A 56,709-nucleotide genomic window follows, 5' to 3' on the forward strand; every position below is an offset into this window, starting at 1 on the left:
GGTGCGGTCGCGAGGAGGACGCTGTAGCGGCTCTTCCGGATTTTGTCTGCCGAGCCGCGGGACTGTACGGCGTGACCGGCCAGTTGCAGCATGCTCAAGCCGATCGTCAGATCGATCTCACTGCATTCGTCGGCGAGCCAGGCATCCCCGAGCATGCGCGCCGTAGGCTCCAGCAAATACCTTACCAACGCATCGCCAACCCACCCATCGTTGACAAGGTCGCCGATCAGCGCGTTCAGCCGGCTGTCATCGCCAGCGAGCGCGAAGCCCGCTGCGGCCGGGATGTGGTCGACCAGGAGCGCCGGCCCGGAGGACCCCGCGGGCGAACGCGCTCTTCGGCCGTCCCGACAACAGAGCTGCATGTCCAGGCCCGAGAACAGGCGCGCAGGAACCATATGCTCGCTTAAAATTTCGATGCTGCCATGTCGGGGGTCGTGCCGGATCGATTCCCATACCCGATCCAGGGCGTCGGGCGGTCCTTCGATCGTCTGCAGGTATCGATTGCCGTCGCACAGCAACATGCCGGTGATACCGATGCTGCGATTTCGCCCCCTGGCGGCGCCGACGAGCGACTGCAGTTCAGGTACCGACAACGCTCTGGAGGCCTGACTTCGATATGTAATACTTGCAACCCAGTTGGCCGCCCCGGCGTCACTGCGTTCCACGTGTGCCTGCATCCTATCCTCCGTCCCGTCGGGCAAAGCCGGGCAGGGCGAACCAGCGGCGGCTATCTGGATAGCCCGCTTTGATCCACACAGCGGAAGGCCGTCCGCGGCTTTTGTTGCTCCTCGCAGATGCGCGGAGCTTTCCTTACGCCGGAACCGTCAATCGATTCCTTACAGTCAGTTGCGGCCATCAAGTTGGACAACGACAGGATCGCGTCGCTCGCTGGCCGTCCCACCTCGTTCCCGACCCCGGCTTCGGCCGGTCGGAGACCCAGAGGTTCGACGATGTACAACTTGCCGTCAAGAGCCATTCTCAGGAACCATTTGTGCCGGAAAGCTGTTTCGACTCATTGTTTCGCATCGCCTCTCCGATACGTCTTCGCATCACCCTCGGTACCCCAAAAGGTGCAGGGATGGAAAAATATCTGGACCAGCGGCGCGTAAACATTATTGGACATTCTTCCCCGCCGGGGCAAGAATGCGTAACGGCGGAAAGACCGCGGCGGAGAGACCAAGATGAGGCAATCTATGTCGAATGTGCGCATCGGCGGACCGATTTTGTTGGTGGCAGTGTCAGCGCTCGCGCTGTCGGCCTGCTCCAAATCCAACGAATCGGCGGATACGACGGATGAGGCCGCGCCGACGGCCACGGCAAGCGTAGATAATGCAAGCGCGCCGGCTGCAGGCGCGGCACCCGCAGCGGGTGGCGCGGCAGCAGCCGCACCGGCGGCCGACAACACCGACACGATCAGTGGAGTCAAGTTTGCGAGCTACACGGGCGATGCAGCGAAGGGCAAGACCGCGTTCTTGACATGCCAGACCTGCCATTCGCCCGATGCAGGCGTGAACAAGATCGGGCCATCGCTGCACAGCATCGTAGGCCGAGCGGCGGGAACCATCGCCGGGTTCAACTACACGCCTGCCAACAAGAACAGCGGCATCACATGGACGCCGGAAAAGCTTTTCCAATATCTCGAGGCTCCGCAGCGGGTCGTTCCGGGCACCAAGATGGCGTTCGCCGGCTTTCCCGATCCTCAAAAGCGCGCCGATGTGATCGCTTATCTGGAAACGCTGAAATGATCGAAGGGGTCCGGCAGTTGGCCGGACCCTATTTTGCCCGTGTTCGTCGCGCGAGATCCGCAAGATGGACGGGAAATGACACGATCAGCGGTAGGGCGATCCAGCGCCAGTCCAGCCCCGTCAGCGCTGCGCGAAGCGCGATCAGCATCAGGACACCGGGGGCCAGCCGCATGACGGCATCGGCCAGCGTCCACTTCGCGCGGCCAACCAGCCAGCCAAGCTCCACGAGAATGACCGCAAGCACGATATCGACGGCATGACCGCTGGCGAACATCCACGCCATCGCAGCGCTCAGGAGAATGGTCCGTTAAGATTGACGATCGTCATGTTGAGATATCCGGCGAACGTCACCCACAGCAGATAAGGAATCAGCAGGACCGCGCCGATCATCGAATGCCGCCAGATGACGACGATCAATGCCGCAACGGACAGCCACAGCGCGACGACTTCGAAGAGCGCCCAGTCAGGCCTGTGAATCCGGAAGAACAACAGGCTCCACAGCACATTGAGGAACCCATTCAGCGCGAACAGGCCGACCAGCCATTCGCGTTCCCGCCAGGACGGCGTTGCCAGCCAGCCGGTCACTCCGGCGACCGCGGTCAAGCCGAATATCGCCGTCCATGCAATGCCATAGGCGGCATCGGCCGGCGCCCACCGTGGCTGGATCAGTCCCCGATACCATGGGCCGATCTCGGTGATGGTTGCCCCCAGCAGGGCTACGACCGTGGCTGCCAACAGCGCGACGGCGAGCGGAAACAGCCAGGCGCGGCTCATTGCGCGCCGCCCGCGGTCTGCATCAAATGGCGCATATCCTTCGCAAAGATGCGCAGATAAGCCAGCGGTTTCGCATAAATGAGCCGCTTGTTCATATAGGCTGGCCAGATCAGATTCTGCACGTCCCTATCCTCGCACATAGCGACGAACCGCTCGCGCCGCCGATCATTGCGATACCAGAAATGCTGCATGACCCCCAATATCCAGAACACACGGCCGTGCGCGCGCATGAACCGGCGACGGGCCTGACCGAGAACCCGAGGATTGCCGCAGATCAGAAACTCGCCCACGGCGCGCGCAGCCTCACGGCCCGCCACCATGGCATAATAAATGCCTTCGCCCGAAGCAGGGGCCACCACACCCGCTGCGTCGCCGGTGACGAGAACGTCGCGGCCATTGTCCCACCTGCGCAACGGACGCAGCGGGATGGGCGCGCCCTCGCTCCGAATCGTCTCGCACTTCGTCAGCCCTTCGCGGGCGCGCAGCCGGCGCACCGCGTCGCGCAGGCCGAACCCTTTCAACGCACTGCCCACGCCGACACTTGCGGTTTCGCCGTGCGGAAAGATCCAGGCATAGAAGTCCGGCGACAACGCCGCCTGATAGAAGACGTCGCATCGCCCGCGGTCGAATGCGGCGTCTGCGATGACGGGCGACCGGATGATCTCATGATAGGCGAAGACGCAGGGCATGCGCTCGGCACCCGCTATCGTCGCCCGCGCGACCCGCGAACGCGCGCCATCAGCGCCGATCACGCATCGAGTCGCAACCCGGTGCTCGCTGCCGTCGTCAGGATCCGTATAGACGACCACCGCACCGCCACGCTCGTCACGGTCGATCCGCTCGAACGATCCGGTCCGGCGCTCGGCATCCGCGCTCCGCGCCCGTTCGCGCAGCCATTCGTCGAAGCTGCCTCTGTCGACCATGCCGACGAAGCCCGCCTGCTTGCCCTGCCCCACCGGCATATCCACCGCATTGTCCGATGGCGCGATCATGCGCGCGGAGACCGCCCGACCTACGATCAGATGGTCCGGGATCGCAAAGTCTTCGATGAGTCGCGGCGGTATTGCCCCACCACAGGGTTTGATCCGCCCCGCGCGGTCGAGCAACAGCACGCGGTGGCCGCCTTGCGCCAGATCGGTCGCCGCGGTGGAACCGGCCGGCCCGCCGCCGACCACGACGCAGTCGTAGGCCGTGCTCATGCCAGCGCGTGCTGCGTCAGCGGATGCCGCGATACGCCGCGCAGCGCCAGCGATGCTGCCACGAGAAAGAGCAGCGCCTCGATACCGAAGACGATCGTGAACGTGTCGACCGTCGAACCCGTGAGCCAGCGGCCGACATCGACCCCCACTGCCCCGATCAGCCCGCCGAGGCCGAACGCGATCGCCTGCGCTGCCCCCCAAACGCCCATGCGAACGCCTTCGCGATTTTTCCCGCCCGCCCCCGCGAGCGTCATCATCGCGCCGATCGCCGCAACGGCAAAAACGCCGTTCGCGAAGCCGAGCGCGGCCACGTTGGCAGCCAGCGGCCAGCCTGCGCCGAATCGCGCCGCCAATGCCAACCCGGCCAGCGCCACCGCGGACCCTGCGCAACCACCGACGATCCACCGCCGCATGCCCACCGTGCTTCGTCCACCGAAGGCACTGCCGCCCACACCGACCAGGACCATGCCCGCCAGCACGCCGGCATGCTGAATCCCTGAAAGCTGCGTCGACTCGCCTGGCGTAAGACCGAACATCAGACCTGCGAAAGGCTCGAGGATCAGATCCTGCATCGAATAGGCGAGCATCGCGAGAAAGACGAAGATGGTGAAGCGGAAGGCATCCTGGTCGGCCAGCATCTCGCGCAGCGCGATGCCGAAGCTCGGGGCCGCACTTCGGTTGATCGCGGGTGCGATCGGCGAACGCCCCTCGATGCCCACCACACCCAGCAGCGAAACCGCAAAGGCGGCAAGCACGACACCGCTGGCCACGACCATCAACCGCTGCAACGAGAACGGATCGATCAGCGCGCCTACCACGCCTGCGGTGACGACGATTCCCGCGATCATCATGACCCAGGTGATCGAGGCTGCCGCGGCGCGGCGCTCCGGCGCAACCCGCGACGCCAGCAACGCCAGCAATGATGTGCCGGCGGCACCGACCCCGGCACCGATCAGCGCAAAGGCAAGGATGGCAAGCGGAAGCCCTCCCGACGACCGCGCACCGAGCAAGCCGAGCGCTGCGATGGCCATCAAGACGCCGACTGAGAGCGTTGCCATGCCGAACAGGATCCACGGCGTCCGGCGCCCGCCGCGATCCGACCCATGCCCCCAGGCCGGGCGCGACAACTGCACCGCATAGTGCCACGCGACGAGCGCCGCCGGCAGCGCGGCGGGCAACGCATATTCGACCACCATCACGCGATTGAGCAGCGAAGTCGCCAGCATCACGATTGCGCCGATCGCGCTCTGCACGAGTCCCAGCCTGACGATGCCGAACCAGCCCAACGGGCGCAGGCTCACAGCCCCGCCACTCCGCCGAGCCCAGCCGCCGATGCGAGCATGCCGAACACATACAGCGACGTACCGGTGGCGTTGTACCATGGCGTATTCGCCCGCGGATCACGGAGCAGCCGGCGCATCAGCACCATCTGTCCGAGCAGCAAGGTCGCGACGATGGCCGCTGCAACCTGATGTCCCCATCCCGCCAGCAGCATCACCACGACGATCTGTGGAACAGCCATCACAGCACAGGCGACACGTGCCGCTGGTCCAACCCCCAGAAGCACCGGCAAAGAGCGCAATCCCGTGGCGCGGTCGCCTTCCACAGCCTTGAAGTCGTTTAGCGTCATGATGCCATGCGCGCCGCAACTGTACAGCGCGAGAATGATGAGAACATGTGCGCCGGGGAGCGCGCCTGCCATCACGCTTGCGCCGGTGAACCAGGTAAGGCCCTCATAAGTAAGCGCCACCACAGCGGGCCCCCAGATGCCGCTTACCTTGAAGCGAAACGGCGGCGCGCTGTAGCCCCATGCGCAAAGCAGCCCGATGCAGGTCGCGCCGAACACCCATGGCCCTGTCGTCCAGGCGACGAGCAGCGACAGCAGCGTACCGGCCAGGGCGATCCAAAGGCCCCAACGGCCGGCTATCCGACCCGATGGGATCGGTCGCCCAGGCTCGTTGATGGCATCGACATGGCGGTCGAACCAGTCGTTGACGGCCTGGCTCGTGCCGCAGACCAGCGGACCGGTCAGCAGCACGCCTGCGATCAGGAAGGGCCAGCGATCGGCGATCGGCACACCGGACGAGACCACGCCGCACATGAACGCCCATATCGGCGGAAACCAGGTGACGGGCTTGAGCAATTCCAGGATGTCGCGCGGCGCGGGAACCGCCGTTACGATACTGGGTGCGCTCGACCGTTGCATATAGGCAGCCTAGAACTGCCGCCAGAATGCGTCAAACTGAATTGACGGTTATATGCGTCGCATCGGCTAGACAGTCGGGCTCAGCTATCGCTTGCGACCAGATTGCCCAAGCCATGACGATGGAGCTTGGAATAAAGACTCTGCCGGCTCACGCCGAGGATCTCGGCGGCAGACGCCCGATTGTCGGACGTGTATGCCAAAGCCGCTTCGATGCAGAGCCGCTCGATCATGTCGGTGCTCTCCCGAACGATCTCCTTGAGCGACATCCGACCCACCAACTCGGTGAGCTGATCGACCGAGCGAGGGATTTCCCGCGAGGGCGCCGGCGCATTCGGCATACGGCGGCCCACGGTTCGGATCGTCAGGCCATAACATTCGCTACCGTCGAGCGGAGCGATCACACCCGAAACCTCGACTTCTTCCTGCGCCCCCGCGCTTCCGCGAAGGACCGTAGCGACGTTGCGGACCGAGCCATGTTCGCGAAGCTGGCCGGCAATCAACCCCAGATCGATACCGGGGCGACCGAGCCATGTTGACAGGCTTTCGCCGACCACCCGAGTGGCGGACGGCATCTCGGCGAGTTCGACGAACGCCGCGTTTGCGGTGAGCACATTGAGGTCGCGATCCACGAGAACGAACGCGTCGGGCATCCGCTCGACGACCTCGGTAAGGATGGCGTCGAAGCGGTGCTCAGCCCCGTCGACGGTCGTCGGCTCCACACGGACGATCAGCAAAGGCGTGCCCGACTGCCTGAAAAGACGCGCCGAGATTTTCGCCTCTTCACGCCGGTCGGCAAGTCTCAGCACGATGGGCTCGATATTGTCGGCGGCTTCCGCGGCACCGAGATAAGCGATCAGGTCATCGCGCTGGTCCGGCGATACGATCGTATTGATGGCGTTCCCGATCAGGGATCCCTCGCGAGAACCGCACAGATTGTGCGCTGCGGGATTGGCTTCCCGAATTCTGCGGCTTCTCACATCGACGACCAGCACCGGTTCGGGAGCCATATCGAACAGCATGCGATACCGGGTCTCGACCTGGCGGAGGCGGATGTAATCGCGTTCGAGCGATTGCTGGGTTTGCAGCAACCGCTGCTGCATTGCCGCAGCGGCGCGCATCTCGCGGCCGATCGCTATGAGGCGGTCGCTGTCGCCCAGAGCCATGACCAGATACCGCACCGGGACGTCGCCACCCGCGGCCGGGTGGTTGACCTGACGCCATCTCGGGGGGGCCGCTTCCTTGGCGCCGCTCAACATCTCGGCAGCCTTCGTACGGCTTTCGACCGTCATCGTATCGACCCAGGCTTCGCCGACCCAGTCAGCAAAACCATGGTTGGCAAGTTCGCCCTGTGACACGGCCACATCCAGTATCGTACCTTCGTTCGACAGGATGAAGGTGACGTCCCCGGCAGCAGCGATCAACGACCCCACGACGCCTGCCGACAGCACGCCGGGCAGCACGCCCGGCGTCGTAAAAGCCGTTTGGCGGGTCAGGGCGATTTGCTTGTTCATCGACGCCGTCTGCACTCCATGGAACAAAGAACTAGCGGATGGCGACACCCCGATCGCGGTCCACGACGAGTTGGTTCGCAATCTTCAGCGCAAGATCCGCCTTGGGGGCGGTGGCGTCTGCGCCGACCTCAACCGCAAGATCAGGTTTCGTACTGAATATACGCCCCCCAACCATGATGCAAACCCGCGGGTTTCGGGAGACGTTCCGCAGCGCAGCAATGATCGAGGCGAGTCGGGCAATATTGCAGTCGCATGTGGCGGTCAATCCGACGACGTCGAACCAGCAGTCCGCCGCACGCTTGAGCAATTCGGAGGTGCTGACCTCACATAGCCGGTCGGTGTCCCAGCCATGCCGCCGAAACAGTTCCTCGATCACCACCGTTCCGAAGCTGTGCTGGTCTCCCGGCACCGCTGCAAACAGCGCCCGGTGCGCCTCCCCGCCCGCAATCCGCTCGGGCGGCAATCGCCCCGAAATCTCGTGGACGATCTCCTGGAGCCGCCACAATCCCATCGTCACGTCGACGAAGTCGTAGCGATCGTCCTCCCAATACTGCCCGAGCATACGCGCCGTCGGCGCCAGAAGCTCGACGAGCAAGGTATCGAAGGTTACCCCCCGGGCGAGGATCGCCTCCACGTGGACGAGAAGTACATCAGCCTCCACCAGCAAGACCAAAGGCGCGAATTCCTCGATCTCGACCGCACTGATCGCTGGTTCGCTGACTATCGGTACGACCGCCGCCAAAGGCGCCGCATGCGCGACCATCAAGCGCGGAATGATCTCGCCCTCAATTACGGCTGACAGCGATCTCGCGCGGTCTGCGTCAATCGACAGGCCGAAACCGGGCAATCTTTTCGGCACCGGCGGATTAACCGCAACATGCCCATCCACCCTGATCGTCAAAGCCATTTTCGGCTCTCCCAGCCAATCGGCATCCGCCCCCTGGGAGCGACTATTATTTTATTCGACTCGGAACTTATGCCTCTTCCGTCTCACTAGCAACCAACTCCGCCACCCCGCACCGTCGAGTGTCATAATATATTGACGTCAAAATATATTGACACTTCGCGCCGCATCGGCCTAGTCTCCGGCAGATCAAAAAGGGGGGAGCGATGCGAGCGAATGACCCCATCTTCGCAAGGGCTGAGCGCGGTATTACCCCGCAACTCTACACGCCCGAGGAACGCCGCCGGCGAGACACCTCACGCTGGACGCTGGTGCAGGGTGTGCTCGCGCCTATCCAGTTCCTGATATTCCTCGTCAGCCTGGTGCTGGTTCTTCGCTATCTTGCGACCGGCGATGGCGCAGCGGCGGCGACCGTGTCGATCGTGATCAAAACGATCGCGCTCTACGCAATCATGATCACCGGTTCGATCTGGGAAAAGCAGGTGTTCGGCAAATGGCTGTTCGTCCCTGCCTTCTTCTGGGAAGATGTTTTCAGCATGCTCGTGCTGGCGCTGCACACCGCCTATCTGCTGGCGCTGTCGGTCGGCTGGGGCACCGAGCATGATCGCATGCTGCTCGCCCTCGCAGCCTATGCGACCTACGCGATCAACGCGACGCAATTCCTTCTGAAACTACGGGCAGCGCGCCTGCAGACGCCGCCCTCCAGCATCGCCATGGCGGCATGAACGCCGCGCTGCCCCTTCCGTCACTGGGCTGCGAAACGGCGCCCGTGCTGCGCGAGCGCGGCCAGCGTGAAGTGTTTTGCGGGCTAACCGGCATCATCTGGCTGCACCGCAAAGTGCAGGATGCGTTCTTTCTGGTTGTCGGATCTCGCACCTGCGCGCACCTGCTCCAGTCGGCTGCCGGTGTCATGGTGTTCGCAGAGCCCCGTTTCGGAACCGCGATCATCGAGGAACGCGATCTTGCCGGAATGGCCGACTGCAACGAGGAACTCGATCGGGTGGTCGATCGGCTGCTGGCGCGGCGGCCGGACATCAAGCTGCTCTTCCTCGTCGGATCCTGCCCTTCCGAGGTGATCAAGCTCGACCTGTCGCGCGCGGCGGCGCGCCTTTCGGTCAAGCATGCCGGAGCGACCAAGGTCCTGAATTACTCGGGTTCGGGTATAGAGACCACGTTCACGGAGGGCGAGGACGCCTGCCTTGCCGCCCTGGTGCCGGATCTGTGCGCAGATGCCTCCGAGGCGCCCAGCCTGATGGTCGTCGGCGCGTTGCCCGATGTGGTCGAAGATCAGTTCCTCCGCCTCTTCGCCGCACTCGGCATCCGAACCGTCCACTCGCTTCCGGCGCGCCGATCCGACGCAATGCCTCCGGTGGGGCCGAACACCCGTTTCCTGCTCGCCCAGCCCTTCCTCGGCGAGACCGCACGAGCACTCGAGGACCGCGGCGCCATCCGCCTGGACGCGCTGTTTCCGTTCGGCGCCGAAGGAACGACCAGCTGGCTGCATGCCGCAGCGGCTGCGTTTGCGGTGGATGAGCTGCATTTCCGCCGGGTCATCGCGCCAGGACGCGAACGGGCGAAGCGCGCCATCGCCCACTGCCGCGAGCGGCTGGCGGGGAAGCGCATCACCTTCCTTCCCGACTCGCAGCTCGAAGTGCCGCTCGCGCGCTTTCTCGCGACTGAACTGGGCATGCTGCCGGTCGAAGTCGGCACGCCCTATCTCCATCGCCGTCATCTCGCGCAGGAACTGGCGTTGCTGCCCGCTGGGACGCTGATCAGCGAAGGCCAGGATGTCGACAAACAGCTCGACCGCGTCCGCGCCGCACGACCGGACCTTACAGTGTGCGGCCTCGGTCTTGCCAACCCGCTCGAGGCGGAAGGCCTGACGACGAAGTGGGCAATCGAACTGGTGTTCTCGCCGATCCATGGCTTCGACCAGGCGGGCGATCTCGCCGAACTCTTCGCGCGTCCGCTTCGGCGGCGCGACGTGCTGAAGGTTTGATGCGATGCAATTGACCGTCTGGACCTACGAAGGACCACCGCATGTCGGCGCAATGCGGATCGCGACGGCGATGGAGGGCGTGCACTACGTCCTGCACGCGCCGCAGGGCGATACTTACGCCGACCTGCTCTTCACGATGATCGAGCGCCGGGGCAAGCGCCCGCCGGTAACCTACACCACCTTCCAGGCGCGCGACCTGGGCAAGGACACCGCGGCGCTGTTCCAGAACGCCGCGCGCGACGCGTTCGCGCGCTTCCAGCCTCAGGCCATGCTGGTCGGCGCTTCCTGCACCGCCGAACTGATCCAGGACGATCCGGCAGGCCTCGCCGAAGCGATGCGCCTGCCCTGCCCGGTCATCGCGCTCGAATTGCCGAGCTATCAGCGCAAGGAGAACTGGGGCGCAGCGGAAACCTTCTACCAACTGGTGCGGACGCTCGCCGACCCGGACGCGCGGCCGGCGCCACGCGACGGCCGCCGGCCGCGCGCCAATATCCTCGGGCCCACTGCGCTCGGCTTCCGCCATCGCGACGACGTGATCGAAATCACGCGGCTGCTCGATACGCTCGGCGTCGATGTCCATCTCGTCGCGCCACTCGGCGCGTCGCCGGCCGAGGTGAAGCGGATCGGTGCGGCCGATTTCTCGATCTGCCTTTATCCGGAAATCGCCGACACCACCTGCCGGTGGCTGGATCGTCAATTCGGCCAGAAGACCGTCCGCACCGTGCCGATCGGCCATGGCGCGACCCGCGATTTCGTTGCCGAGGTCGCAGCGCTTGCCGGCGTCGACCCGGCGCGCGCGCTCGATACGTCCAATCTGCCGTGGTGGAGCCATTCGGTCGATTCCACCTACCTGACCGGCAAGCGGGTCTTCATCTTCGGGGATGCGACGCACGCGATCGCGGCAGCCCGCGTGGCGCGCGACGAACTGGGGTTCGAAGTCGTCGGGTTCGGCTGCTACAATCGCGAATTCGCACGTGACGTTCGCGATGCCGCGAAGCTTTACGGCCTTGAGCCGCTGATCACCGACGATTACCTGCTCGTCGAAGACGCGATCCAGGCACTCCAGCCGGAACTGGTGCTCGGCACCCAGATGGAACGCCACATCGCGAAACGACTGCGCATTCCCTGCGCCGTGATCTCCGCGCCGGTCCACGTGCAGGATTTTCCGGCGCGCTATTCGCCGCAGATGGGTTTCGAAGGTGCGAACGTGCTGTTCGATACCTGGGTCCATCCGCTGGTGATGGGCCTCGAAGAGCATCTGCTTACGATGTTCCGCGATGACTTCGAGTTTTCCGATGCAAGCGGCGCCAGCCATCTGGGCCACGGCGCGGCCGGGCAATTGCCGCCGGCAGCCTTGGATGAACGGGCGGCGGTGGCAGTGCAGGAGCCTGCCGCCGATCCATCCACCCCCGCCTCTCCGATCGCGGGGCAGGATCGCTGGACCGCGGACGCGCAGCGCGAGTTGCTGAAGATCCCGTTCTTCGTGCGCGGCAAGGCACGGCGGAACACTGAGAAGTTTGCCGCCGAGCAAGGGCTGGCGACGATCACCCTGGAGACCCTCTATGACGCAAAGGCGCATTATGCCCGGTAGCGCATGCCTCCACGTCGTGATCGTGACCCTCGACAACCACCTCTCGGGGGCGGTGGAACGCGCTGCGGCGCATTTCGTCGCGGACGGCGCAAACATCACCATCGGTTTCCACGCTGCGGCTGATTGGGACCGGGACCCGGCGGCACTGACGCGCTGCATCGCAGACATCGGTCGCGGCGACATCGTCATCGCGACGATGCTGTTCCTGGACGATCATATTCGCGCCGTCCTTCCCGCGCTGCAGGCAAGGCGTGAGGATTGCGCGGCGATGCTGGGGCTGATGTCGGGCAGCGAAGTGGTTCGGCTCACGCGTCTCGGGGCCTATCGTATGGACAAGCCGGCCAAGGGCCCGCTTGCCCTGCTGAAGCGGCTGCGTGGCTCGCCCAAGCCGGGCGGATCATCGGGCGCGGGCCAGATGAAGATGCTGCGCCGCCTGCCCAAGATGCTGCGTTTCATCCCCGGCACCGCGCAGGATGTTCGCGCCTATTTTCTGACGCTGCAATACTGGCTGGCTGGCAGCGACGACAATGTCGTCGGCATGGTTCGCGCGCTTGCGCACCGCTATGCGGGCCATGCCACGCGCGCGGACTCGCCACGCGACTATCCCGATGTGGGGATCTACCATCCGAAGCTCGCAGCCCGGATGACCGATCGCATCGACGCGTTGGCCGCGGCCGGCGCGAAGCAGGGCACGGTCGGCGTCCTGATGCTGCGATCCTATCTGCTCGGGCGCGATACGGGCCATTATGATGGTGTCATCGCGGCCTTGGAAGCCCGCGGCCTGCGCGTCATCCCCGCCTTTGCGAGCGGCCTGGATTCACGTCCGGCAATCGAGGCCTATTTCATGAAGGATGGCCGGGCGACGGTCGATGCAGTCGTCTCGCTCACCGGCTTCAGTCTGGTCGGGGGGCCGGCCTATAACGATGCCCGGGCGGCGGAGACGGTTCTTTCCCAGCTCGATGTTCCGTACATCGCGGCGCATCCGCTTGAATTCCAATCGCTCCAGAACTGGGGCGCCGGCCGTCAGGGGCTGCTCCCGATCGAGGCGACGATGATGGTCGCGATTCCCGAACTCGACGGTGCAGTGCTGCCCAGCGTGTTCGGCGGCCGTGCCGACGGCTCCGGCGACGCCTGCACGGGCTGCGGTCGCGGCTGCACCTTCCCGACCTCGGGCCTGTCGCGCGAGATGCGTTCCTGCCCTGAGCGGGCAGAAGCGCTTGCTGCCAAAGTCTCCCAGCTCGTTGCACTGCGGCGCTCTGCCCGCGCGGAGCGCAAGCTGGCCATCGTCCTGTTCAATTTCCCGCCGAACGCCGGCGCGACGGGTACGGCCGCGCATCTCGCGGTTTGGGAGTCGCTCCATGCGACGCTCGGCAAGCTCTCCGCAGAAGGCTATGCCGTCGCCATCCCGGCCGACGTCGACGGCCTGCGCGAGCGCATCCTCAATGGCAATGCCGCGCGCTACGGTGCCGATGCGAACGTTCACGCGCACATTCCGGCCGACGAGCATGTTCGCCGCGAACCGCATTTGGCGGCGATCGAAGCGCAATGGGGTCCGGCACCAGGCAAGCAGCAGAGCGATGGCGGATCGATCCATGTCCTCGGTGCGCAGTTCGGGAACGTCTTCGTCGGCATTCAGCCCGCGTTCGGCTATGAGGGCGATCCGATGCGGCTGCTGTTCGAGGGCCGCTTCACTCCCACCCACGCGTTCAGCGCCTTCTATCGCTGGCTCCGCGAGGATTTCAGCGCCGATGCGGTGCTGCATTTCGGCACCCACGGCGCGCTGGAGTTCATGCCCGGCAAGCAGACCGGCCTGTCCGGCGATTGCTGGCCTGAGCGGCTGATCGGGCATCTGCCCAACATCTATCTCTATGCCGCCAACAACCCCTCCGAAGGTCTGATCGCCAAGCGCCGGGGCGGAGCGACGCTCGTCAGCTATCTTACCCCCCCTCTCGCCGAGGCCGGGCTCTACAAGGGCTTGAACGATCTGAAGGCGCTGCTCGAGCGCTGGCGCTCGTCACCATCGGACGAAGAGCGCCGCGTGCTGGAACCGATGATCGTGGCATCTGCCGCGGCAAGCGATCTCGAAGCGGGTGACATCGAGGCCCTGTGGGCGCGGCTTTACGAGCTTGAGTGCGAACTCATTCCGGAGGGTCTCCACATCCTCGGCGCGCCGATGTCTGCCAAGACCCGCGCGCAGCTTGCCGCTGCCGGCGCCGACGCGGACCTGGATATGGACAACCGCGAGCTCGACGCACTCGTCCATGCGCTGGACGCGGGCTTCGTCCGCCCCGCGCCGGGAGGCGACCTTCTGAGAAATCCGGAGGTGTTGCCGACCGGTCGCAACATCCACGGTTTCGACCCCTTCCGCATCCCCGGCACCTATGCGATGGCCGAAGGCGCGCGTCAGGCCGATGAACTCATCGCGCGTCACACCGCAACCGCCGCCTTCCCCGAAACGCTGGCGATGGTGCTGTGGGGCACGGACAACCTCAAGTCCGAAGGTACCCAGATCGCCCAGGCGCTCGCGTTGATCGGCGCGCGCCCCCGGTTCGACGGCTATGGCCGCCTCGCCGGCGCGGAACTGGTGCCGCTCGCCGAGCTGGGTCGCCCGCGGATCGACGTTATCGTCACCCTGTCCGGCATCTTCCGCGACCTGCTGCCCTTGCAGACCCGGATGATCGCCGAGGCCGCCTGGATGGCCGCCAGCGCCGACGAGCCGCTCGATCGCAATTTCGTTCGCAAGCACAGTCTCTCCCACGCTGCCAAGCATGACTGCGACCTGGAGACCGCAGCGCTGCGGGTCTTCTCGAATGCGGAAGGCGCCTACGGCGCAAACGTCAACATGCTGATCGACGATGGCGCATGGACCGATCCGGACGAAATCGCCGAAGTGTTCGAGCGCCAGAAGGGCTATGCCTATGGCCGCGCCGGCGTGCCGACGCGCCATGCCGAATTGTTCAAGACGGCGCTGGCAGGTGTCGATCTCGCCTATCAGAACCTTGCATCTTGCGGTCAGCCCGATCTGGTAGTCCAGAAGGGCGACCGCCGGGGGTGGCCACCCCCGGCGGTCGGACGGACGGGACCGAGTGTCCCTTGGTTCGAGCCGTAGTCGAGATCGGTCCGTCCGTCCCTTCAAGTCTGGCCTGAACAGATGAAGGGGAGCAAGTCCCGTATGCAAGGAAAGGTCGAGGACAAGTCGCTGCCGGAGGTCCATGTCGGCGTCGATGTGAGCAAGGCCAATTTGGACATCCACATTCACCCGGTGGGCGAGCAGCTGCGGGTGAGCAACGACAGTGCCGGGCATGACCGCCTGGTCGAGGTGCTCGGCCGGTTCGCGGTGAAGCTGGTGCTGATGGAGCCGACGTCGCGCTATCATCGGGACGTCCAACGCCATCTGCATGATGCCGGACTGCCGGTGGCGCTCGTCAATCCGCTGAGGGCCAGGCTGTTCGCCGAGGCTGCCGGCAAACTCGCCAAGACCGATGCGATCGATGCCGCCATGCTGGCATTGATGGCCGATCGCTTCGGCCTCTCGGCATCCGAGCCGGTGAGCCGGCGGCAGGAGGAGCTTCAGGAACTCGTCAGCGCCCGCACCGCGGCGCTCGCCGAACAGACCGCGCTGCGCAACAGGCTCAGCGTCACGCAGGGCAGCTTCCTCAAGAGCGAACATAAAAGAAGGCTGAGCTCGATCGCCACGCATATCGATCGCATCGAGGTGAAGATCGAGGAACTGATCAAGGCTGATGCCGAGATGACGCGCAAAGCCAAAATCCTGCGATCCATCCCCGCCATCGGCCCCATCAGCACCCAGGCCTTCCTCTCATACCTCCACGAACTCGGCCGCATTACCAACAAGCAGGCCGCAGCCCTCGTCGGCCTCGCGCCCTTCGCCCGCGACAGCGGCGGCATGCGCGGCAAGCGATCCATACGCGGCGGACGCGCCGAGCTCAGATCCACCCTCTACATGGCCGCGCTCGTCGCCAGCCGCCGCAACCCCGACTTGAAGCGCTTCTACGATGGCCTTCTCGCGCGCGGAAAAGCTCCAAAGCTCGCCCTCATCGCCGTCGCACGAAAACTCGTCGCGCTTGCCAACACCCTCATCACCAAAAATCGCGTGTGGGCGCCCAAACCCGCTTGACCTGGAAGACAGATGCTCGACTCCGTCGAGCTGGGCGTGACCGACATCGACCATTATGTCGATGCTCTCGGCGGCATCAGCCGTTCGATCACCCGCGCCAAGGGGAGCAGCGCACCGATCTACATCGTCGACTCCACGCAAGGCACCACCAAGGTCCGCACATTGTCGGAGCAGGTCGATCTCGAAACGCGCACGCGGATGCTCAATCCGATCTGGTTCGAAGGCATGCTGAAGCACGGCTTCGAGGGTGTCCGGAACATCGAGAGCCATGTCACCAATACCATGGGGTGGTCGGCGACCACCGGCCAGGTCCAACCCTGGATCTACCAGCGGATCACCGAGACCTTCATGCTCGACGCCGAGATGCGCGAGCGGCTCGGCGCGCTCAATCCGAAAGCTTCGGCGCGGGTCGCCAACCGCCTGATCGAAGCAAGCGACCGGCAGTTCTGGGCACCCGACGCCGCGACGCTCGCGGCGCTCCATGCTGCCAGTGACGAACTCGAAGACCGCCTCGAAGGCATCACCGCGGTGGCGGCATAAGGAACATATCATGGCCCTGCTCGATCCCCCCGTCCGCCGCCGCGACACGCTGATGACTTCCCGGAACCTCGATGGAGAAGGCAGTGTCCAGGTCGGGCTCGATCCGAGCGATCGGATCGGCACCGCGAAGGTCTTTGCGGTCTATGGCAAGGGCGGGATCGGCAAGTCGACCACGTCGTCCAACCTTTCGGCCGCGTTCTCGCTGCTCGGCAAGCGGGTGCTGCAGATCGGCTGTGACCCCAAGCACGACAGCACTTTCACCCTCACCAAGAAGCTGATGCCGACCGTGATCGACGTCCTCGAGACCGTCGATTTCCACAGCGAGGAACTGCGCCCCGAAGATTATATGTTCGAGGGCTATAATGGCGTGATGTGCGTCGAGGCGGGCGGCCCGCCGGCCGGCACCGGTTGCGGTGGCTATGTCGTCGGGCAGACGGTCAAGCTGCTGAAGCAGCACCACCTCCTGGAAGACACCGACGTCGTGCTGTTCGATGTGCTCGGCGATGTCGTATGCGGCGGCTTTGCCGCGCCGTTGCAGCATGCCGAACGCGCCGTGGTCGTCGCCGCCAATGATTTCGACAGCATCTTCGCGATGAACCGGATCGTGGCGGCGATCGAAGCCAAATCCAAGAACTACAATGTCCGGATGGCCGGCGTGATCGCCAACCGTTCCGCCGCCACCGACGAGATCGATCGGTTCAACGCGGCGACCGGCCTGAAGCGGCTCGCCCACTTCCCAGATCTCGACGCGATCCGTCGTTCGCGCCTCAAGAAATGCACGCTGTTCGAAATGGAATCGACCCCCGAAGTCGATGCCGCCTGCCTCGAATACAAGCGCCTCGCCGCCCTGCTCTGGGCCGGATGCGACCCGCTCGAGGCCAAGCCGATGAAGGACCGCGACATCTTCGAATTCCTGGGATTCGAATGACATGACCACGGCGACCTACGATCGGTTCCGCGAGAGGCTGGAAACCTATTTCGACCGTACCGCGGCGAAAGCGTGGGAACAGTTGACATCCGACGCGCCGGTCAGCGGCATCCGCGCCACCGTCCGGGCCGGGCGGACGGAGATGCGCGACACGCTCCTCTCCTGGCTGCCGAGCGACATGCGTGGCCTGCGCCTGCTCGACGCCGGTTGCGGCACAGGGGCGCTTGCGGTCGAGGCCGCGCAGCGCGGAGCCGAAGTGGTTGCGATCGACGTCGCGGGAAGCCTCGTTGCGTTGGCCCGCAAGCGCGCACCCGCAGGATTGGCCATCGACTGGCGGATCGGGGACATGCTCGATCCCGCGCTTGGCCAGTTCGATCATGTGGTCGCGATGGACTCGCTGATCCACTACCAGCGTCTCGACATCGTCCGCGCGGTGACGCGGCTCGCAGCGATTGCGCGCGGATCGGTCGTCTTCACCTTCGCGCCGCAGACGCCGCTGCTCATGGCCATGCTGGGCGTCGGCCGCCTCTTCCCACGTGGCGACAAGTCGCCGGCGATCCTCCCGGTGCGCGATCGCGTGCTGCGCTCCCTGATTGACGAAGCGATGCCCCATGCCCGGATCGGACGGGATCGGCGGATCTCGGCGAGCTTCTACACCAGCCATGCGCTCGAGGTGATGACCGGATGAGCGGACTGACCGCCCTGAAGGATTCGTTGGCGCGCGCCACGCCACGGCAACGCGTGGCCGTGGCGGCCCGCGTCGAGAGCCTGAAGACCGGTTCCTTCTGGAACGGCGTCGGCAGCGCATTCCTGCCGTTCGCCGATGCCGCGACGGTCGATCTCCCGCTCAGCCGCATCCTGCGGCTGTCGCTCTTTCAGATCTCGGTCGGCATGGCGGCGGTGCTGCTGACCGGCACGCTCAACCGGGTAATGATCGTCGAGCTTGGCATGTCGGCAAGCGTCGTCGCCGCGATGGTATCCCTCCCCCTGCTGTTCGCGCCGCTGCGCGCGCTCATCGGTTTCAAGTCGGATCATCACACATCCTTGCTTGGCTGGAAGCGCGTCCCCTTTATCTGGTTCGGCACGCTGCTGCAGTTCGGCGGATTGGCGATCCTGCCGTTCGCGCTGTTGGTCATGACAGGCGGCGGGACCGGTCCCACCGCCCTCGGCCAGATCGCCGCGGCGGCAGCATTCCTGCTGGTCGGCGCCGGCATGCATACCACGCAGACGGCGGGTCTCGCACTCGCAGCCGATCTCGCCCCCGACGAAGCACGGCCGCGGGTCGTCGCTCTGCTTTACGTGATGCTGCTCGTTGGCATGATGGTCAGCGCGATCGTGATCGGTCGCCTTCTTGCAGACTTCACCCCCACCAAGCTTGTTCAGATCGTCCAGGGCGCCGCCGCTTTGACGATGATCCTCAACCTCTTCGCCTTGTGGAAGCAGGAGGCGCGCAATCCGCGTACGGCGCAAGCCCGAGACGCGCAGCCCGCGTTCCGCGACGTCTGGGCGGTGTTCGTCGCGCGGCCGAAGACGATGCGACTGCTCGTCGCGGTCGGGCTCGGCGCAGCGGCCTTCAGCATGCAGGACGTGCTGCTCGAACCCTATGGCGGCCAGATCCTGGGTCTATCGGTCGGCGGCACGACCTCGCTGACCGCGCTTTGGGCGATCGGCATGCTGGCCGGCTTTGCCTTCGCAGCCCGGCGTCTCGGCGATGGCGGCGAGCCGCATCGGCTGGCCGGCTTCGGCGGCGTGATCGGCATCGGCGCGTTCCTGCTGGTTCTGTTCGCGGGCCCGCTTCATGCGATCACCTTGCTGGGCATGGGCGCGGTCGCCATCGGAATTGGCGGCGGGCTCTTCTCGGTCGGTACGTTGACCGCTGCGATGGCGATCTCCGACGACCATGCGCTCGGTGGCCGTACCGGTCTCGCCTTGGGCGCGTGGGGCGCCGTGCAGGCGAGTTGTGCCGGGGTGGCGATCGTGACGGGCGGATTGGTGCGCGATCTGGTGTCGGCGCTGGCCGTGAGCGGGCATCTTGGCACCACCCTTGCCGGGCCCACGACGGGATACGCGCTCGTCTATTGCGTCGAGATCGTACTGCTCGTCGCCACCCTCGTCGCGCTCGGGCCGCTGGTTCGCCGCGACGCTGCCGCGTCTCCGGCGGCCGCTCCGCGCTTTGGCCTCAATGCTTTCCCGATATGAAAGGGTTACTCCCATGCATCCCAACCTGACCCCCGGGATCGATGTCGCCCTTCTGGTGTTCTGGGCGTTCGTCCTGTTCTTCATCTGCCTGGTCTTCTACCTTCGCCGTGAAGACCGCCGGGAAGGCTATCCGCTCGAAGACGAATTGACCGGCGATCTCGACAGCGTCGGCGGGGTGCTCCACACCGCGTCCACCAAGTCGTTCCTCCTGCCGTTCGATCATGGCATCGTGACTGCCCCCACCCAGGGCCGCGAGCCGGTCGACATCGCGGCGAAACGCACCGATCGCTTCGCGGGCGCACCCTATGCGCCGATCGGTGATCCGCTGGTCGACGGCATCGGGCCGGCGGCTTGGGCGAACCGCGCCAAGCGGCCGGATATCGACATGGAGGGTCATCCCCGCATCGTGCCCATCGGCAATGCGCCGGGCTATCATGTTGCGCGCGAGGACTCGGATATGACGGGCTGGCCGGTGGTCGGTGCCGATGGCGCGGTCGCCGGCCACGTCGCCCGCCTGTGGATCGATACCGCCGATCGCCTCGTGCGCTACATCGAACTTGCGGGCGAAGGCAGGCCGTTGCTGGCGCCGATGATGATGGCAACCGTCCATCGCCGTGGCCGCCGCGTCGTGATCGACGCGATCAACGCGGCGCAGTTCGCGGGCGTGCCGCGGTTGGCTTCGCCCGACCAGATCACGCTGTATGAGGAAGAGCGCGTCCAGGCCTATTTCGGTGGCGGCTACCTCTATGCAAATGCCGGTCGGCAGGAGCCATTGCTGTGACCGAATATGAGAACGAGCCGATCCGCGGCCTGCCGGGCCCGTTGCCCGAGGGCGAGCAGATCCTCTGGCAGGGCGCGCCGGACTGGCGGTCGCTGGCGCGCACGGCCTACCGGACGCGGCTGGTGGCGGCCTATTTCCTGCTTCTGGCGCTCTGGGCCATCGCCGGCGCGACGATCTTTGGCGGAGGCTATCTCGGCGTCGGCATGACGATCGGGCTCGGCAGCATCGGCGTGATCCTGCTCCACGTGCTGGCCTGGTCTTCGGCGCGGACGACGGTCTACACGTTGACAAATCGCCGGATCGTGCTGCGCATCGGTATCGCGGTTCCAAAATGCGTCAATCTGCCGCTTGGGATGATCGGCTCGGTCGATCTTGCCACGCGCGCCGATGGAACCGGCGACGTATCGCTCGTTATAATGGGGCCGGCCAAGCTTGGTATCCTCGCACTGTGGCCCCATGCGCGCCCCTGGAAGATCGCCAAGCCGCAGCCGATGCTGCGCGCGGTTCCCGATGCGAAGGCTGTCGCCCAGCAGATCGCGCGCGCCTGCCGTGCCGCCGACACCGCCCGCCGCGGCGCGACGATGACGTTGCGCACCGACCCCGCACCGAGATTTGCAGAGGCGGCCGCAGCATGAGCACGCACAGCCACGCCGATATGCTTCCGCGCGGTACGTTGATCCTCGCCGGGACGCTGGTGCTGTTCGCCTTCACCGCCACCGCGACCGTCCGCATCGCCCACATTCCGGCGGCGGCGTCTCCAGCCGCGATGCGCGCGGCCCAGCAGATCCAATTGGTGTCCTCGCGCAACCTGCGCTTTTCTGATCGCGCCGACGGTGCGGTGGTCATCGTGGATGCCGACAGGGGCGGTACGGCGTCGATTGTCGAGCCCGGGCAGCAGACCGGCTTCATCCGTGGCGTGATGCGCGGTCTCGCGCGCGAACGAAGGATGCGCGGGATCGGTGACCAGCCGCCCTTCAACCTCTCCCTGTGGCGCGATGGCCAGCTGTCGCTGACGGACAGCGTGACAGGCCGCTCCATCGAGTTGACTGCCTTCGGATCGTCCAACCGCGCCACGTTCATGGCGCTACTGCCGGAAGGCCCGGCGGCATGATCGCGCTGCGCCGCACCTGCTTCGACACGCCCTGCACGGTCGAGCTGGAGCATAGCGACGAATTCCTGTGCGCGCATGTCGCACTGGCCGGCGACGTGGCCATCGGCCCGGGCGACCGCGTCCGCGTCCATGGCGCGCCGATCAGCGTGGGTTTCGGCGAGCGGCGTGTCGTCGAACGGATCGCAACGGTCGAACGGGCGAGCACCGTCGAGCGGTGGTGGACCAAGTTCGCGGGTCATTTCGAAATGGCCGAACTCTACGAAGTCAGCTTCAGCGATCGGAAGATGCCATGAACGCGATTGCCCCGATCAAGCCCGCCGTGAACGCCGATACGATGGCGATCGCGCGCGAGGACACCGTGCTGAGCCCGCGCTTCTACACCACCGATTTTGCGGCAATGGACCGGATCGACGTGTCGGCGGTCCGCGATGAGTGGGATGCGCTGATTGCCGAGATGGCGAGCGACCCGAATCGCCTGCACTTCAAGCGCACGGAAGCCTTCGATGGCGTGATCGAGAGCCTGCCGGACGGCCTGCGGGAAGAGTTCACGGATTTCCTGGTCAGCTCGCTGACCGCGGAATTTTCGGGCTGCATCCTCTACGCGGAAATCGCAAAGCGCGTATCGAACCCGGACATCAAGCAATTGTTCAAACTGATGAGCCGCGACGAAAGCCGCCATGCAGGTTTCATCAACGATACGCTCAAGGACGCCGGCATCGGCATCGACCTCGGCTTCCTCACGCGCACGAAGAAATATACCTACTTCAGGCCGAAATTCATCTTCTACGCGACCTATCTCAGCGAGAAGATCGGCTATGCACGCTATATCACGATCTTCCGCCACCTGGCGAAGCATCCAGAGCTGCGCTTTCATCCGATTTTCAACTGGTTCGAACTCTGGTGCAATGACGAGTTCCGGCATGGTGATGCCTTCGCGATCCTGATGCGGACCGACCCCAAATTGCTGACCGGCATCAACGCGCTGTGGATCCGGTTCTTTCTCGTCGCCGTCTACGCCACGATGTATGTGCGCGATCACAATCGTCCCGCCTTTCACAAGGCGCTGGGGATCGACCCGACCGATTATGATCAGCGCGTGTTCTCGATCTGTTCCGAGATTACGCGCCAGGTCTTTCCCGTCGTCCTCGACACCGACAGCCCCCGGTTCGCGCACGGGCTCGAGCGGATGCGCCGGATTGCCGGTGCGATCGATGCGGCCAAGGCCCAGGGCGGCGTGATCGGCACGGTCAAGCGGGTCGGGCTGATCGGCGCCGCCGCCCTTGCATTCGCGCGGCTCTACCTCACGCCGGTCAACCGCAACACCGCGCCGGCGACCGTTCGACTGGTCCCGGCCTGGTGAGCATCCCCCCACTTTTCTTCGCGCTGCTGATGTGGTTCATCGGCACTGCCACGATCGTCTGGCTGGATAGCCGGCCGCGCGAGACGTTCCGCACCAGCCTGACGCTTGCGGGAATCGCGGCGATCGGCGCCGTCGTGCTGGTCTGGGTGAAGGCCGACGATGCCAGCGCGAACGCGGCCTATCTCGGCTTTGCCGCGGCGATTGTGATTTGGGGCTGGCACGAGATGAGCTTCCTGATGGGCGCCGTCGCGGGCCCCAACCGCTTGGAATGCCCGCCCGAGGCAACCGGCTGGCGGCGCTTCACCTTGGCGACCGCGACCGTGATCCATCACGAACTGGCGATCGCCGCGACTGCGATCCTGTTGTTCGCGGTGACGTGGGGCGAACCCAATCAATCCGCACCGCTTACCTTCCTGCTGCTGTTCGTTTTGCGCGTATCCGCGAAGTTCAACCTGTTTCTCGGCGTCCCCAACCTCAGCGACGAGGTGTTCCCGGAGCACCTCGCCTATCTGAAAAGCTATTTCCGTAAGGCGCGCTGCAACCTGCTGTTCCCCGCTTCGATCCTGTTGGGCAGCGGGATCGCCGGTTGGGCCTGGACTGCCGCGGTATGGGCGCCCGCCGGCAGCGGCGCCCATGCCAGCGGGATGCTGCTGGCCGGGCTGGCCGTTCTCGGCGTGGTGGAACATCTCTTCTTGGTTTTGCCGCTGCGTGACGCCAAGATGTGGCGCTGGGCTTCGTCATCCTCCACCAAGGCGTCAAAAAAATCCGTGATCATCGACCTTTAATCGGGGAAGATAGCATGAACTACGAAGCATTTTTCGCGGCCGAGCTGTCCAAGCTCAAGGATGATGGCCGTTATCGCATCTTCGCCGAACTCGAACGCAAGGCCGGCGCCTTCCCCGCGGCCGAGCAGTTCGTTGCGGAGGGGACCCGCCCCGTCACGGTCTGGTGTTCGAACGACTATCTGGGAATGGGCCAGCATCCCAAGGTGCTCGACGCGATGCACGACACGCTCGATCGCTGCGGGGCCGGTGCCGGCGGAACGCGTAACATTTCCGGTACGACCCACAGCCACGTCGTGCTCGAGGCGGAACTGGCCGATCTCCACGGCAAGGAAGCTGCCCTGCTGTTCACGTCGGGCTATGTCTCGAACTGGGCAGCGCTGGGTACGCTCGGCGCACGGATCCCCGGCTGCGTGATTCTGTCGGACGCGCTCAATCATGCGTCGATGATCGAGGGCATTCGCCACAGCCGGGCCGAGGTGCACAAGTTCACGCACAATTCACCCGAGGATCTCGATCGTCGGCTGTCGCAGCTCGATCCCGAACGGCCAAAGCTCGTCGCGTTCGAAAGCGTTTACTCGATGGACGGCGACATTGCCCCGATCGCGGAGATCCTCGACGTCTGTGAGGCGCATGGTGCCATGTCGTATCTCGACGAGGTGCACGGCGTAGGGCTTTACGGTCCGCGGGGCGGCGGCGTAGCGGAACGCGAGGGGCTGATGGACCGCGTGACCGTGATCGAGGGAACGCTCGGCAAGGCGTTCGGCGTCATGGGTGGCTATATCGCATCCTCGGCCGCCCTGTGCGATTTCATCCGCAGCTTCGCCAGCGGATTCATCTTCACCACGGCGCTGCCGCCCGCGCTTGCCGCCGGCGCCGCTGCCAGCATCCGTCACCTCAAGAGCAGCCATGTCGAACGCGCCCGTCATCGCGATCGGGTCGCTCAAGTTCGCCGCCGTCTCGATGCCTTGGGCATCCCGACGATCGACAATCCGAGCCACATCATCCCGATCATGGTCGGCGACGCGCACAAGTGCAAACGCATCAGCGACTGGCTGCTCGAGCATCACGGCATCTACGTTCAGCCGATCAATTATCCGACCGTGCCCGTAGGCACCGAGCGATTGCGCCTCACGCCGTCGCCGGTTCACACCGATGGCGATATCGACAGGCTGGTGACCGCGCTCAGCGAGATCTGGTCCCAGTGCGAACTCGCGCGGCGGGCGCTCGCCGCCTGAGTGTCAGCGGCGGGCCTGCACCGTCGTGCCGCAATCACGACGGTGTGCCGCGCGGATCCGTTTGGCCGGACGCATCGTAAGCAGCGGCTTGCCTCCACCTTGCGGCCCTGAGCGCAACGCCGCGTCTCCGCGCCCCGATCGATCCGCCGGCGTGCCACCATCTTGCCTACGGGCGCTACGGCGGCGACGCTATTCGATCATGTGCCGGCGCGCCCAGCGCAGGCCCAGGGCCACGCCAACCATGACGAGCGGCACCGCGACCGCCATGCCGATCTCATGCGGAATGATCTCGACCACGCCCAGCAGATAGCCGATCAGCGCGACCAGATAATAGCTGATGGCGACGACCGAAAGCCCCTCGACGGTCTGCTGCAGCCGCAGTTGGAGCTGCGTGCGACGATCCATGGACGAGAGCAGGTCGCGATTTTGCCGTGCGAGGGCGATGTCTATGCGCGTGCGCAGCAATGCGCTCGTCCAGGCCGCGCGCTGGGAAAGGTCATCGAGCCGCGCCGAGAAAGAGTTGCAGGTCCGCAAGGCCGGCATCAGCCGGCGCTCGGTGAAATCGTCGAGCGTCTGATAGCCGCGAACCACGCCGATCCTCAGGCTGGCCAGTCGATCGATGCTGAGTTGCGCATAGGCGCGCGTCGCCATCATCCGGTAGCGCGTCTCGGCGACCAGTCGTGCGAGCTCGGCTGAAAGGAAGGTCAGTTCGTCGAGCAGGCGATCATCTTCCGACGTGCGTTCGGACACCGCCTGGGTGAGTTCGGCGAGGCGCGTCTCCAGGCTGTTGACGGCAGGGGTCAGGCGCTGCGCAAGCGGCAGGCCGAGCAGCGCCATGTTGCGATAATTGCCGAGTTCCTGCAGCCTGAGCAGGAGTTGCGCCGGCTCGTCGCGCTGGAGTCCGCGATCACGGATAAGCAGTCGGCCGTAACCGTCGTCGTTCAACCGAAAATCGGACACGATCTGCGCCAGGCCGTCTGCCACGTCGCAGAAGATGGTCGCCTCGTCCGAGAACCAGTGCGCCACGTCCGCAGCGGAGCGATCCGATCCGCCGTCATGGACGAGTGCGATCTGCGTCGAGCGGATGATTTCGCCCGGCATGCCGTCATAGACCTGGCCGCGCAGGGGATCGAAATCGCTCGGGTGGAAGGGTTCGGCCGTGCTGCCGGGCCGCACCAGCGTGTAGGTCGCGAACTCGGTGTGCCGTTCCCAGATCAGGGTGATGCCGCCGATCGCGACAATCGTGAATTTGGCGGACAGCGGGACCAGAACGGTCGCTTCTGCCATCAGCGCCTCGATGTGCGCGGTCGCGGCCTCCGTATTGGCCTCCGCCAGCACCGTCACGATCTGCATCGCACGGCAGGGAACCGACAGCCGCGGCAGGCGGCGGACGTGCATTTCCTGCGACAGGGCGGCGCGCAGCGGATGATCGCGGATCGTCATGCGCGATAAACCGATCCGGGCAGGACGTCCGCGCCGCCGGGTTTGGCAGCGCGGACCCTTGTCATTGCGAGTCTGTCATCGCCCGGGGGGTTCTAAACGCAGCCGGGACTGTCGTGGCAGCGCCCGGGCCGCCCTCGGCCGGAGCGATCGGCCGGGGACCGCCCCTCAGCACCGGCGCTTGCGCAATCATGCTGACCCCGCCCAAGGGCTTGGATTGGCCCTGGTGGCAGGTCGCACAGCTGACCTTGTAGGGGTCGCCATGCGGCCCCTTGCGATTGACCGGAAAGATCGGTTGCAGCGGTCCGATATAGTCGACGTTGATGTCACGCACCATGCGTATGCCGTAATAGGCCGTGGCGCGTTGCGCGCGACTGAGGCTCCAGGACCGGAAGGACTGGCTGTTGTGACAATAAGTACAGTTCACGCCGAGCGAGGAGCTGATGTGCATCATCAGGCCGTAGCTTTTCTCGGCATCCTTGATCGACACGACATGGCCGGGATTTGGCAGGGCCGTATCCGCAGCGACACGAATACGCCCGTTGCCGTTGAGATACGCCTCTAGCGGATCCGACGGCAATGACGCGAAGCCGACAATCGGGTCCGGCGCGTTCTGACCATGCCGGTTGCCCAGGATCGAGCCGGGGTTCGGCGTGCCGTCGGCGGTTGCCCATATGTTCGCCGGCACAGGGGCGCCGCGATGGCAGGTGTAGCAGGTGACACCGGTCTGTTTGACGTGGCTTGCCCAGCGCGCGTTCACATTCTGCGTCATCTGGACCATGCGCCGGGCGACGACCTTGGTGTATTTCTCATCCGACGCAAGGTTCTCGGGATTGTGGCAGTAATTGCATCCCTGCTCGGGTGGGGCGACCCACTGTGTGATCTCCGCCATCAGATGGTCGAACCTGTCCTTGCTCAGGCCACCCAAGACTTTGAGGTTCTGGTAGCTTTCCGCGGCAGTCGGTCCGCCATCGGGTGGCAGCGGGTAGGGTTCGGGGGGGATCGCCCCCGCCTTGATGACGTTGTCGACGTCGACGATCTGCTCGAGACCGGTTCCGCGATAACCGGTCTGCGTGGTCTGCTTCTTACCGAGTTCGCAGCCGCCCAGCAGCACGATCCCGAAGACACCGACCGCGGTGACGGCGCCAGTCGTGAAGAAACGGCTCATTGGGGCGCTCCTGGCAGGGTTGCAGGATCGGGAATGCCGGTATCGGGATAGCTGGGCGCGTACTGGTGCAACACAGCCCAGAGATACCAGTTATCGACGACGGTGCCGGTCAGCAGGATGCCTATGGCCCCGGTCAGCGGGGTCAGCACCGCAAACCACCACGCCCAGCGATGGATCGATTCCATCGTCGCGTTGAACCCCATCGTCCAGCGCCAGAACAGCGCTGCGCGCTCCGATGCGGTGCCGCGATCGGTGATCTGCTCGATCTCGCGCTCGCCGCCGTAGCGGCCGACGGCCAGGATCGTTGCGCCGTGCATCGCGAACAGCAGCGTGGACCCGTAAAGGAACACGATCGAGAGGCAGTGGAAGGGGTTGTAGAAGAGGTTGCCGTAGCGGATCGAAAACGCTGCGGTCCAGTCGAGATGAGGAAAGATGCCGAACGGAACCGCTTCGGCCCAGCTGCCCATCAGCATCGGCCGGATGAACCCCAGCGTGATGATGAGGAAGATGCCGGCGGCGAACGCCCAGGCGACATGCGTCCCCATGCCCAGGGAGCGGGCGCGGCGGAACGTGCGAAGCCACCACAGGATCAGCGCCGTCGTCATCGAGAAGCCGGCGATCTGCCACCAGCCACCTTCGGCCAGCGGCACGAACAGCTGGAAGCCCCATTGCGGCCCCGGCGGCTCCAATGCGAGCCAGGGCAGCTGGCGGACGAACTGGATCGGATCCCAGTTCACGCTGGCCATCATGTTGAGACCGATGATCTCGAACGCGAGGAACGCAAAGAGCAGCGAGGCCATGCCGAGCGTGCCGAGATAAATCGGTCCGATCTGCGCCGCGCCCAGCTTGCCGAGCCAATAATTGTAGATGCCGGTGCCGCTGCGCTCGAAGGTCGCGTCGCGCAGGGGCGGCCCTGCCTCGAGCGGACCGCGAAGCTGCACCTGGGTGAACATGTTCTGGTAGCGTGGCATGGCGCACTTCCCCCTTTAGGACCAGATCGGCAGGTTGAGCCACCACGTCCACCACTCGGGCCAGCCCCGCGTCCAGAGCGGCCCCGAGATGATGATGCAGATCGCGCTCCAGAAACCCGCCGAGAGGGCGAGGAACAGGCCCAGCCGGTGGATGCCCAGCGTGCCCACCGAGTAGCCGATCGTGTCGCGGAAGAAGGCGTCTTCATATTCCGGCGACTTCACCGCCTCGCCCGGTGCGGGATTGACCGACGACAGCACGAGTGCGCCGTGGAACGCGAGAGCGCCTCCGGTGACGAAGAAGAAACTCACCGCGATCATGTGCGCGGGATTGTAGTGGAAATGGAGGTATTGATAGCCGGTGTTCGACACCCAATCGAGATGGCTGAAGATGCCATAGGGAAAACCGAATCCCCAGGCGCCCAGCATCAGCGGGCGGATCACGACGAGCGAAACATAGGCGAAGATCGCAAAACCATAGGCAAAGGGCACATGATAGCCAATGCCGAGCTTTCGGCAGATCTCGACCTCGCGCAGCGCCCAGGACACGAAGGCCCCGATCGCGCAGATGGTGATGATCTGCCAAAAGCCCCCTTCGCGAAGCGGCGCGAGACCAAGCCCGTAGCTGGTATCCGGCGGGGCGATGCTGATCAGCCAGGGATTCCACGTCGGCCCGAGCGAGGCCGCGTAGAAGATCAATGCGGTCCCCAGCGATGCGGTGATCGCGGTCATGACGCCGAAGAAGCCGACGTAGAAGGGGCCGACCCAGAAGTCGAACAGGTCGCCGCCGATCAGCGTCCCCCCCCGCACCCGGTATTTCCGCTCGAAGCTCAGCAGCGCCATGGCATGTCTCCGTTCCCTGGCAGGCGCCCGGGATCGTTGCTTTCAGATCGTGTCGATGAACGAGGCCGGCTTGATATCCGGCCTCGTCCACCCGCAAGCGCGCACCGGCAGGCCGGTGCTGCCCCGGTCAGGGGGCTGCCGGGCTCACCGGCGCCGTTGCCGCTGCAGGCTGATGCGGACCATCGAGCCAATTGAAGCGATCCGTGCTCAGCAGGATGAAGTGAATCAGCAAAGCCAGCACAAAGAGGAATATAAACAACGCCACCAGCGCGCGGCGGGGGTCGAAGATGAGCCATACTCTCCACATGTCGTGGTTCCTTGTCTTTTACAGCCGAGTTTTCATTGCCTGTTCCAAATGATCGGAATCAGAGCCAAGGCCGCCAGTTCCAGACCAGCACGTGAGCGACGACCGCCACAGCTGTGAAGATAAGGAAGCTCATAACGAAGATCTTGTGGAACTCCTTGGCTTCATCTTGAGTTAGGTAGGTTCGCAGCCCTACCCTTTCGTTCGGATCGTCCATGACTACGTCTCCATTGTTCCCGACGAGGGCAGGAGCGTGAAACGCGCTCCCCGGCGGCATCCTCCCGAGCACGGCGCCCGGGTGGATCGGTTGGCCCGATGCGATCCTTTCGGATCGAGACGGGAAAAGCTGTCCGCGATCATCCGTCGCGGCTTTCGGTCATCGCGAGCGCGAGGCTCTTCGAAGTCACCGAGGGTTCGCCGGCGCGGCGGGCAGCACGTTCGGCTGCATCGCGAATGCGTTTGGCCATCGAGATGCGCACCAGCACGGGCGCGCGCTCTACGGCTGCGTCCAACTCGGCTTTCGCCGCATCCTCCCACATCAACTCGCGCTCGATCAAAGCCGGCGTTGCCTCGGCCCTGTCGAGTTGGCCCGCCAGCGGAAGGATATGGAAGAGCGCGTCGAACAGCGCGTTGCATACTTCCTGAACGAGATAGGTCGCGCCGGAATAGCCCATGAACGGCGTGCCGGTATGCCGGCGGATGATCGCACCGGGGAAACTCGCGGGGATATAGACGCCCCGTCCGCCGGCCTCTGCCATGTACATGCGCTCGTTGAAGCTGCCGAACAGGATGAGCGGCGGGTTCGTCGCGATCATATCCTTGATCGACTGGTTGTCCGACTTCGCGCCTGCGAGGCGCGAAACGCTGAAGTGGCACGGCAATCCCATATCGTCTTCCAGGAACTTGCGGATGCCGCGAGCGTAGGTGTCGGTCGCGACGATGCCGAAGCTTGCGGTCCCGAAGAAATCCTGGGTGACCGAACGCCACAGATCCCACAGCGGCTTGATCGTCGTGTGCTTCTCCCGCTCGATGAACGGCTCCGGATCCAGGCCGGTCAACTCGCCCAATGTGCGCAGGAAGAGCGTCGTCGATTCCAGCCCGATCGGTGCCTGGAGATAGGGGCGCTCGAGCACCTCGCAAATCCCGCGGCCGAATTCGCGATACATGCAGACGTTGACCTGGGCGTCGGCTAGCTTGCGCACGTCGGCGAGGTGGCTGCCGAGCGGGAAGACCATGTTGATCTCAGCGCCGATTCCCTCGACCAGGCGACGGATCTCGGCAAGGTCGGACGGCATGTTGAACGTGCCGTACATCGGCCCGACGATGTTGATCCGCGGCTTCTCACCCGCCTTGAGCGGGCGCGGCGCCGGCACTTTTTTCGGGCCGAATTGCGTCCACAGCCAGGTCAGCGCCCTGTCGCCCGACTGCCACTGATCCTCGTCGATCGTGCGCGGCAGGAACCGCTGGACGTTGGTGCCTTCCGGCGTCACCCCGCCACCGATCATCTCGGCGATCGATCCGGTAACCACCACCGCGGGCAGATCCGGGTCGAGCGTCTTCCACGCGCGCCTCATCGCGCCCTCGGTACCGTCGCGGCCGAGTTCCTGCTCGCCCAGCCCGGTTACGACGATCGGCAGTTCGTGGGGGGGCAGGCCGTCCGTATAGTGCAGCACGGACGTAACGGGCAGATTCTCGCATCCGACCGGGCCATCGATGATGACCTGCAACCCTTTGATCGCGGTGAACGCGTAGACCGCGCCCCAGTAGCCGCCTGCGCGGTCATGATCGATAATCAGCGTCATGATCCGACATGCTCCTCGGCCTTCGCGGCGGCGATGCGCCGCGCTGCGAGCTTGGCCTTGAACTCGGGCCGATCGACCGGCGTATTCTCCCACACACCGGCGCTCGCGCCCGCCCCGACACCTTCGAAGAACCTGGTCATCCGGTCGAAGCGGTGCTGGTTGGCGAGCGCCGCGTTGACGACCATCGCCAGGCTACCGGCCCCCGCCGGCCCCATCAGCGGCCGCGCCGAGATGAGATTGGTGAAGTAGAGCGCCGGCATCGCCTTCTGCTTGGCATGCTGCACCACCGGAGTGGTGCCGATCGCGAGATCGGGGCCGAACTCTTCGACCGCGGCGATATCCTGTTCCAGGCTGGCGCGGTACTGGACGCGGCAGCCATGGCCCTCGAGCCATTCGCGGTCGGGATCCGACCAGACGGTGCGCGGGCAAGCGGTGCCGACATAGGGCACGTCCGCGCCGCTTTCGATCAGCAGACGCGCGACCAGCAGTTCCGAACCTTCATAGCCCGATACGGTGATCCGCCCGTCGATCGGCCGGGCGGCGAGCGCGCCGGCTATGGCGGGCAGGAACTTGTTCTTCGACGCATCGATCTTGTCCTGGGCGACGCCGCAGGCCTGGCCGATCGCGTCCAGCCACGCCGCAGTACCGTCCCGTCCGACTGGCGCCGAACCGACCACCGAGCGTCCGGCGGCCTCGAACTCGCGGATGCTCGCCGTGTAGAAAGGATGGATCGCGCCGACGACCGCACAGTCCAGCGCCGAATAGAGTTCGCGCCATTCACGCGTCGGCACCACCGGCCCGGCGGCAAGCCCGAGCGGCGCGAGCATCAGCCCGATCCCCGGGGGGTCGGCCGGAAACATCTCACCGAGCAACGTCACCGTCGGACGGTCGGCGCGCTCCTTCGGGGCAGGCACGGGGCCGGCCGCCGCTTCCCTCGAGGCGTAGGCCAGCATGGCGCCGGCCAACACATCCTTGGCTTCGGCATGGGTCGGCACGCCGAAGCCCGGCACGTCGATGCCGATCACGCGTACGCCGTTGATCTGGTCGGGCAGCAGCTGCAGCGGCACGCCCGACGCGGTCGGCACGCACAGATTGGTGACGATGATCGTGTCGTACAAAGCCGGGTCGGCCAATCCCTCGACCGCTTCCTTGATGTCCTCGAACAGCTTGCCGGTGACGAGCGTCTCGGAACTGAACGGCACGTAGCCCACGCTCCGTTTCGCGCCGTAGAAATGCGATGTGAAGGTCAGCCCGTAGACGCAGCAGGCCGAGCCTGACAGCACGCTTGCAGTGCGGCGCATGCGCAGGCCGACCCGCAGCGATCCGAACGCCGGGCACATGGATTGCGGCTGATCGTGCGGACCTTGCGGATAATCCGTGGCATAGCGATCGAGGATCGCGGTCTTGCCGGCTTTCGCCGCTGCGTCGCGCATCGTTTCCTTCGATCCGCAGCCACCCTCTACCGGTATCGGCGCCAGATCGATGCGGTCGCGATCGCGGGAGGGAGCTTGTGTTTCCACGATCAAACCGCGTCGTACACGATTTCGAGGCTCGGCTTGGCGACATAGGCGACGCCGCGCATGTCCGCCTGCGTCGCGGGCCTGAGCGTGAAGTCCGCCCCGGTCACGTCGGCGCTGAACAAGCCGAGCAGCCCATCCTGGTCGAGCGGCGCGGGTCGCAGCGGTGGCGCCTCGGCGACGTTGATCGCGAGCTGTTCGAACAGCGAAGCCCATTCCCCGCCGGGCTTGCCGATGATCTGGTAATTGGCGCTTTTCTTGCGAATATCGTCATTGGCCGGAATGGCCGTCAGCACCGGGATGCCAACGGCTTCGGCAAAGGCGTTGGCCTCGCCCGTGCCGTCATCCTTGTTGAGAATCATGCCGGCAACGCCGACATTGCCGCCCATCTTGCGGAAATACTCGACCGCCTTGCAGACGTTGTTGGCGACGTACAGCGACTGGAGATCGTTCGAAGCGACGACGATGACCTTCTGGCACATGTCGCGCGCGATCGGCAGGCCGAACCCGCCGCACACCACGTCCCCCAGAAAATCGAGCAGGACGTAGTCGAAGCCCCATTCGTGGAAGCCGAGTTTTTCGAGCGTTTCGAAACCATGGATAATGCCGCGTCCGCCGCAGCCGCGGCCGACTTCCGGGCCGCCCAGCTCCATCGCGAACACGCCGTCGCGCTGGAAGCAGACGTCCTCGATGCCGATTTCTTCCCCGGCGAGCTTCTTCCTGGACGACGTCTCGATGATCGTCGGCGTCGACTTGCCGCCGAACAGCAGACTGGTGGTATCTGACTTCGGATCGCAGCCGATCAGCAGCACGCGCTTGCCCTGCTGCGCCATCATGTAGCTGAGATTGGCGAGCGCGAACGACTTGCCGCTGCCACCCTTTCCATAGATCGCGATGATCTGGGTTTCTTTGGTGACCGGACCCGACGGCACCGGATCGGGTTCGAACGACGCTTCTTCGCGCAGCGGCCCCGGATCGAACATACTCATAAGTTTCTCCAGTCCAGGACCATCTTCAGGCAATCGGGATCGGTGAAGGCCTGCGGGTAGGCGCTCGCCGCCTCTGCCGCTGGCCGTGCATGGCTGATGAGCCCGTCCAGCTTCAGCGCACCGCTTGCGATCAATGCCGTAGTCGCGGCGATGTCGGTCGGCGTGAATTCGGCGGCGATGCGCAGCCGTGCTTCGCGCATGAACGCCGGCGCGAACGCGAACGACAGGCGATCGTAGAAGCCGGCCAGTACGATCTCGCCGCCCTTGGCAAGCCGCGGGATGGTAATGTCGAGCACATCCGTCGCGCCGCTCGCATCGTAGATCGTGCGATAGTCGCGTCGGGGATCCGCCGCAGGGTCGATCACGGCATAACCGGCTGCGGCCCGACGTAACGCGTTGGTTTCCCATATCACGGGCGCCGGCATGCCGCGGGCGATTGCCAGCCTGGCGATGAGCCGGCCGAGAATGCCGTGTCCGATGATCAGTTCGGGGGCAGCCCCGCCGGCGACCGCATGATGTGCGGTTGCGGCAAGCGCCAGCAGGATACCCTCGCGGCCGAGGCTCTCGGCTATCGGCATGGCGCGGGCCGACGGCACGATGACAGTGCGCGCCGTGCCTCCGAACAGGCCCTTCGCCTGCACGTAGCAGCTCGCACCCGGCACGAAGACCCATTCGCCGATCCGCCGTCGCGCGTCTTCGCCGGCATCCACAATCCGACCGACCGATTCGTAGCCGGGAACGAGCGGATATCCCATGCCGGGAAAATTCGGCATCCGGCCGGTCCACAACAGCTTTTCGGTGCCGGACGAGATGCCGCTCCAGTCGATCTCGACGCGGACGTCGCCGCTGTCGATCGGATTCAAGGCGAGCGGGCGGAGCGCGAGTTGCTCCGGCGCCTCCAGTATGACCGCGAGTGCGTCCATACACCCTTCCCCTCCGGCATGCGGCCCGGTTTGGACCCCTCTGCATGTGTACTATTATCTAGACGCTTCTAAATGTCAAACATATTGGACATATAGGTCAGCGTCTTGCGATGATCGCTCTCGTGGTGAGCGGCAGCGCCGTCGGGAGGAGACGTGACGACGCGAACCCGGCCTGGCTGAGCATTGCCCTGATTTCGGTGGGGCTCCGTGGCCTGCCCGAGCCCATCGCAAGAAGATAGAAGCCGAAATAGGCATCGCCGGCCGGTTCGGCGCCCGGAGTCTCTGCCATGGGCTCCGTGATGAACAGCGTGCCGCCGGGAGGCAGCGCGGCATGGACGGCACGCAAAAGCGTCAGCGCAGGTCCGTCATCATGATCATGGAGAACACGGACGAGGGATATGATGTCAAAGCCATCCGGCAACGCATCCGAGAGAAAATTGCCGCCGAATATCGTGATTCGCGTAGCCATGCCCGCCGATTCGAGGCGCGATCGGGCACGCTCTCCGACGGCCGGGAGATCGAACAGCGCGAGGTCGAGCCCCGGCGCGCGGGTGCCGACCGCAGCGAGGAACGCCCCTTCCCCACCCCCGACATCGAGCAGGCGGCGGTGTTGGCGAAACGGATAGGCATCGATGGCCTGCGCCGCGACCATCGGTTGCGATGCTGCCATCAGCGCCGAATAGGCCGCCACGTCCGCACTGTTGCCGCTCCCCGCCATCTCCGCATAGCGCCACAGATTGGACAATCCGCCGCCGCCCCCGCCCCGCCTGAGCAACCCCACCGGGTCCGCCAGATCGGCGTAAAGAAGGTGGTGATGGGCAACCATCTCGGCGATGCCCCTGTTGCCGCGAAGCGCCGCGCCTTGGCTGCCGAGCGCCCATCCGGCCCCGAACCGCTCGACGAGGCCGAGCGCCGCCGCCCCGCGCAAAAGGCGCTCGGCTCCGGCCGGGGGAAGATTCGTGCGAGTCGCGATGATTGTGCTGTCCAGGGGACCGTCCGCCAGCAGATCGAGCAGCCCCAATTCGACGCAGGCCGCAAGGATCTGCGAATAGGTGAATCCGGCAACCAGGTCGAACAGGGCACGCGCCCGCCGACGTGCAATCGGTCGCGTGAGCGGAAACCGTGTCGCGAACTGCTGGAAGCGCGGCGATGCCAGCACCCGGTTGCGCCACGCCAGCCAGCGCTCCCTGAGCCGCGAACTTTTCTGAGTGTACGAAACCATATGTCCAGTTGTGTGGACACATGATAGCGTCACGTCAATTGGAGGTCGCAGCGAATGCAGCGTGAGAGCGTAGTGGTCATCGGCGCGGGGATCGGCGGGCTCGTCAGTGCCGCCTTGCTCGCTGCCCGTGGCTGCGACGTCACGGTCCTGGAGGCAGCTGCAGGTCCCGGCGGCAAATTGAGGACGGTCGGCCCGGCCGCGGATGCCATCGACGGCGGCCCCACCGTCTTCACCATGCGGACCGTGTTTGCAGAGATTTTCGAAGCATGCGGCTCTGCGCTGGACGATCATCTCACGATGCAGCCGGCGACCACCCTCGCCCGGCACGCTTGGGATGAAGACCGAATGGACCTGTTTGCCGATCCCGCCGCAAGCGAAGTCGCGATCGGCGATTTCGCCGGCGCGGCGGATGCACGCGGGTACCGTGCGTTCCGCGCCGAGGCCAAGCGCATTTTCGATGCGCTCGACCGCCCCTTCCTGCGCGACACCAAGGTCGATCCGCTTACGCTCGGCTGGCGCATGGGAATGCGCGGCTTTGCCGACTATTGCACCTTGAGGCCGTACACTTCGCTTTGGCGGGCGCTGGGCGGCTACTTTCGCGATCCGCGGCTGCGCCAGTTGTTCGGCCGCTACGCGACCTATTGCGGCTCCTCGCCCTTCCAATGTCCCGCCACGCTCATGTTGATCGCACATGTCGAGGCGAGCGGCGTGTGGCTGATCGATGGCGGCATGCATCGTCTGGCCTATGCGTTGGAAGCACTCGGCCGGGCCAACGGGGTGCGTTTCCGCTACGCCACGCCGGTTTCCGAGATCCTCATCGCGCAGGGGCGCGCGGCGGGGGTGCAACTGGCGGATGGCGAACGGGTCGGCGCAACGTCGGTCATCTGCAACGCCGATCCCGCGGCGCTGGGCTCGGGCCGCTTCGGCCAGGCCGCTCGCGGTGCGGCGGCCCCTGTCCCGCGCCGCCGCCGCTCGTTGAGCGCGATGGTCTGGACGGGACGAGCCCATGCAAAGGGCTTCCCGCTCATCCGCCACAACATATTCTTCTCGGACGACTATGCCGCCGAGTTTGCGGCGCTGGCCAAGGGCCGGCTGGCGGATGCGCCGAGCGTCTATCTGTGCGCGCAGGATCGCGACGGCGGCGCTTCCGCGCAATCGCCGGCCCATCCGGCCGGCGAGCGATTCCAGATCATCGTCAATGCGCCGCCGATCGGCGACGGCGAAGAGTTCACCCAAGCGGAGATCGAGAGATGCACACGGCATATGCTGGACCGCGTTTCGCGGGCGGGACTTTCGCTCGCGTTGGCGCCGTCGACCATGTTGACGACGCCACGGGGGTTCGAGAGCCTGTGTCCGTCGACGGGTGGAGCCCTCTATGGACCGGCCTCGCACGGGTGGGCGGCCTCCTTCCGTCGGCAGGGCAGCCGGACGCGGATCCCTGGGCTTTACTGCGCGGGCGGGAGTACCCACCCCGGCGCGGGCGTCCCGATGGCGGCGCTTTCCGGCCGACTAGCCGTCGAATGCCTGCTCATGGACCGCGCTTCGACGTCGCGGTCGCTCCGAACGGCTATGCCTGGTGGTATATCGACGCAACCAGCGCGGACGGCGCCTACGGGCTGACGATCATCGCCTTCATCGGCAGCGTCTTTTCACCCTATTACAAGCTGAGCGGCCGTCAGCGGCCCGAGAACCACTGCGCCATAAACGTCTCCCTCAACGGACCGCGCGGCTCGGCATGGGCGATGACCGAACGCCCGTCAGCCCGCGTCCATCGTTCAGCCGACCATTTTTCGGTCGGGCCGAGCGGGGTGCGCTGGGATGGCGATACGCTGGTGATCGATATCGCCGAGATCTCGGCACCCTTGCCCTACAAGGTGCGCGGAACGGTGCGGGTGAGCCCGGAGATGATCGGAACCACCGCATTCGCGCTCGATCCCGCCGGGCTGCATCGCTGGCACCCGGTGGCTCCCCGGGCGCATGTCGAGGTGGACATGAGCCATCCGGGCCTGCGCTGGTCCGGTGCGGGCTATTTCGATTCCAACTTCGGAGACGAGCCGATCGAGGACGGCTTCAACGATTGGCACTGGTCTCGCGCGCACCTGAAGAACGACGTTGCCGTGCTTTACGAAGGGCGCCGGCGCGACGGAACGCCGTTCGATCTGGCGCTGCGGTTCGATCGTCAAGGCCGCTGGCACGACGTGGTCCAGCCTGCGCCTGCGCGCTTGCCGCGGACCGGCTGGCTGGTCAATCGTCAGACACGGGCGGACTCGGGAGCGGCGCCGCGCATCCTCAAGACGTGGATCGACGCGCCTTTCTATGCGCGCTCCTCGATCGCGACCCGGTTGTTCGGGGAGGATGTTCAAGCGGTTCACGAAAGCCTTTCGCTCGGCCGCTTTCGCTCACCGATCGTCCAGTCGATGCTCCCCTACCGGATGCCCCGCGCCTTCTGGTGAGGCATCGCCGCGGGCAGCGGCCGCCTTGTCCCGTGCGATCTCGCGGGAAACGGAGATGAGCTGCCATATGCCGATCGCGAACACCGGCACCGCGACGATGGCCATGTCGAGCAGGCTGAAATATTTCCCATCCATCAGGCAAACTCCCCAACGAACGCGTCGATCAGGGACGCAATGTCCTCCGGCTTCTCCTCATGCGCAAGATGGCCGAGACCGGGCAGCGGCACCAGGCGGCCATTGGGGACCATCGCAATAGCCTCCTTGGCGGTCGCAATAGGGATGGCGGTATCGACATCGCCATGAAGGAGCAGCAGCGGCGTATCGAGACGGGGCAGATCGCGCCTGAATGCCAGCAGATCCCAGTTCGCCATCATCGTGATCGCGCCGGAGCAATGGGCCGGCGTTGCCAGCAACTGCTGGTAGCAGGCCGCGCCCGCCGCATCGATCCGCGATCCCGTGCTTCGGGCGAGAAAGCGCGCGGTTTCGCCGGGCACGCGCGCCATCCGCGCGAAAATGTGCGGCGCGAACGGATTGACGAACAGCAGCTTGGCCATGGACGGAAACAGCGTCGCGGCAAGGCCGGGGAAGGGGAGCAGCGCCGCATCCAGCCCGACGATCGCACGCGGCTGCGCCCGGCGTCCATCCAGCGTCATGCGGATCGCAATCGCGGCCCCGGCCGAATGACCGACGAGAACGGCGGGATCGAGTCCGAGCACCGTCATCAGATCGCTTACCGCACGCGCCATCGCCGGCATTGCCAGGCCCCCGCGCGGCCTCCCCACCGTGAATCCATGCCCGGGCAGATCGGGCGCCAACACGCGGAAGCGCGTCGCAAGCAAGGGCGCCAGCGCACGCCAACTGTGCGTCGCGGCACCGGTGCCATGGAGCAGCAATAGCACGGGGGCACCCTCCGCCCCCATGATCTGGACATGCCAGCGCAGTTGGCCGCTGTCGATGAAGCGGCTGAAACCGCGGTTCGGCCAGTTGCGACCCTCGACCTCCCAGTTGGGCCGGTCGCTCACCCCCGTTGCGCCCGGCTTACCGCGGCATGCATGGTGGCTGCGTCGGCGCGGGGCAGCGGCAGATAGCGCGCACCCATCGCGCGGGCGAGCGCCGCGCCCTCGGGTCGAGGTCTGGCGGATATATCGACGAAGGCCGCACCGATCCTTGCCGCACCGATCGCACGCGCCGCCGCGGTTGCGTCTGCCTCCGCCTGGCTGCGGACCGCACGGCCATCGGCAGCGATATTGCCGCGCCCGTCCGTGAGCACCACGATGAACGGGGTGCGACCGCGCGCCCGTGCCGCTTCGGCAAGCGCACGCGCGGCATCGAGGCCGGCAGCCAGCGGCGTCCCGCCGCCGCCGGGAAGCGCGGCAAGCGAGCGGCGAGCCCGCGCGAGCGAACGGGTTGGCGGCAGCAGCAGTTCGGCACCCGTCCCCCGGAATGCGACGAGCGCAACCTGCGCCCGCTTCACATAGGCTTCGGCCAGCAACAGTTCGACCGCACCCTTCGCTTCCGCAAGCCGCGCGAGCGCCGACGATCCGGAGGCATCGACGGCGAAGATGGTGACCACCTCTTCGCGCGTCTCATATCGGCGGATCCGCAAATCGTCGCGCCGGATCCTGACCCGGCCCCCGCCCCCGCCGCGAAGCGTCTGCCAGGGCGCTGCGGCGCGCAGCGTGTCGATCAGCGCAAGCCGATGTCCCCCGCCCGGCACGCCCGCGCGCGCCCCCATCGGGCGGCCGCGCGCGCCAGACTTTCGCCGTTCGCCTGCCCCCCGCGCATTGACCGTTCGACCACGCCTGGCGCCACCCGCCGCGATCCGCGCCAGCATGTCCTTCGGCAGCGATGCGAGCGCGGCTTCGAGAACGACATCATCGATCGGACCGGGTTCGCTGGGCATATCCTCGTCGCGCGCCCCGTCACCCTGTTCCGGCGGCGGCGGCGGTTCGGCTTCCGCTTCCTGCGCAGGGGCCGGGATCCGCGTTGCGCGCGGCGCGAGCACGAGGCGGGCGGCAAGCGCCAGATCCGCCTCACCGATCGATGTGCGCCCGGCCAGGCGGGCGGATGCCTGCGCCGCGCGCAGGGCGAACAGCGGCGCACGCATCGAGGAGATGCCAAGCGCGACAGCGGTGGCCGCCAGCGCCGACAGCGCCTCATCGCCAGGCGCGTCCAGAGACTGCCCGGCGACACGTTCGATGCCTGGCGGAGCGCTCTCTGCCGGACGACCGGCGATCGTCGTGACGTCGATCCAGAAAGCCATCCGCTCGGCCAGCACCACCGGCGGCCGCTCGTCGGGCTCGATGCCATCGTCGAGCGCCACCGTCACGAAGCGCGCATCCGCGCGCAAGGCAATGCCGTCGCGCTCGACGACGACGATGCCGGTGTCGATCACCGCCGCGATCCTCGAGGCGACGGCGTCGGACAAGCGTTCGGCCATGGGCACGATCACCGCACCGCCATCGGCCTCGGCCAGGAGCCCGATCCGGGAGGTTGCGACGCCCCGCGCCAACGTCGCGGTCAGGTCGATGCCGCCGAGCAGCCGCTCATCGTCGATATGGGCGGGGATCCTGCGGATCGGTGCCCCCGCGGGCAAGCCCGTTCGCAACGCCGCGATCACCGCGTCGCGCAGATCGTCGTGCCCGCGCAGCACCATGCCACCGAGCCCGGGGTCCATCGCGCACAGCCGCGCTGCCACGATTGCATCGTCAAGAGCGTCTGGGGCGTCGACCGCGGCGTGCGGCGCCGCGACACCCTGCGTCGTCACGCGTGCAGATCTTCCAGCGCGCGTTCGATGCGCGCGGTCGATCCGGTCTCGTCGAGGACATTGCGGCGCAAACGGTGGCGCAGCGCCAGCGGCGCAACCCTCGCGACATGGTCGGCGGTGGCCGCCGGCGCGCCGTCGAAAGCGGCCAGGGCGCGCGCCGACCGCATCAGGGTCAACTCGCCGCGCAGGCCGTCGGCGCCGACGCTGATGCAGAGCCGGGAGGCCAGCGTCAGAACATCGTCGGGCACCGTCACCGTCGCAAGTGCCGCGCGACCGGCCGCGATCCGCTTCAGCGTCTTTCGTTCGGCGCGACGCCAGGTTTCGACGAAGGCCGCCGGTTCCCGCTCGAACGCATCGCAGCGCCGCAATATCTCGACCCGTTGCACAAGATCCTGCGGCGTCCTTACCTCGACCGAAAGGCCGAACCGGTCGAGCAACTGCGGTCGCAACTCCCCCTCTTCCGGATTGCCGCTGCCGATCAGCACGAACCGCGCCGGATGCCGCACGCTCAACCCCTCGCGCTCGACGACATTCTCGCCCGATGTCGCCACATCCAGCAAGAGATCGACGATATGATCCTCGAGCAGATTGACCTCGTCGATATAGAGGAAGCCGCCATGGGCGCGGGCCAGCAGTCCCGGCTCGAACGCTTTCACCCCGGCGCCCAGCGCGCGCTCGAGATCGAGTGCGCCGACGACCCGATCTTCCGTGGCGCCGAGCGGCAGGTCCACGAACGGCACCGGCACGGTGCCCTTGCGCGGAGTCCCGTCCTGATAGCCGGCTTTCGCGGCGGGAACCGGGGGCAGCAATGCCGCAAGCGCACGCACCGCGGTCGACTTTCCCGTCCCGCGATCGCCGAAGACCATGACGCCGCCGATCCTTGGGTCGATGGCAGCGACCAGCAGCGCGAGCTTCATCTCCTCCTGACCGACGATCGCCGAAAAAGGATAGGACACCCGCATACCCGGTGTGTACCATGCGATGGACACTTCACAAGCACCGCAAGGATGACATGCCAACGCCGATCCTCATTTCAGCCGGCGTCGCGATTCTGCTCGGCCTGGTTGGCGGGCTGATGACCCCGATCGACGACTGGTACAAAAATCTGCGCAAACCTTCCTGGCAACCGCCGAACTGGGCTTTTGGACCCGCTTGGACGATCATCCTGGGCCTTGCCGCGTGGTCGGCTGTTCTCGCCTGGGGGGCTGCACCGGATGAGGCGGCCCGCCGCACGGTCATCATTCTGTTTTCATTCAACGCGCTATGCCATTTTCTTTGGAGCCCGCTCTTCTTTCGCCTGCGCCGACCGGATTGGGCGCTGGTGGAAGTCGTGTTCCTATGGGCATCGTTGGTCGCGCTGATCGTCGGCTTATGGCCGATCTCGCATCTGGCCAGCCTGCTGATCGTGCCATATCTGCTTTGGGTCAGCTTTGCGTCGGTGTTGAACTACACGATCGTGCGGCTCAACCAGCCTTTCGGCTGACGCCTGCGGACGCGCGCATCGACGACGAGCACGGTCGGGCGGTTGGCCTGACGCATCATGTCGCGAAGGTCGGGCCTGCGGCGCTCCGCCAGCTTGGGGCCTCACCTGGGCGCGGCGGGGTTCAATCGAGTATCTGGAGATCGATGTTGCGAAACTCGATCGGGTGCCCCTCCCCCTGCAGGGCGATATAGCCGCGCGTCAACGCCAGGCGCCCGCCGGCAGCCGCGACCAGAGGCTTCGCATCCTCATCCTGCGGATCGAGTTCGACATTGGAATAGCGCAGCACCGGCTTTCCGTCGATGAAGTGGGTGATGATGCCGGACGGCAGCACTTCGAGCTCCGCTTTGGTCCATCGGCCGGCTGCCAGCAGAGGCGCGTTCGAGAGAATACAATGGCGGGGATCGCGCTTGCCCTGGAACATCACCGTCGTTCCCGGCGTGCAGAGGTTGCCTGAGGGTTCTTCGGTGGGCCGCGGCGTGGCGAGCAACTGCATCTCAAGGCTGACCGGAAAATCCTGGTCGCGCCGGATGGTCTCCGGCGGCTGGGCGTGGAACATCAACCCGGAGTTGGTCGCCTGCCATGGCTTGATGCCGGGCAGGGATTCGCCGAAGAGCCGGTACTCAAACCGAATGCGGAAGGCGCCGAGCGGCCGCTTCCAGAACAGATGGCCGAATTCCCCGCTAAACTTGGAATAATGGGCGTGCGATACCCGAATCGCGCCATCCTGAACAATGAACATCTCGAGCGGGTCTTCGCCAAGCGCACGGCCGGTGATCTTCGGGGTCCAGCCATCGAGCGTCTTGCCGTCGAAGATGCGCTGCCACGAGGGCTCGGGGGCCGGTGCCGCCCCAAGAAGCAGGGCGGCGAATGCGAGAGAATATGTCTTCATTTGGTGATTGTGCGGGGTCGCAAGCGGTTCGTCCAGAGCCGATGACCGGCCACCATGGGCTTCTGCGCGACGCGGACCTCGTCCGGTCCGGACCATCATCGGATCTGTCGTCGCAAGGCCGCTAAAGGGCGACCGAGCGCCCATATGGCGGATCCGGATGTTCCGCGTCCTCCCTTGCGGTCCCGGCGAGCCAGCCGTCTTCGCCATAGGTGAACCGCGCGTGGTTGCCGCGGCGGAAGCCGCTGCCATCCCAGGCGATAACCTGCAGTTCGACCTCGTCGTGACGATGGGCGTGGATCCAGTTGAAGCTCTGCAATTCGCTGTTGCGTAGCCGCGTGGAGGTCGCGGTACCGGCCTGCATGACCAGCGCCGAGCCGGCGTTTTCCACCATTTTCCGAGCGGACTGCGCGTAGGTGCGGTGAAAATGTCCGGCCAGCGCGAGGTGCACCCCGGCCTCGCAAACCGCCTTTACCGCATCCCGGTGGCGGCCAACGGCCTGGCTCAGTTCTCCGCCCTCGCCGATCGGCATGGCATAAAGCGGGTGGTGGCTGACGAGGATGCGCGTTTTCGACGATGCGACCGCGCGAAAGCGCTGGTGGATCAGGGCGATCTGGTCGTGACTGATCCGACCATCCTTGATCGTCAGCGAGCGCGCGGTGTTGATCCCCAGCACGGCGATTTCATCATTCTCGAACCAGGGAGCGAGGTCGTTGTCGATGAAGCGCTCATACCGGGCCAACGGGGCACCAAACCGACGAAAGACATCGTATAGCGGGACGTCGTGATTGCCCGGCACGACCAGCGTCCGGAAACCGGCGGCGCGCAGCCGGTTCAGATACGCCGACGCCTCGCGGAACTGATCGACCCGCGCGCGCTGGGTGAAGTCACCGCTGACGATGATCAGGTCGGGTTGGCGCTCCTGCAGCCAAGCTTCGGTGGCGGCGACGATCCTGGGATCATGGGCGCCAAAATGCAGATCGGAAAGGTGCGCGATACGGGCCATCGTGTCTCAACGATAAAGTCGTACGCTGGTTCATCGGGTTTTCGCGCGCGTCAGATGCGCGCCTTCGTTCGCGCCGGTCTGCGCATGGGCTCGCCCGGTGCCGGAATGAACCGGCAACCGGGCAAGGTCCGCCTTTGCCGGTCAGGCCGGCCTTAGCCGAGACCACGCTCCAGAAGCCGCGTCAGCCGCCCGGAGAAGGCACGCGGGTCGAGGGGCAACTCCCCGTCCGCGATCCTTGCTTCGTCGAACAGGAGAAAGGCTGCGTCCTCGCGCAGCGCCTGGTGATCCTCGCCGAGTGCACTGAGCCTGGTGATGAGCGGGTGATGGGGATTGATCTCGAGGACGGGTTTCGCAGCGGCGCCGAGCTGACCGGCACGGGCGAGCAGCCGCTCGAGTTGTCGGTCGACGCCATGATCCGGCGCGACCAGGCAGACGGCGCTTTCCGTCAGCCGCTCCGATGCGCGCACGTCGGTCACCGAGTCGCCAAGCGTGGCTTTCGCGAAGGCGATGAAATCATTGACCGCACTCGCATCCGCGGGAGGCGAACGTTCGCCTTCGGGCAGCGGGATAAGGTCGAGATCCGCCATCCCCTGCGTCACGGACTTGAACGGCTTGCCCTCAAAATCGATGCCGGAGTTCACCCAGAAGCTGTCCACCTGATCCGTGAGCAGGAGCACCTCGATGCCCCGCGCCCGATATCCTTCGAGCTGCGGCGAGGAGGCCAGAAGCTGGGCGTCGGTTCCGTTGGCATAGAAGATGGCGGTCTGGTTGTCCTTGAGAGCCGCGGCATAATCCTTCAGCGATCGCCACGCCTCCCCCGACGACGTCGTCTTGAATCGCGCGAGGCCAAGCAGCGCCTCCCGCCGGCCGAAATCCTCGTACAGCCCTTCCTTCAGAACCGACCCGAAATCGTTCCAGAGCGCGCGATACCGATCGTCATCATGCGACGCGATCTTCTCAAGCTCGCTCAGGACGCGATTGGTGACGCCTTTCTGGATGGCAGACAGCACGGGACTTTCCTGAATCATCTCGCGGGAGACGTTCAGCGGCAGGTCGCTGGAATCCACCAGTCCGCGCACGAACCGAAGATAACGCGGCAGGATCTCGGCCTCGTCGGTGATGAAGACGCGGCGGACATACAGCTTCATCCGCCCCGCGCGTTCGGGGTCGAACAGGTCGAAGGGGCGCGATCCGGGGACGAAGGCGAGCACATTATATTCGTGCAAGCCCTCGGCCCGATAATGGATGGTCAACGCCGGATCATCGAACTGGCCGGCAAGGCTGCGGTAGAAATCCTTATACTCGTCCTCGCCGATCTCGGCCTTCGACTTCGTCCAGAGGGCCGCACCATCGGCGATCTGCCGCGGCTCGGCATCCGGCCCGTCCTTGAGGAAGATCGGAACGGGGACATGACCGGACTGGTCCCTGATCGTCCGCTCGATCAGCGAGGCCTGCGTGAAACCGCCGGCGTCCTCCTTGAGATGAAGCGTCACGCGGGTACCGCGCGCCGGTGCCTCGGAAGGGTCGATCGGCTCGATCGTGTAGGTGCCGAGGCCGTCGGACGACCACAGCGCCGCGGTATCGGCGCCCGCGCAGCGGGAGGCGACGTCGACGCGATCCGCCACCATGAAGGCCGAATAGAAGCCGACGCCGAACTGGCCGATGAACTGATTGCCTTCGACCTCCTTGTCGCTGCCCAGCCGGTCCATGAACGCCTTCGTTCCCGACCGGGCGATGGTGCCGAGCGCTTCGGCAAGATCGCTCTCGCTCATGCCGATGCCATTGTCCTCGACGAGGAGCCGGCGGCTTTCCGAATCGACGGTGACCGTGATACGCGCCTGGGCATCATCGCCGAACAACTGTGGTTGCTGAAGCGCCTCATACCGAAGCTTCTCGCAGGCGTCGGCGGCATTGGAGACGAGTTCGCGAAGGAAGACGTCCTTCTCGGAATAGACGGAATGCACCATGAGGTGCAGCAGCTTCGCCACATCTGCTTCGAACGAGCGGGTTTGTGGTGCGGCGTCGGTCGTCATGGCAGTCGATACTCTCCGTGATGGCTATCGGCAGCCCAGATGGCGGCAACTCCGGACGCTTTCAAGCGCCCGGATCGGCACGCTGCTGCTTACATCTTCAAAGGGCGCTCATATCCGGTGAGTTCGAGATAGCCCCTGCCCCCGCGGGTCTGGACCGCCCCCTCCCAGTAAACCGGCAGCCCGGTGCGCCGGCCGTCCAGTTCCTGCGCGGGAAACAGCGGGCGTAGCCGAAAGCGCGAAACGCCCTCCCTCAGCCGCACCGCCAGTTCCTGCTCGACCGGATAGGTCGCGCCCGTCGCCGGGCTGCGCCACCGCCTGAGCGTCCGGAAAGCGACGTCCCGTGGTTCGAACATCGTGACGCGGCCGTCTGGGTAGCGCATCGAGCCGCCGGCCCACAGCGTGGAGCCATCCTTGCGACGGATGCGGAACGCCATCAGCGCGCGCCCGTCGTCGAAGTTCAGGCCGGTCCAGTCCCACCCCTGCGCGTCGCGCGCGAGATAGTTGGATGACCATTCGCGGTCCAGCCACGCTTCCCCCGTTACGGGGGTGCGCTTGCCCGCGCGCGTCACGTCTCCCCGCACCCGCAAATGCGGAATCGAATAATAATGGCTCGCATCCTCGGGCTGTGGCCCCTTGCGACTGTAGCCGCCGATGCCCTGAAGCAGCGGCGGCTGCGTGGGCGAGAGGGTGAGTGCGAGGGTGAAGCCCTCCGACTTGACCGTGGCGGCCCAGCGGCCGTCGGCGATGCGACGAAGCCTCCAGTCGCGGAGAGTCACGTCGGCGTCACCGACGCGCGCGCTCGCCAATCCGAACCCCTGGCGCGCGGCCCGCTCGTCATGCAGCAGGGTGCCGACCCGCGGATCCGAAAGCGCGGCATGGGCGAACAGCAGCTGTTTGGCGGCAAAACGGCTGGGATTGGCCGGATCCACCGGCGGCCGCGTTCGGAAGAAGGTGACCTGAAAGCCGAGCTGCTCCCCGCCCGCCGTCCGGAGCCAGCCCGTGACGTACCACCATTCGGTGCGGAAGGCAGGATGCGCGCCATGATCGGCGGGGAAGCTCAGCCTCACCCCGGGGCGGACGATCGGATAGCGCATGGTTGCGGGTGCTGCGGCAACACCCGTCGCCAGCAGCGCCGCTATGGTCGCCGTCAGCCGGATCACCAATCCTCCCTCACCGACTGGACGGCGCCGCGCACGGTCGCCCGCCGGCTCGCGAATGCCGCGGTCGCCGCCGCCGCGGCGGTCAGCGCGAAGGCGACCGCCGCCAGGGTCGAGAACGGCACCCGCGTGCTCATCGTCCAGTTGAAGGATTGCGGATTGATCACATGGATCAGCACCTGGGCAAGCAGCAGCCCGAGCACGATCCCCGCCAGCCCGCCGGCGGCACCCACGATCGCGCCTTCGGTCGCCAACATCCGGGTGAGCTGGGCGCGGGTCACGCCGAGGTGGCGCAGCATGCCGAATTCGCGCTCGCGTGCGATGGTCTGGGCCGACATCGTCGCCGCGACGCCCGCAAGCCCGACCAGAATGGCCACCGCCTCAAGGAGATAGGTGATCGCGAAACTCCGATCGAACAGCGTCAGGGCGAAGCGCCGGAGGACGGCGGGTCGCGTGATCTCGACCTGCTCGCGCAACGATGATGGCAGCCGCATCAGGATCTGCCGCGAGACCTCCGCGACATCGCGGTCCGCCGCAACATCGATCTGCGCCTCGTCGCGGCCGTCGTCCCCCGTGAGGCGGGAATAATCCGCCTCGTCGATGACGGCAGCACCGGCCTGACGCGCATAGTCGCGCCAGATGCCGACGACGAGAAAGCGAGCGCCACCCGCAAGCGGCAGCGCGATCCTGTCGCCGACTTCCCAGCCATGGAGCCGATGCGCCGGCTCCGATACCCACACCGGCATCACGCCCGCAGGAACCGGAAGCGCCGGCCCGATGATCTGCGGAAGCGGCGCGTGACCGCCATGCATCTGTCGCGCGATCAGCATCAGCGGCGGGCGATCGGCGGCAATGGTCAGGGGCACCTGGCGGCTGAAGCTGGCCGCTGCCACGCCCGGCAGTTCGGCGATCCGCGCGCGCACGCCCGGATCGAAAGCCGAGCCGCCGGCCGTCCGCATATAAAGGTCTCCACGCAGGACATCGCCCAGCCAGTGGTCGACAGCACCGCGGAAGCTGGTAACCATCGTCGCCATCGCGATCATGAGCGCCGTCGACGCGACAATGCCGCACAACGCGGTCGCAGCCTCGTTCGGCGCACCATGAAGGTGCCGCACGGCCAGCATATACGGCACGTCATGGCCGGAACGCCGCGCAAGCGGGGCGATGAGGATGCGCATGAACCAGGGAACCCCGGCAACGCCGCCCGCGAGCAGCAGGCCCATCCCGACATAGCCGAAGACGGGCAGGCCGGCGATCGCCGGCAGCAGGGAGACCGCCGCGCCGCCCGCCAGCAGAACGGCCGCCGGCCACCAGGGCACCGGCACTCTGGGATCCAGCATGTCGCCCGTGTTCCGCAGCGCTGCCGCCGGTGCCGCGCGCGCCGCGAGACGGGCCGGAAGGGCGCTGCCGGCGCAGGCGGCCATGGTCCCGAGAAGAAAGAAGCTGATCGCGGCCACGGGCTGGAGGGCGATCGAGACGGTCGACGTGCGGAAATAGCCCGCGCCCAGGTCACCGCCGAACCAGTGCAGCGCGGCGGATGCCAGCGCATAGCCGGCGAGCAACCCGGCGGTCGCGCCGACGACGCCGATCGCGAGGCCTTCGAGGGTCAGCGCCGCAACGACGCTCCGACGCGAAAGCCCGAGCGTGCGCGCAAGCGCGAACGCCCGCTGCCGTCGCACCACCGAGAGCGACTGGGCGGAATAGACCAGAAAGCCACCGGTGAGCAGCGCCACCAGCGCGAGCATGTCGAGGTTGACGCGATAGGCACGGGATAGCGCGTCGCCCTGGGCGCCATCGGCCGCTGCCGTGGCCAAGACCGCATCGCCCGGCAGCAGGTCACGTATGGCCTTTTCCGCGATCGACCGGTCAGCGACGACCAGGTCGAGCCGATCGAGCCGGCCCAGGCGGCCGAAGCGCCACTGCACCGCGGCGATGTCCATGACCGCCACCGAAGCGCCATCGCCAACGCCGGGCAGCGAACCAGCAACCTTCACCAGGCGCGTCGTTCCGTTGGCCGTAAGCGGAACCCGGGCGCCGACCTTGGCCCCGCTGGCTGCCATTGCCGCACGTGAAAGGAAGATGGCGTCTTCATCGAAGACGGTGTCGTCCGCCGAGCCCGGGCCCTGCGGTCCCGCGCCGACCAGGGCCGGCGTGACGGCGCTGGCGCGGATGACGTCCAGCCCCAGCAGGCTGACGGGCGCGCGGCCCAGCCTGGCATCGAGGCGGGCAACCGGGCTCACGTCCCTCACTCCGTCGGCCCGGGCGATCACAGGATAGAGACGCTCGTCGAAGCCAAGCGGGCTGGTCGCGCGAACCGAGAGCTCGGCCGCACCGTTCACCCCGCGGATCGCCGCGCTGAACGAAGCCAGCGCGGATCCGTTGACGAGATGAACGGCAAAACCCAGCGCCACGCCGACCGCGATCACGGTCGCCGTCAGCAGATAGCGCGCCGGATGGAAGCGCCACTCGCCGAGAATCAGCCAGCGCAGCGCCAGCCGGGCACGCCAGATTCCGGGCTCAGTTTCCACGTCGTGCGACGAGGCCGTGTGCGGTGAGTTTCAGCACCCTGTCGGCGACCGCCGCGGTGGCATCGGAATGAGTCACGATCACCCCCGCCGCGCCGCCGCCCCTTACCGCCGTGCCGAAAAGATCGAGAACGCGCACAGCGGTCTCCGGGTCGAGATTGCCGGTCGGCTCGTCGGCGAGAATGAGCGCGGGCCGATGGACAAGCGCACGCGCGATCGCCACCCGCTGCAACTCGCCGCCCGACAGATCACGCGCATAGCCGTCGCCGCGCCCGGCGAGACCGACCGCATCGAGCATCTCGTCCGCCCGGCGCTGCGCCTGCCGCTCGTCCGGCGAGATGAGGGCGAGCGGCAATGCGACGTTCTGGCGCAACGTCAGGTAGGGGAGAATATGGAAGGCCTGAAAGACGAAGCCGATCCGCTCGCGACGAAGACGCGTTCGTGCGGTTTCGTCGAGCGCTGCCAGTTCCGTGCCTTCCAGGCACACCATGCCCTTATCGGCATCGTCGAGCCCCGCCAGGATGTTCAGCAGCGTCGACTTGCCGACACCGGATTCGCCGGTGATCGCAACGAGCTCGCCTGCAGCGACGGTGAGCTCGAGCTGCCCGAACAGCTGGCGCGATACCGCTACGCTCTTGGCCAGGCCACGGACCGACAACAGGATCGAAGACGTCGACATGCATCCGCTGTGCGGGAGCGCCGCGGGCTGCGCAACCAGCAATGGAAAGCCGGCGCCCGGAAATCTCATCCGCGGCGGCCGATCCCGCCGCCATCCCCTATCCTCGCGATCCAATCGCGCGCCGCCGGCAGCGCGGAACGCGAACTGCGGGACGCGTATCGGAAGCGACAGGATCGAACGGCGGCGTGCCGACGCTCTTCCTGCGGACGCCCCGGCCACGGCCGCTGCCTGTGGGGTCTTTCGTCCGATCCTGTCGCTTCCTGCTCGCGGGTGTGCCGCGAGCATCTCCGGTGGCGGTGTGGGGGTGGGTGGGCCGCCACCGGATATCGTTCGATCAGGCGAGCGGCACCCTGGCGTCTTCTGCCACGATCAGCCGCTGCAACCGCGGATCGGCAAGGTAGAGCCCGGTCCAGGCGGCGACGCCGAGCAACAGGCAGATAAGCTGCGGGGGGGAGCCGATTTCGCCGAGCCGGAAATGAATGGCGATCGCCCCGCCGAGAAACCCCGTGACCAGCACCGCGCCGAGCGGCGCCGTCGCCGGGATCGCCAGCAGGATCGCGCAGCCCAGCGTGACGAAGGCCAGCCGCGGGCCGGCATCGGCGGCAAAGCCGGCATGCATCATTCCCTCGACCATGAAGGGCGGCGATATGAATTGAAGAAGGCCGTCGAGCGCCAGCAGTCCGGAGACGAGCAGCACCAATGCCCTGCCCATGGCAGGCGCAAAACCATGGATCATCCATGTATCCTTTCGGTGATCGGGGCGGTGTGCGCCTTTGGATCAGGTCCGCGTGACGGCCTTTACCAGCCGCGCGATGTCCGGAAACTCAAGGCTCCGCGCGCCGGTATCGTGATCGCCACCGAGATGAGAGAGAATGACGTGGCACTTGCGGCCGTCTTTCGACGTGCCCGCCTTGAAGCCTTTAGACGCGAGGTGCTGCTGCCGGCCCGCGCGCGCCGCGTCATAGGTTTCCTTGTGCGACCAGTAGGCTTCGAGACTACGGGTCATATCCTTCAGCGCCTCCCACCATCCGCCCACATCGGTCGGCGTGCTGCTATCTGCGAGCTCGGCGGCGGCATCGGCCGCGAAGGCATCATATCCACCCATGCCGATACTGGTGACGCCGGATGCCATCGGGCCGATGAAATCGCCCGCGAACCATGTCCCGACATTCGAGATGATCTTCTTCTTCGCATCGTAGATCTTGTAGGATTCCGCCTTCTCGGACCCGCGGCTCAAGCTCATGAAGATGCGGAACGCCGTATCGCTGACGCCGGTGTCGCCATCGTCCATCGCCTGTGGCGAGGGCGGTGCGTCCTCCACGTAAATGCGTTCCTTGCTGCTCTCGAGCCCCGAGATCAGGTCGGCAAAGCTGTCGGCGGAAAGGATGATCGGGTGAACACCGACCCCCTTCGATCCGAGGATATAGCCTCGGGATGCGCGCATGGCGGGCAACAGGCTGTTGCCCTGAACCGCGAACGCCATCGAACCGAGGCTCTGCACCTCCTTGGTCACCATCCGCATGATCTTCATGACACGTCCTTGTCCGCACGGCCGGGCGGCGCACCACCGGGGTGCACCGCCCTCGCCCCTGATCCGATTACGCCGCGGCGTTCTTCGGGATGTTCCACTTGAACGAGTCGCTGCCGTCCGAAGAACCGGTGTCGCCCTGGCCCTGATATTTGAAGTCGATCTCGGCGAAGTTGAGCGTGATCACTTCGGTCACCTGCTCCGATCCGGCGTTGCCGCCGAACTGGACGTTGGCAATGAACACCTTCTTCATCGTGATGACGACATATTCGAGCGGCTTCTCGCCCGCCTTGCGCACGGTGATCACCGCTTCCGGCACATGCTTGCCGCTCGCGCAGGCCTTCAGCAGCGAGGTGCTGGCGAGATCGACATATTTGGTGACGGCGATGTCGTTGAAGTTCGCCTTGCCCGTGCCGGCACCGCCACCCATGTGCGCGGTGCCCATGTTGCTCATGCCCCAGGTCCAACCGATGATATCGATTTCGTTGGAATGGGTCTGATCCTCGGACTCGCCATTGATGCCCTGAAGCTTCAGGAAGATATCGACTGCCATTTACATATCCTTTTTCGGGAATTGGGAAAGTTGATCAGTTCGCCGCCTTGGGCAGGCGCGAGACCATGCTCAGCGACACGTCCATGCCCTCAAGCTGGTAGTGCGGGATCATCCGGAAGACGCCGCGGTAATAGCCAGGATTTTCCGGGTCCGGGATCACTTCGATCGAGGCGCCCTTCAGCGGCTTGCGCGCCTTGTCCTGCTCCGTCGAGAAGTCCGGCTGCAGATCGACATATTGCATGATCCAGCTCGTGAGATCGCGCTGAAGCACCGGCGCCTCGCGGGTGCTCCCCACCCAGTCGCGCACGATGCACTTCAGATAGTGCGCGAAGCGGCAGCTGGCGAAGATATAGGGCAGCCGCGCCGAGAGATTGGCGCTCGCGGTCGCGTCCGGATCCTCATACGCCTTGGGCGCATGCAGCGTCTGCGCGCCGATGAACGTCGCATGGTCGGTGTTCTTCCGGTGGACCAGCGCCATCAGCCCCGCCTTCGAAAGCTCCGCCTCGCGCCGGTCCGAAATCGCGATTTCGGTCGGGCATTTCACATCGACGCCGCCCTCGTCGGTGGGGAAGATCGAGGTCGGCAGATCCTCGACGGTGCCGCCCGATTCCACACCGCGGATACGTGTGCACCAGCCATAGGTCTTGAACGCCTCGGTGATCCGTACCGCCAGCGCATAGGACGCGTTCAGCCACAGATAATTGTCGTGGGTCCCTTCCGCGTCCTCCTCGAACGCGAAATCCTCCACCGGCTCGCTGTTCGCGCCATAGAGGCGACGGCCGAGGAAGCGCGGCAATGTCAGCGCCATGTAACGGCTGTCGTTGGAATCGCGGAACGAGCGCCACGCCATATAGTCGGTCGCATCGAACTGCTTGGCGAGGTCGCGCGGGTTCGCGAGCTGGTGCCAGCCGTCCATGCCGATGAGTTGCGGCGCTGCTGCCGCGATGAAGGGTGCATGCGCCGCGGCGCCGATCTTCGACAGCCCCTTGAGGATATCGATGTCCGGGCCGCTATGATCGAAATAATAGTCGCAGGTGATCGCGCCGAAGGGCTGGCCGCCCAACTGGCCGAACTCGGCCTCGTAGATCCGCTTGAACAGGGGGCTCTGGTCCCACGCCGCATCGCGATACTGACGCAGCATCTTGCGCGTCTCGTCCTTCGAGATGTTGAGGACTCGGATCTTGAGATCACGGCCGGTCGAGGTGTTGCCGACGAGATACCACAGCCCGCGCCACGCCGCTTCCAGCTTCTGGAATTCGGGGTGGTGGAGAATGAGGTTGACCTGCTCGCTGAGCTTGCGGTCGATCGCCGCCTTCAGCGCGTCGACCGTCGTGAAGACGTCGTCGCCGATGATCGTCGCATCGGCCAGCGCGCGCTGGGCGAGCGTCTTGACCGCCTCCTCGATGCGCGCCTGCTTCTGCTCGGTCGCAGGCTTGAACTCGCGCTGGAGGAGCCGGGTGAATTCGTCGCCGTCGAACGTCTCGACGGTGCCGGCGGCGTCCGCCTGCTGCTGCACTGCTTGTACCATGTCGCTTCCTTCGCTCAGGCTGCCGGCGCTTCGCCGTCTTCGGCGGGCTGCGCTTCACCATCGGCATCGGCGGGCGCGGGCGCCGCCGCGGCCAGGCTCTTCATCAGCGCGGGATCCTTGAGGATCTTGTCGAGCAGATCCTGCGCACCCTCGCGCCCGTCCATGTAGAGCATCAGATCGTTGAGCTGCTCGCGCGCCTCCAGCAGCTTGGCCAGCGCGGGCACGTTGCGGGCGACCTGCCCCGGCGTGAAATCGTCGAGCTTGCGGAAGCTGAGGTCGACGCTGAGCTGCCCCTCGCCCGTCAGCGTGTTGCCGACGTTGAGCGTGGTGCGCGGCGCGATACGCTCCATCCGCTCCTCGAAATTGTCCATGTCGAACTCGATGAAGTCGCGGGCATCGACCGGCTTCTTCTCGACCTCCGATTTTCCCGACAGGTCGGACATCACGCCCATCACGAACGGAATCTCGACCTTCTGGCGCGATCCATAGGTTTCCACATCATATTCGATGTGAACGCGCGGCGCCCGGTTCTCCTTGATGAACCGCTGCCCACTCTTCTTTGCAGCCATGTCATGTCCCTCGATCTCTTGGCGGAAACCCGCAGCTCAGGCGCAGCGGCCAAGGCGGTTTTCGAGGACGTCGGTTGCAGCCGCGTTTTGGGACGCGGCGACTGCATTACCATTGTCATCCGGCCGCGATCGGCGCTGGCCACCCCCCGCGCCGCGCGGTTAGCGGGGCGCATGCATGAGCAGCATGGCGCCCTTGGCGGCGATGGCATCGCCCCGTCGCCGCTGACCTACGACCCTCGCGGCTGGATCGTGGGCAGCGCGACCGACGATGCGCGCCCAGCACGATCGCGCCGCATCGTCACCGCCCTCGCCATCGTCGCGGCGACGGGCGCGATCGCCGCCGGCACCTGGATCGCCGTGCCCCGGGCAGGCCAGCCGGAGAAGCCCCCGCCACGCCTTTCTGCCGAAATCGCCCCGCCCGCGCTGCCCGCCACCCGCCCCACCCGGGCGCCATCGCCGCCGACGGACATCCGCATCATCCGCGGCGAGGTGGACCGGACGAGCTTCTATTCGTCGGCGGTCGCGGCCGGCCTGCGCGACACGCTGATCCCCGAGTTCGCGCGCGCGATGGCGCACGACTTCGATTTCCAGCGCGAGGTGGCCCCCGGCGACGTCTTCGAGGCCGCCTATCGCACGCCGGCCGGCGCGCCGCCCGAACCGCTTTATGTCTCGCTCTCCACGCGCGAGCGTTCGGTGGCGCTCTACCGCTTCCGCGTAACCGGCATGACGGAACCCGGCTGGTTCGACGGCAATGGCGACAGCGCCACCCGGTCGCTGCTGCGGACACCCGTCGACGGTGCGCGGGTCAGCTCCTCCTTCGGACCCCGCGTCCACCCGATCCTGGGCTACACCCGACTCCACAAGGGCACCGACTTCGCGGTGCCGGTGGGCACGGCGGTCTATGCGTCGGGCAATGGCGTGATCAGCTTCGCGGGCGTCGCGCGCGGCTATGGCAATTATCTGCGCATCCGCCATGCCGACGGCGTGGAGACCGCCTATGCGCACCTGTCGGGTTTCGCCGAGGGCGTGGCGCCCGGCGCGCCGGTGCAACAGGGCGATCTCGTCGCCCGTTCGGGAAACAGCGGCCTCTCCTCGGGGCCGCACCTTCACTATGAAGTCTATGTGAAGGACGTGCCGACCGATCCGGTCTCGATGGCGACGGCCTCCGCCGGCGGCCTCGCAGACGGCCAGCGCGCCGCATTCCGACGCGCGCGCGACCGGATCGATCGCCTCCGCGCCGCGCGGAGCGGATGACGGCGCCCGGTTGCAATTGCAACAGGATGCCGCCGATCCGCCGCCAAGCTGCAATCCACGCTTCCTAGCCCGCCGGAATGACCCGCCCGCGCCCAGCCATCCCGGA

At 65.9% G+C, this 56,709-nt stretch carries 54 protein-coding genes and 1 pseudogene (1 of these 55 only partly in view); 21 read left to right on the forward strand and 34 right to left on the reverse strand.

All coding sequences use genetic code 11. From position 1 onward, the window contains the following. On the reverse strand, positions 1-677 hold the 5' portion of the coding sequence (locus tag NX02_RS30805; protein ID WP_158014060.1) for a BLUF domain-containing protein. The gene continues 373 nt to the left of window position 1, outside the view; only the first 677 of its 1,050 coding nucleotides appear in the window; the start codon lies at positions 675-677; its stop codon lies beyond the left edge, outside the window. Between the two features lie 516 nt (positions 678-1,193). Here NX02_RS30805 and NX02_RS17525 point away from each other — a divergent pair. Further along, positions 1,194-1,745: a c-type cytochrome gene (locus NX02_RS17525; protein ID WP_039996657.1), complete on the forward strand. Its 552-nt coding sequence runs from the start codon at positions 1,194-1,196 to the stop codon at positions 1,743-1,745. 28 nt (positions 1,746-1,773) lie between these two features. Here the strand turns inward: NX02_RS17525 and NX02_RS17530 are convergent, their stop codons facing one another. The 7 genes from NX02_RS17530 to NX02_RS17560 all read right to left on the reverse strand — a co-directional run bounded on the left by NX02_RS17530 (position 1,774) and on the right by NX02_RS17560 (position 8,342). Beyond that, positions 1,774-2,028, reverse strand: a complete 255-nt coding sequence (locus NX02_RS17530) for a hypothetical protein (protein ID WP_047099811.1) — start codon at positions 2,026-2,028, stop codon at positions 1,774-1,776. A gap of 8 nt (positions 2,029-2,036) precedes the next feature. After that, positions 2,037-2,519 (reverse strand): TspO/MBR family protein, encoded by a 483-nt coding sequence (locus tag NX02_RS17535; protein WP_025293507.1) that lies wholly within the window; start codon positions 2,517-2,519, stop codon positions 2,037-2,039. Beyond that, positions 2,516-3,718 (reverse strand): geranylgeranyl diphosphate reductase, encoded by a 1,203-nt coding sequence (locus tag NX02_RS17540; RefSeq protein ID WP_025293508.1) that lies wholly within the window; start codon positions 3,716-3,718, stop codon positions 2,516-2,518. The genes NX02_RS17535 and NX02_RS17540 overlap by 4 nt, the downstream gene beginning before the upstream one ends. Beyond that, the gene (locus tag NX02_RS17545) at positions 3,715-5,019 is read right to left on the reverse strand and encodes a BCD family MFS transporter (protein ID WP_025293509.1); all 1,305 of its coding nucleotides are present in this window, start codon (positions 5,017-5,019) and stop codon (positions 3,715-3,717) included. The genes NX02_RS17540 and NX02_RS17545 overlap by 4 nt, the downstream gene beginning before the upstream one ends. Then, entirely contained in the window at positions 5,016-5,924 is a 909-nt protein-coding gene (gene chlG, locus NX02_RS17550; RefSeq protein ID WP_025293510.1) for a chlorophyll synthase ChlG, read from the reverse strand. The genes NX02_RS17545 and chlG overlap by 4 nt, the downstream gene beginning before the upstream one ends. 80 nt (positions 5,925-6,004) lie before the next feature. Continuing rightward, the gene (ppsR, locus tag NX02_RS17555) at positions 6,005-7,435 is read right to left on the reverse strand and encodes a transcriptional regulator PpsR (protein WP_025293511.1); all 1,431 of its coding nucleotides are present in this window, start codon (positions 7,433-7,435) and stop codon (positions 6,005-6,007) included. A 31-nt stretch (positions 7,436-7,466) separates the two neighbouring features. Further along, positions 7,467-8,342: a cobalamin B12-binding domain-containing protein gene (locus NX02_RS17560; RefSeq protein WP_025293512.1), complete on the reverse strand. Its 876-nt coding sequence runs from the start codon at positions 8,340-8,342 to the stop codon at positions 7,467-7,469. A 203-nt stretch (positions 8,343-8,545) separates the two neighbouring features. Here NX02_RS17560 and bchF point away from each other — a divergent pair, with 203 nt between their 5' ends. The 16 genes and pseudogenes from bchF to hemA all read left to right on the forward strand — a co-directional run bounded on the left by bchF (position 8,546) and on the right by hemA (position 25,006). Next, entirely contained in the window at positions 8,546-9,064 is a 519-nt protein-coding gene (gene bchF / locus NX02_RS17565) for a 2-vinyl bacteriochlorophyllide hydratase (protein WP_025293513.1), read from the forward strand. Next, positions 9,061-10,338 carry a ferredoxin:protochlorophyllide reductase (ATP-dependent) subunit N gene (locus tag NX02_RS17570; protein ID WP_025293514.1) on the forward strand — a complete coding sequence of 426 codons (1,278 nt, stop codon included), beginning with the start codon at positions 9,061-9,063 and terminating at the stop codon, positions 10,336-10,338. The genes bchF and NX02_RS17570 overlap by 4 nt, the downstream gene beginning before the upstream one ends. Before the next feature lie 4 nt (positions 10,339-10,342). After that, positions 10,343-11,929, forward strand: coding sequence for a ferredoxin:protochlorophyllide reductase (ATP-dependent) subunit B (bchB, locus tag NX02_RS17575; RefSeq protein WP_025293515.1), 1,587 nt, complete (start codon positions 10,343-10,345; stop codon positions 11,927-11,929). Continuing rightward, positions 11,919-15,038, forward strand: a complete 3,120-nt coding sequence (locus NX02_RS17580) for a magnesium chelatase subunit H (RefSeq protein ID WP_025293516.1) — start codon at positions 11,919-11,921, stop codon at positions 15,036-15,038. The genes bchB and NX02_RS17580 overlap by 11 nt, the downstream gene beginning before the upstream one ends. Positions 15,039-15,101: 63 nt before the next feature. After that, a complete protein-coding gene (locus tag NX02_RS17585; RefSeq protein ID WP_025290252.1) occupies positions 15,102-16,067 on the forward strand; it encodes an IS110 family RNA-guided transposase in 966 nt (321 codons plus the stop codon). 9 nt (positions 16,068-16,076) lie between these two features. Beyond that, positions 16,077-16,607 (forward strand): annotated as a pseudogene (locus tag NX02_RS17590) (cobaltochelatase subunit CobN); the annotation flags it as partial. Positions 16,608-16,617: 10 nt separating this feature from the next. Continuing rightward, on the forward strand, positions 16,618-17,535 hold the full coding sequence (gene bchL / locus NX02_RS17595; protein ID WP_025293518.1) for a ferredoxin:protochlorophyllide reductase (ATP-dependent) iron-sulfur ATP-binding protein: 918 nt from the start codon (positions 16,618-16,620) through the stop codon (positions 17,533-17,535). Between the two features lies 1 nt (position 17,536). Further along, the gene (gene bchM, locus NX02_RS17600) at positions 17,537-18,223 is read left to right on the forward strand and encodes a magnesium protoporphyrin IX methyltransferase (RefSeq protein WP_025293519.1); all 687 of its coding nucleotides are present in this window, start codon (positions 17,537-17,539) and stop codon (positions 18,221-18,223) included. Beyond that, the gene (locus tag NX02_RS17605; RefSeq protein ID WP_039996658.1) at positions 18,220-19,734 is read left to right on the forward strand and encodes a BCD family MFS transporter; all 1,515 of its coding nucleotides are present in this window, start codon (positions 18,220-18,222) and stop codon (positions 19,732-19,734) included. Before bchM ends, NX02_RS17605 begins: the two co-directional genes overlap by 4 nt. Before the next feature lie 13 nt (positions 19,735-19,747). Next, positions 19,748-20,515 carry a photosynthetic reaction center subunit H gene (gene puhA / locus NX02_RS17610; RefSeq protein WP_025293521.1) on the forward strand — a complete coding sequence of 256 codons (768 nt, stop codon included), beginning with the start codon at positions 19,748-19,750 and terminating at the stop codon, positions 20,513-20,515. Next, complete coding sequence (gene puhB, locus NX02_RS17615; RefSeq protein ID WP_025293522.1) at positions 20,512-21,150, forward strand: photosynthetic complex putative assembly protein PuhB; 639 nt, start codon at positions 20,512-20,514, stop codon at positions 21,148-21,150. Before puhA ends, puhB begins: the two co-directional genes overlap by 4 nt. Then, positions 21,147-21,626, forward strand: a complete 480-nt coding sequence (gene puhC / locus NX02_RS17620) for a photosynthetic complex assembly protein PuhC (protein ID WP_025293523.1) — start codon at positions 21,147-21,149, stop codon at positions 21,624-21,626. The genes puhB and puhC overlap by 4 nt, the downstream gene beginning before the upstream one ends. Next, positions 21,623-21,919 (forward strand): hypothetical protein, encoded by a 297-nt coding sequence (locus NX02_RS17625; protein ID WP_025293524.1) that lies wholly within the window; start codon positions 21,623-21,625, stop codon positions 21,917-21,919. The genes puhC and NX02_RS17625 overlap by 4 nt, the downstream gene beginning before the upstream one ends. Further along, positions 21,916-22,986 (forward strand): magnesium-protoporphyrin IX monomethyl ester (oxidative) cyclase, encoded by a 1,071-nt coding sequence (gene acsF, locus NX02_RS17630; protein ID WP_025293525.1) that lies wholly within the window; start codon positions 21,916-21,918, stop codon positions 22,984-22,986. The genes NX02_RS17625 and acsF overlap by 4 nt, the downstream gene beginning before the upstream one ends. Beyond that, on the forward strand, positions 22,983-23,771 hold the full coding sequence (puhE, locus tag NX02_RS17635; RefSeq protein WP_025293526.1) for a putative photosynthetic complex assembly protein PuhE: 789 nt from the start codon (positions 22,983-22,985) through the stop codon (positions 23,769-23,771). Before acsF ends, puhE begins: the two co-directional genes overlap by 4 nt. Positions 23,772-23,785: 14 nt before the next feature. Then, positions 23,786-25,006, forward strand: coding sequence for a 5-aminolevulinate synthase (gene hemA / locus NX02_RS17640; protein WP_025293527.1), 1,221 nt, complete (start codon positions 23,786-23,788; stop codon positions 25,004-25,006). A 189-nt stretch (positions 25,007-25,195) separates the two neighbouring features. Here the strand turns inward: hemA and NX02_RS17645 are convergent, their stop codons facing one another. The 11 genes from NX02_RS17645 to NX02_RS17695 all read right to left on the reverse strand — a co-directional run bounded on the left by NX02_RS17645 (position 25,196) and on the right by NX02_RS17695 (position 36,119). Continuing rightward, positions 25,196-26,449, reverse strand: a complete 1,254-nt coding sequence (locus NX02_RS17645) for a DUF3422 domain-containing protein (RefSeq protein ID WP_025293528.1) — start codon at positions 26,447-26,449, stop codon at positions 25,196-25,198. A 61-nt stretch (positions 26,450-26,510) separates the two neighbouring features. Continuing rightward, positions 26,511-27,614, reverse strand: coding sequence for a photosynthetic reaction center cytochrome PufC (pufC, locus tag NX02_RS17650; RefSeq protein WP_025293529.1), 1,104 nt, complete (start codon positions 27,612-27,614; stop codon positions 26,511-26,513). Continuing rightward, on the reverse strand, positions 27,611-28,585 hold the full coding sequence (gene pufM, locus NX02_RS17655) for a photosynthetic reaction center subunit M (protein WP_025293530.1): 975 nt from the start codon (positions 28,583-28,585) through the stop codon (positions 27,611-27,613). The genes pufC and pufM overlap by 4 nt, the downstream gene beginning before the upstream one ends. A gap of 15 nt (positions 28,586-28,600) precedes the next feature. Next, a complete protein-coding gene (gene pufL / locus NX02_RS17660; RefSeq protein ID WP_025293531.1) occupies positions 28,601-29,425 on the reverse strand; it encodes a photosynthetic reaction center subunit L in 825 nt (274 codons plus the stop codon). A gap of 127 nt (positions 29,426-29,552) precedes the next feature. Further along, positions 29,553-29,732 (reverse strand): light-harvesting antenna LH1, alpha subunit, encoded by a 180-nt coding sequence (gene pufA, locus NX02_RS17665; RefSeq protein WP_025293532.1) that lies wholly within the window; start codon positions 29,730-29,732, stop codon positions 29,553-29,555. A 58-nt stretch (positions 29,733-29,790) separates the two neighbouring features. Further along, positions 29,791-29,946 carry a light-harvesting antenna LH1, beta subunit gene (gene pufB / locus NX02_RS17670; protein WP_084718303.1) on the reverse strand — a complete coding sequence of 52 codons (156 nt, stop codon included), beginning with the start codon at positions 29,944-29,946 and terminating at the stop codon, positions 29,791-29,793. 139 nt (positions 29,947-30,085) lie between these two features. Continuing rightward, positions 30,086-31,531: a chlorophyllide a reductase subunit Z gene (bchZ, locus tag NX02_RS17675; protein WP_025293533.1), complete on the reverse strand. Its 1,446-nt coding sequence runs from the start codon at positions 31,529-31,531 to the stop codon at positions 30,086-30,088. Continuing rightward, complete coding sequence (bchY, locus tag NX02_RS17680; RefSeq protein WP_025293534.1) at positions 31,528-32,964, reverse strand: chlorophyllide a reductase subunit Y; 1,437 nt, start codon at positions 32,962-32,964, stop codon at positions 31,528-31,530. The genes bchZ and bchY overlap by 4 nt, the downstream gene beginning before the upstream one ends. Positions 32,965-33,053: 89 nt before the next feature. Then, complete coding sequence (locus NX02_RS17685) at positions 33,054-34,037, reverse strand: chlorophyllide a reductase iron protein subunit X (RefSeq protein ID WP_025293535.1); 984 nt, start codon at positions 34,035-34,037, stop codon at positions 33,054-33,056. Further along, a complete protein-coding gene (gene bchC, locus NX02_RS17690; protein ID WP_025293536.1) occupies positions 34,034-34,960 on the reverse strand; it encodes a chlorophyll synthesis pathway protein BchC in 927 nt (308 codons plus the stop codon). The genes NX02_RS17685 and bchC overlap by 4 nt, the downstream gene beginning before the upstream one ends. 97 nt (positions 34,961-35,057) lie before the next feature. Beyond that, the gene (locus NX02_RS17695) at positions 35,058-36,119 is read right to left on the reverse strand and encodes an acetylserotonin O-methyltransferase (protein ID WP_245648629.1); all 1,062 of its coding nucleotides are present in this window, start codon (positions 36,117-36,119) and stop codon (positions 35,058-35,060) included. Between the two features lie 117 nt (positions 36,120-36,236). On the opposite strand from NX02_RS17695, the gene crtD reads away from it, so the two are divergent. After that, positions 36,237-37,802 carry a 1-hydroxycarotenoid 3,4-desaturase CrtD gene (gene crtD / locus NX02_RS17700; RefSeq protein WP_039996663.1) on the forward strand — a complete coding sequence of 522 codons (1,566 nt, stop codon included), beginning with the start codon at positions 36,237-36,239 and terminating at the stop codon, positions 37,800-37,802. Next, on the forward strand, positions 37,703-38,635 hold the full coding sequence (locus tag NX02_RS17705; protein WP_025293539.1) for a carotenoid 1,2-hydratase: 933 nt from the start codon (positions 37,703-37,705) through the stop codon (positions 38,633-38,635). Before crtD ends, NX02_RS17705 begins: the two co-directional genes overlap by 100 nt. Here NX02_RS17705 and NX02_RS17710 read toward each other — a convergent pair. The 4 genes from NX02_RS17710 to NX02_RS17725 are packed head-to-tail and all read right to left on the reverse strand — an operon-like array spanning position 38,582 to position 42,364. Continuing rightward, complete coding sequence (locus NX02_RS17710) at positions 38,582-38,770, reverse strand: hypothetical protein (protein ID WP_025293540.1); 189 nt, start codon at positions 38,768-38,770, stop codon at positions 38,582-38,584. The genes NX02_RS17705 and NX02_RS17710 overlap by 54 nt on opposite strands. Further along, positions 38,770-39,657, reverse strand: a complete 888-nt coding sequence (gene bchO / locus NX02_RS17715) for an alpha/beta fold hydrolase BchO (RefSeq protein WP_025293541.1) — start codon at positions 39,655-39,657, stop codon at positions 38,770-38,772. The genes NX02_RS17710 and bchO overlap by 1 nt, the downstream gene beginning before the upstream one ends. Then, on the reverse strand, positions 39,654-41,402 hold the full coding sequence (locus tag NX02_RS17720) for a magnesium chelatase subunit D (protein ID WP_025293542.1): 1,749 nt from the start codon (positions 41,400-41,402) through the stop codon (positions 39,654-39,656). The genes bchO and NX02_RS17720 overlap by 4 nt, the downstream gene beginning before the upstream one ends. After that, on the reverse strand, positions 41,399-42,364 hold the full coding sequence (locus NX02_RS17725; RefSeq protein WP_025293543.1) for a magnesium chelatase ATPase subunit I: 966 nt from the start codon (positions 42,362-42,364) through the stop codon (positions 41,399-41,401). The genes NX02_RS17720 and NX02_RS17725 overlap by 4 nt, the downstream gene beginning before the upstream one ends. A gap of 50 nt (positions 42,365-42,414) precedes the next feature. Between NX02_RS17725 and NX02_RS17730 the strand changes: the two genes are divergently transcribed. Further along, positions 42,415-42,885, forward strand: a complete 471-nt coding sequence (locus NX02_RS17730) for a TspO/MBR family protein (RefSeq protein ID WP_025293544.1) — start codon at positions 42,415-42,417, stop codon at positions 42,883-42,885. A 121-nt stretch (positions 42,886-43,006) separates the two neighbouring features. Here NX02_RS17730 and NX02_RS17735 read toward each other — a convergent pair whose 3' ends face one another. The 11 genes from NX02_RS17735 to tssB form a co-directional block, all read right to left on the reverse strand. Beyond that, a complete protein-coding gene (locus NX02_RS17735; RefSeq protein ID WP_211258226.1) occupies positions 43,007-43,873 on the reverse strand; it encodes a 3-keto-disaccharide hydrolase in 867 nt (288 codons plus the stop codon). 22 nt (positions 43,874-43,895) lie between these two features. Next, complete coding sequence (locus NX02_RS17740; protein WP_025293546.1) at positions 43,896-44,777, reverse strand: metallophosphoesterase family protein; 882 nt, start codon at positions 44,775-44,777, stop codon at positions 43,896-43,898. A gap of 152 nt (positions 44,778-44,929) precedes the next feature. Next, positions 44,930-46,810, reverse strand: coding sequence for a molecular chaperone HtpG (gene htpG, locus NX02_RS17745; protein ID WP_025293547.1), 1,881 nt, complete (start codon positions 46,808-46,810; stop codon positions 44,930-44,932). An 89-nt stretch (positions 46,811-46,899) separates the two neighbouring features. Continuing rightward, complete coding sequence (locus NX02_RS17750) at positions 46,900-47,970, reverse strand: lipocalin-like domain-containing protein (RefSeq protein ID WP_245648630.1); 1,071 nt, start codon at positions 47,968-47,970, stop codon at positions 46,900-46,902. Further along, positions 47,967-50,495 carry an FtsX-like permease family protein gene (locus tag NX02_RS17755; protein ID WP_025293549.1) on the reverse strand — a complete coding sequence of 843 codons (2,529 nt, stop codon included), beginning with the start codon at positions 50,493-50,495 and terminating at the stop codon, positions 47,967-47,969. Before NX02_RS17755 ends, NX02_RS17750 begins: the two co-directional genes overlap by 4 nt. Further along, the gene (locus tag NX02_RS17760; protein WP_245648631.1) at positions 50,485-51,213 is read right to left on the reverse strand and encodes an ABC transporter ATP-binding protein; all 729 of its coding nucleotides are present in this window, start codon (positions 51,211-51,213) and stop codon (positions 50,485-50,487) included. Before NX02_RS17760 ends, NX02_RS17755 begins: the two co-directional genes overlap by 11 nt. A 292-nt stretch (positions 51,214-51,505) precedes the next feature. Beyond that, positions 51,506-51,907, reverse strand: a complete 402-nt coding sequence (locus NX02_RS17765) for a DoxX family protein (protein WP_025293551.1) — start codon at positions 51,905-51,907, stop codon at positions 51,506-51,508. 42 nt (positions 51,908-51,949) lie between these two features. Continuing rightward, the gene (locus tag NX02_RS17770; RefSeq protein ID WP_025293552.1) at positions 51,950-52,702 is read right to left on the reverse strand and encodes a hypothetical protein; all 753 of its coding nucleotides are present in this window, start codon (positions 52,700-52,702) and stop codon (positions 51,950-51,952) included. 67 nt (positions 52,703-52,769) lie between these two features. Continuing rightward, positions 52,770-53,252, reverse strand: coding sequence for an Hcp family type VI secretion system effector (locus NX02_RS17775; RefSeq protein ID WP_025293553.1), 483 nt, complete (start codon positions 53,250-53,252; stop codon positions 52,770-52,772). Positions 53,253-53,286: 34 nt separating this feature from the next. Next, positions 53,287-54,780 (reverse strand): type VI secretion system contractile sheath large subunit, encoded by a 1,494-nt coding sequence (tssC, locus tag NX02_RS17780; protein WP_025293554.1) that lies wholly within the window; start codon positions 54,778-54,780, stop codon positions 53,287-53,289. A gap of 14 nt (positions 54,781-54,794) precedes the next feature. Then, complete coding sequence (gene tssB / locus NX02_RS17785) at positions 54,795-55,349, reverse strand: type VI secretion system contractile sheath small subunit (protein ID WP_025293555.1); 555 nt, start codon at positions 55,347-55,349, stop codon at positions 54,795-54,797. Positions 55,350-55,520: 171 nt separating this feature from the next. On the opposite strand from tssB, the gene NX02_RS30810 reads away from it, so the two are divergent. Continuing rightward, entirely contained in the window at positions 55,521-56,603 is a 1,083-nt protein-coding gene (locus NX02_RS30810) for a peptidoglycan DD-metalloendopeptidase family protein (protein ID WP_158014061.1), read from the forward strand. Positions 56,604-56,709 lie beyond the last annotated feature (106 nt).

It is taken from the genome of Sphingomonas sanxanigenens DSM 19645 = NX02 (assembly GCF_000512205.2).
GTDB lineage: Bacteria > Pseudomonadota > Alphaproteobacteria > Sphingomonadales > Sphingomonadaceae > Sphingomonas_D > Sphingomonas_D sanxanigenens.

Excerpts from the sequence above, each read along its gene's own strand:
- pufC (WP_025293529.1), bottom strand. The coding sequence starts at position 27,614 with ATGAGCCGTTTCTTCACGACTGGCGCCGTCACCGCGGTCGGTGTCTTC.
- pufB (WP_084718303.1), bottom strand. The coding sequence starts at position 29,946 with ATGGACGATCCGAACGAAAGGGTAGGGCTGCGAACCTACCTAACTCAA.
- ppsR (WP_025293511.1), bottom strand. The coding sequence starts at position 7,435 with ATGAACAAGCAAATCGCCCTGACCCGCCAAACGGCTTTTACGACGCCG.
- NX02_RS17705 (WP_025293539.1), top strand. The coding sequence starts at position 37,703 with ATGCCTGCTCATGGACCGCGCTTCGACGTCGCGGTCGCTCCGAACGGC.
- NX02_RS17725 (WP_025293543.1), bottom strand. The coding sequence starts at position 42,364 with ATGCGGGTGTCCTATCCTTTTTCGGCGATCGTCGGTCAGGAGGAGATG.
- pufL (WP_025293531.1), bottom strand. The coding sequence starts at position 29,425 with ATGGCGCTGCTGAGCTTCGAGCGGAAATACCGGGTGCGGGGGGGGACG.
- NX02_RS17710 (WP_025293540.1), bottom strand. The coding sequence starts at position 38,770 with ATGGATGGGAAATATTTCAGCCTGCTCGACATGGCCATCGTCGCGGTG.
- chlG (WP_025293510.1), bottom strand. The coding sequence starts at position 5,924 with ATGCAACGGTCGAGCGCACCCAGTATCGTAACGGCGGTTCCCGCGCCG.
- NX02_RS17560 (WP_025293512.1), bottom strand. The coding sequence starts at position 8,342 with ATGGCTTTGACGATCAGGGTGGATGGGCATGTTGCGGTTAATCCGCCG.
- bchF (WP_025293513.1), top strand. The coding sequence starts at position 8,546 with ATGCGAGCGAATGACCCCATCTTCGCAAGGGCTGAGCGCGGTATTACC.
- hemA (WP_025293527.1), top strand. The coding sequence starts at position 23,786 with ATGAACTACGAAGCATTTTTCGCGGCCGAGCTGTCCAAGCTCAAGGAT.
- bchL (WP_025293518.1), top strand. The coding sequence starts at position 16,618 with ATGGCCCTGCTCGATCCCCCCGTCCGCCGCCGCGACACGCTGATGACT.
- htpG (WP_025293547.1), bottom strand. The coding sequence starts at position 46,810 with ATGACGACCGACGCCGCACCACAAACCCGCTCGTTCGAAGCAGATGTG.
- NX02_RS17535 (WP_025293507.1), bottom strand. The coding sequence starts at position 2,519 with ATGAGCCGCGCCTGGCTGTTTCCGCTCGCCGTCGCGCTGTTGGCAGCC.
- puhC (WP_025293523.1), top strand. The coding sequence starts at position 21,147 with ATGAGCACGCACAGCCACGCCGATATGCTTCCGCGCGGTACGTTGATC.
- crtD (WP_039996663.1), top strand. The coding sequence starts at position 36,237 with ATGCAGCGTGAGAGCGTAGTGGTCATCGGCGCGGGGATCGGCGGGCTC.
- tssB (WP_025293555.1), bottom strand. The coding sequence starts at position 55,349 with ATGGCTGCAAAGAAGAGTGGGCAGCGGTTCATCAAGGAGAACCGGGCG.
- NX02_RS17540 (WP_025293508.1), bottom strand. The coding sequence starts at position 3,718 with ATGAGCACGGCCTACGACTGCGTCGTGGTCGGCGGCGGGCCGGCCGGT.
- NX02_RS17580 (WP_025293516.1), top strand. The coding sequence starts at position 11,919 with ATGCCCGGTAGCGCATGCCTCCACGTCGTGATCGTGACCCTCGACAAC.
- NX02_RS17585 (WP_025290252.1), top strand. The coding sequence starts at position 15,102 with ATGCAAGGAAAGGTCGAGGACAAGTCGCTGCCGGAGGTCCATGTCGGC.
- puhA (WP_025293521.1), top strand. The coding sequence starts at position 19,748 with ATGCATCCCAACCTGACCCCCGGGATCGATGTCGCCCTTCTGGTGTTC.
- NX02_RS17730 (WP_025293544.1), top strand. The coding sequence starts at position 42,415 with ATGCCAACGCCGATCCTCATTTCAGCCGGCGTCGCGATTCTGCTCGGC.
- NX02_RS17770 (WP_025293552.1), bottom strand. The coding sequence starts at position 52,702 with ATGAAGATCATGCGGATGGTGACCAAGGAGGTGCAGAGCCTCGGTTCG.
- NX02_RS17605 (WP_039996658.1), top strand. The coding sequence starts at position 18,220 with ATGAGCGGACTGACCGCCCTGAAGGATTCGTTGGCGCGCGCCACGCCA.
- bchM (WP_025293519.1), top strand. The coding sequence starts at position 17,537 with ATGACCACGGCGACCTACGATCGGTTCCGCGAGAGGCTGGAAACCTAT.
- NX02_RS17570 (WP_025293514.1), top strand. The coding sequence starts at position 9,061 with ATGAACGCCGCGCTGCCCCTTCCGTCACTGGGCTGCGAAACGGCGCCC.
- acsF (WP_025293525.1), top strand. The coding sequence starts at position 21,916 with ATGAACGCGATTGCCCCGATCAAGCCCGCCGTGAACGCCGATACGATG.
- NX02_RS17740 (WP_025293546.1), bottom strand. The coding sequence starts at position 44,777 with ATGGCCCGTATCGCGCACCTTTCCGATCTGCATTTTGGCGCCCATGAT.
- NX02_RS17530 (WP_047099811.1), bottom strand. The coding sequence starts at position 2,028 with ATGGCGTGGATGTTCGCCAGCGGTCATGCCGTCGATATCGTGCTTGCG.
- NX02_RS17735 (WP_211258226.1), bottom strand. The coding sequence starts at position 43,873 with ATGATGGTCCGGACCGGACGAGGTCCGCGTCGCGCAGAAGCCCATGGT.
- NX02_RS17775 (WP_025293553.1), bottom strand. The coding sequence starts at position 53,252 with ATGGCAGTCGATATCTTCCTGAAGCTTCAGGGCATCAATGGCGAGTCC.
- bchB (WP_025293515.1), top strand. The coding sequence starts at position 10,343 with ATGCAATTGACCGTCTGGACCTACGAAGGACCACCGCATGTCGGCGCA.
- NX02_RS17645 (WP_025293528.1), bottom strand. The coding sequence starts at position 26,449 with ATGACGATCCGCGATCATCCGCTGCGCGCCGCCCTGTCGCAGGAAATG.
- pufA (WP_025293532.1), bottom strand. The coding sequence starts at position 29,732 with ATGTGGAGAGTATGGCTCATCTTCGACCCCCGCCGCGCGCTGGTGGCG.
- bchC (WP_025293536.1), bottom strand. The coding sequence starts at position 34,960 with ATGGACGCACTCGCGGTCATACTGGAGGCGCCGGAGCAACTCGCGCTC.
- tssC (WP_025293554.1), bottom strand. The coding sequence starts at position 54,780 with ATGGTACAAGCAGTGCAGCAGCAGGCGGACGCCGCCGGCACCGTCGAG.
- NX02_RS17765 (WP_025293551.1), bottom strand. The coding sequence starts at position 51,907 with ATGATCCATGGTTTTGCGCCTGCCATGGGCAGGGCATTGGTGCTGCTC.
- NX02_RS17685 (WP_025293535.1), bottom strand. The coding sequence starts at position 34,037 with ATGAGTATGTTCGATCCGGGGCCGCTGCGCGAAGAAGCGTCGTTCGAA.
- NX02_RS30810 (WP_158014061.1), top strand. The coding sequence starts at position 55,521 with ATGCATGAGCAGCATGGCGCCCTTGGCGGCGATGGCATCGCCCCGTCG.
- bchZ (WP_025293533.1), bottom strand. The coding sequence starts at position 31,531 with ATGACGCTGATTATCGATCATGACCGCGCAGGCGGCTACTGGGGCGCG.
- NX02_RS17625 (WP_025293524.1), top strand. The coding sequence starts at position 21,623 with ATGATCGCGCTGCGCCGCACCTGCTTCGACACGCCCTGCACGGTCGAG.
- bchY (WP_025293534.1), bottom strand. The coding sequence starts at position 32,964 with ATGCGCGACGCAGCGGCGAAAGCCGGCAAGACCGCGATCCTCGATCGC.
- pufM (WP_025293530.1), bottom strand. The coding sequence starts at position 28,585 with ATGCCACGCTACCAGAACATGTTCACCCAGGTGCAGCTTCGCGGTCCG.
- NX02_RS17525 (WP_039996657.1), top strand. The coding sequence starts at position 1,194 with ATGTCGAATGTGCGCATCGGCGGACCGATTTTGTTGGTGGCAGTGTCA.